This window comes from Nodosilinea nodulosa PCC 7104 (assembly GCF_000309385.1).
Classification (GTDB): domain Bacteria; phylum Cyanobacteriota; class Cyanobacteriia; order Phormidesmidales; family Phormidesmidaceae; genus Nodosilinea; species Nodosilinea nodulosa.
Map to the genome: position 1 here is coordinate 251332 of NZ_JH976538.1, position 56883 is coordinate 308214.

Sequence of the window (56883 nt, forward strand, 5' to 3'; positions counted from 1 at the left end):
TGATGCCGCTTCCCAGATGCCTTACGCACATCCGGCAGGTCCGCGAAGGCTTCGAGAATCTCAATTCTCTCAGGCCGTGCCTCAAGGCTAGGTTTCGAGCCAACGGCAGAGGATTGCGAGGGAAGATGCATAAGCCTTAGCGAAAAGGTGATCAGCCTGAAACTCTAGCATCCTCAGCCTTCCTTGAGAATGAAATGGCCCTGGCGTCATTACTTAGGCTAACCAACAAACCAGATATTTCTATTTCCCCTTTTGTGTTGAAAAGCCCATGGGATAACTTTTCCTTAAGAATTTTGAACAACTCAGGAATAATTGTTTCATTTCCCAACGTTTTTAATACATGTGCAGCGCTTCTGAGAACATCGAGGTTCTCATCTTGAAGGAACTTGAGCAGCTCTGGGATAGCCGTCTCGCTTTTCAGTTCCTCCAGCGCTCTTTCTGCGCCAGAACGGATATGATAATCTTGATCCTTAAAAGCTTTCAATAATCCAGAAATAGCTTCTTCACCACCCAAATTTCCTAACACTTTCACGGCTCTACTGCGAACAGCGGAATCTTCATGCTCATCCAGAATTTTAATCAATCCACGGATAGCTTTTTCACTACCCAGTTCTTGTAGCACTCTTTCCGCTTCCCAGTGCAGTTCCTCATCTTCAAGACCTTTGAGTAATTCAGGAATAGCTGCTTCGGATCTCAGTCTACCTAGTGCTACTGAAGCACTAAAGCGAACAGAAGAATCTCTATCTTTATTAAGAGTCGAAATCAGTTCAGGAATAGCTGTCTCATCGCCTAACTCACCTAATGCTTGTGCCACCATCTTACGTACATCAGCATTTTTGTCTTGAAGATCTCTAAGCAGATCTTCAGTAAGTACATTGCCGCCTAGGTCTACCACTGCGGCTGCTACACTAAAAGGCTCATTAGGATAAACTTCTTCCAGTGCTTGTCTAAGTTCAGATATAGCTGCCTGACTCCCTAGTTTTGTTAACGCTACTTCTGCACTCCTAGATACATGATGATCCTGACTCTTGATTGCTTTACGCAACTCGGGAATTACTTCATCAGTTTGTGTTGCTTCTAGTACTTTTACCTTTAACCAATCGGGTAAGGTAAAACCACTTATCAATTCAATTGATTGCTTCTGGAATCTGAGGTTTACCTTTCCTGCCAATTGCGCCCCCAGCATTAAATCCACATCATTGATCGCCAGCTTTACCACCCGCAGTGACTGGGCTTCGTCATCCACCAGGGCCAGCATGAGGGCGATCGCTTCTGCCCACTTCAAAAGGTTGAGGTAATCTCGTTTGAGTCGCTCATTGCTTAGTTCTGGTAACTTGGGCAGTAAGTATTCTGCAGCATAATATTCCTGAATAAGTTGGTGGCGAAATCCTATTTGGTCTGTAGTGCTTCTTTGCAACAGGTGATACTTGAGCAGGTCGTCTAGAATATCGCGGGTAGGGAATTTCTCATTGGCAAAAATTCTTCCAAGTTCGCGTTCGGCTTCAGCCCGGTGAATCGCCACGCGAAAATCGACCGGGGTTTCGCCCTGCATCATTAGGGCTGCCAGGGCTTTGAGGGCTTCTTTCCAAAGGCGGCGATCGCTCAATGGCTTTACATCCCCCTTCAAAACCGCCACTTCATGTTTACGTTGGGCACTTTCTTCATACCCCTTTGCAAATATCCGAAACACCTCCGCCAGATTGGTGGGCATTTGCCGACTGGGCGACTGCTGAAACACCTCGCACAACATCCACAACAGCAGCGGGGTTTGGCCAAACTCTCGCAGGCGATCGCTCAACTGCCGCAGCATCGCCTCCGCCTGGTCGGGCACATAGGCGCGAATGAAATCCTTCATCTGCGGCTCAGTCAGCGGCTGCATCTCCAGCTTCTTCTCTATCCCCAGGTCGCCCCCCAGCCCCAGATCCCGAGTGGTGAAGATCATCGGCACCTTAGGGTGGTTCCGCCGAAAGGCTGTCAGTTGGGCTCTCGCGCTCTCCGAAGGCAGTTCATTCAAGCCATCAATCAGCAGCAAAAAACGCCCTTGGCCTAGCAGTGTGGACAGGGTAGAGCTATCCAACGTCATCCCGTGCCGTTGCAGAAACCCCTGAATCAGACCCTCAATGGAATCTTGCCAATAGCGCAACTCCACCAATACCGGTATCTTCTCTGACCCCCCTCTCCCAAAAGTGGGAGAGGGGTTGGGGGTGTAGCGCTCTGCGCTTCTCGAAGAGTGGGCTGCCTCTTCCAAAAGCAGTCGAATCAACGCCGTAGACTTGCCTGAACCAGGGCGACCCACCAGCAACACATGGTCATCGGCATACTTGCGAATCCCCTCCAGCACCGGCAGCCGTTCAGTTTTCTCCCGTTCCTCCGCTCGCGGGTCAGAGCCAGGGCTATCTGTTTCTTTGACAACGGTCTTTACCATCAAGCCAAAGTCAAACACGGAGGGCTTTTCGGGCGCGGGTTGCTCAACTCTGCCGACGGCATCCGTCAGGGTGTAATACTCCCACCATTTCTCGTAAGTAGCGATGAGCGATCGCAGGTAGGCATCAAACTCGAAATGATTGAGTTCGGTCAGATGCCGCGCGATCGCCTCTACCCCCGGTCCGATAGAGCTCTCGGCCCAGCCCAGCAGAGCGCTTACCTGGTCGCCGATGGTTGCCGCCGCTCCGGTTCGATTCATTCTGGGCATATTCACCACAATCAGCAGCCGCTCGAAGGCGGCGGGCGGCAGGTTGCTGAGGGCATCAAAGAGCTGGGTGCGATTCACGGCGGCAAAGAAAACCTTATCGCTATGATACTTCCAAAGAAATTGCCGGTAGCGCCTGTGAGAAGACCGAAACCCGTGTATTTATCCCAACTAGAGGAGATAGAGATCCTGTGGCCCGGTGACGTGCGGATGCTGGCAGAATTTGTCCTCCGGGCTCATGATGCCCGAGATCAGCAAGCCAGCTTGCACAACCCTGGGACGAGGACGCGATCACGCACTACGCTTCATGGTCTTGCAGGTCAGTTTGCCCACCTAACCTGGCTTCCCAAGGAACGAATTGAAACCATTTTCGTGGCTCACGGCTTTAACTTAGGGTCAGTCGTCGAATTTGATTGAAGACCCAAGTGCCATTCTGTAGTCTGGCAAGGACAATGATGATTTTCGCCCTGGTCAGCTAGGCTCCGCGAACGGTGGTTACGCTTCCATGCCATCCATCGGCCTAAAAAACGACGCCAACCCCTCAACCGCCAAAACAACCACCTCCTCGATCGCCTCAGGGTTCAGCGCATCCCTGATCGCAGCAGCAGCAGCTGCGGTCTCAAACTCGCAGATTTTTCCGCCCACGCCATAGCCTGCCTCCGCTTCTAGAACGTCGATTGGGGATTAGATTTCAGCCCCCTTCATAGCCTGCCCACGGAGTCTTCCTGGGCTTACTGGTGAAAGGTCTCGCTGTAGCTCTTGCCGAATCAGCGTGAACCGCTGCACATCTGCCTGCGTCAGCCAAGACTCAATTTCGTAAAACGTCTGCCCACCCTGCCTATGCGATCGCAACGTAAGAATCGTCTCCGGCAAATGGTGGGCATCGCCCCTAAACTCGATATTCAGATCGCGCCCCCGCTCCACAATCGTGTAGAACTGCTTAGAGGGTGTTTGAAAAGTCGGTCCGTGGGTAAAAAAGCTCACTCCGTGTAAGTTGCAGATAGAAGTCAGCAATGCCGGAGTGAGACGATGAGTAAAGACTACCCCAGCAATTTAACCCGTGCCCAATACGAGCTGCTGAGTGACTTGCTGCCTGAGGCCAAACCAGGCGGACGACCCCGCAGCGTGGATCTGTGGGAGCTGCTCAATGCCATGATGTATCTCCTGGTAGAAGGGTGCCGTTGGCGGGCCTTGCCGGGAGACTTTCCGCCATGGCAGACGGTGTACACCTACTTCCGGAACTGGCGCAAGGACGGCACCTGGATCATCATTCATGACCACTTGCGCGAGTGGACTCGGATTGAGCAAGACCGACACCCTCAACCGTCAGAAGCCGTCATCGATAGTCAGAGCGTGAAAAGCGCGGCCATGGTGCATGAGGCCGTTGGCTATGATGCGGGCAAAAAGATTAAAGGACGTAAACGGTTTCTGGGCGTCGATACCTTCGGCTTGGTGCTGCGGGTGCTGGTCACCGCCGCCAGTGTGCCGGAGCGTGAGGGGGGTAAGCAACTCCTCAAGCGCGTCAAAGCGATGGGGCCTGCCATCTCGAGACTGACCATTATTTGGGCGGATGGGGGCTTTGATGGCCCTGCTTTCATGATGTGGGTGATGGATACCTGTCGTTGGATTCTCCAAGTCGTGCTGCGACCTCAACAAACTAAAGGGTTCGTGCTGCTCAAGAAACGCTGGGTGGTGGAGCGTACCCTCGGTTGGCTGATGGGGTGCCGACGTTTGGTGCGAGATTATGAACTGCTACCCGAAACCTCAGAGACCCTCATCTACCTGGCCATGATCCGTATTATGGTCAGGCGGTTGGCATAATTTTTGACCCCTCAGATCTTTTAAAACGTCCTCTTACCCTCAAACACCCGCTGCCCCCGAGGTTGGTCGCGGCAAAATCGCTCCAGGAGCAGCACCGCCGTCCCCGCGATCTGCTCCTGGGTCTGGCGGTCAACGGGGATAGGTGTTCTGGGGCGCAGCGGGTTCACGTCAAGTCATTGATGAAAGGATTCAGCCCCGCCATGATGGCGGCATCGTCGCCCAAGAACTCCCGCAGTGGCTGATCCACCGGCCCTGGGTCGGGCAGGGTTTTGATGGGTACTGTTGGGGTGGATGCCGTGGAGCTATTGGCCGATGGTAGATGTCGTGGGTATGGCTTACCCAGTGAGAGCGCTGTCTTGGGTAGCGTTATCGAATCGTCGAAGGCTTCCATTTCTGGGAGAAACCGCTCCTTGATTTCTAGAATCTGATTCGTCAACTGCTGAATTGATCGCACAGCCTGCCGCCGAATTTCATCTTTGGGGGCTTGAACCGCTGCCATGGCAAACGGCCCATAGCAGCCATTCAGCGCTGATCGCATACGGGCGTGGAGGTCGTGGCGCGATTTTCCTCGGCAGTAACCGATAACCGCCATATCTAGCTCATCTCGGCTGGAGTACTGAATCCGAGCTTTCATTTCTGGCTTTTGAGTCATTACTTCTGAGTCCTTACCTTGGGTCTGTCCGAGTTGACTACAGCGCTATTGCGCCTGGGTTGGCTTGGCGCTGTACATAAACGTTTTGAACAACCCATAGACATCGGCCCAGCGGACGCTGGTGATCAAGTCGGGTTCAGCCGTGCCATCCTGGCCTCGCAGCACATCGGTCATCTCCTGTCGCAGGGCCTCGGCCCAGGTGATCTGCTGAGCAAGACCTCGCTGGTCAAAAAATTGCTCTAGCTCTGGCCGAATGAAATAGGCCGCACCCCCGCCGACAATCACATCCACCTCAGCCGAGGGCAGCCACTCAACCAGAAACTGATTCACCCGATCCAGATAAAACTCACGGGCATAGCTACAGGCTCTGGTCAGATCGAGAGCTTCCTTACGGCCTGGGACGTGAAAGGTGGGGTGCCCTTGCAAAACCGCTTCCAGCAGAGCCGGGTCGTCGGGGGCGACACCGGGTAATTCGGTGGCACACTGCTTCAGGTATTCCACGAACCCTGGCCCCTGGGAGGTGCTGTTGGTTTCCTGAGGCGTGCTGCCCTTCTCGAAGGTGAGAATGGAGAGATTGCGGTGGCCAAACATCAGGACGACAACGGTGGAGTCGCGAATCCCCACCCCGGCCCTGGCCAGCTGCAACCCCTTGGCCAAGTAAAGCCCGGCCCCCTCTGGCTGCATCTCGATGCGCTCTAGCTGCCCAAACAGAGACCGACCTCGAAAGCTGAAGTCTGAAATGGCTCCCAGAATCTGGGCTTTCAGCTCCTTGCGGTCTTGCCAGTATTCCTCCAATGGCAGCAGCAGGCCCAGTTGAGCAGTGAACTCACATCCTGAGCTATCGGTGTCCTGAGCGGCCAGAGTTTTCTCGGCAATGACGCCGAGGGTGGCGAGGATTTTGTAGACGGCGCGATCGCGTTTCGGTAGGGCCAGACCTGAGTCACCTTTTTGGGCGATCGCCAACGCCCCAATGACATAGGCACTATTGCCCACCATCACATAGGCACTGTCCTCGGGTTCTTGGCTAGTCAGCCCGCCCAACATCAGCCGATCAAGGCGAGCGGGGTTCAACCGAGCCACCTGGGGGTCAAGGTGCAGCAGGTAGGGCTGGCCCTGCCAGTAGAGGCACTTGGTGGCAGAGCTGCCCATGTCGATGTAGGTCTGGATGATCTGGGTCATAGTTTGAATGCCAATGACAGCGTTTAATCAACATCGTGAAGACGTAAGAATGTCTTCAAGTTTTCTGATCGATATCTGTATTCTGAGTCGTCGGTTTTATTCACGACTTAATAACGACTGAATTGTTATCTTCAGCAAAATCCATCATCGTTTTGATGACTGGTGAATTTCATTCACGACTTATTCACGACTTGATAACGACTTGTCTGTCCAGAATCCAAGGCAAGCCTGGAATCACCCAGTCATTCACGACTTGATAACGACTTAATCACGACTTGCTGGTTGAGAGATTTCTATGAGAGACGAAAATTAATCATTTTAGTGATGAATAAAAACAAAGTTTGCAGCTCGATAGGCTGAGCAGAACTGACATTTTCTGTGAGCTAAAACAGAGATTGTTACCCCTTGTCTTCTCCCCAGGGAATGCCCCGGCAAAAGCCTGATGGGCTGGCCTGGGGGCTACGCCACTCCACTGCGTTTCGTAGCTCCGCGTTTCACACACCACGCCCAGCCCTGGGCCAGGGGGTTGCTGAAACCCAGCAATATCAGGGGTTCCAGGTATGGGGGCCAATGGCCGGTCATTTACGAATCACTGACGAATTCACGGAAAAGCTCATGGGTAAAGGATTTAGCGTCTCGCTGCCCCTTGAAGAGGCGGCGATCGTCGAGAAAGAGGCCAATCGGTTGGGCCTACCCGCCGCCAGCATCATTCGCCTGATGATGCGCGATGGTCAGCAGCGCCGCGAACTGGAACGGCAGGTAGATGACCTGAAGGCCCGGATGGAGCTGCTGCAAGTGCAATTTCAGGGGCTCCAGATTTTGCTGGAGACCATTGCCCTGGAGCAGGCCAATGCTCGGGGGCCGCAGGCGCTGGAAAATCGCAAGGCGCTAATTCAAGAAATCCGCAAGCGCCAGGGTTTGGTAGAGGGCTAGAAGGTCAGCCATGCTCAGCCTGACGGTGATCAGCGCCAACCAGGGCGAAACCTACTACACCGCCGAGAACTACTACACCAACGAAGAGAACCAGGCTCACTCTGGTTGGTGGGGATCGGGGGCCAAGAGCCTGGGGCTAGCAGGTCAGGTGCAAGGAGACGACTTCAAAAATCTGCGCCATGGCTCTCATCCTCAGGGGCACCAGACCCTATCGGGTCGAAAGATTGACCCGGAGCGTCATCGGGCTGGGCTGGATTTAACCTTTAGTGCCCCAAAAAGCATCAGCCTGGCGGCCCTGGTCGGGGGGAATGAAGCGATAGAGCAAGCCCATCGCATTGCTGTTACTCGTACCCTGGCCATCATCGAGGAGCGCTATGCCCAAACGCGGGTGCGGACGCCGGAGGGACGGCAGGCAGTCGGCACCGGCAACCTAATCGTCGCCCAGTTCCACCACGACACCTCCCGCGAGAAGGATCCGCAGCTGCACACCCATTGCGTCGTGATCAATGCCACGCAACTGGCCAATGGCCGCTGGCAATCGCTCCACAACGACATCCTCTTCAAGCAGCAAAAGCTGTTGGGGATGATTTACCAAAACGAGTTGGCAGTGGAGGTGCAGCGCCTGGGCTATGGCATTGAGCCGAGGGCGAATGGTCAGTTTGAACTCCGGGGGTATCAAGCAGAAGACCTCCAGACCTTCTCCAAACGGCGGGAGCAGATTCTGGCGGCGGTGGAGGAGAACGCCACAGCCCAGGAGCGAGAGCTGGCCACCCTGATGACCCGTGCTCCAAAGGGCAAGGAAATTCCTCGGGAAGAGCTGCGCACCTACTGGCAGCAGCAGGCCCAGGTGCTGAAGCTGGAGCACCCTCACCCCCAGCCGATAGATTGGCAGAGCCAGCCAAAGCGGGGCACTCAAGCCGGGCTGACCCACTGCGCTGAGCGGGAGGCGGTGTTCCAGCGCGAGCAGGTGGAGCGGTTTGCCCTGGAGAACCATCTTGGGCAGCAGCTCTTTGATGACGTACAGCAGACCTTGGACACCGATCCGGAGGTGATTCACACCCATGACCAGCGGCTGACCACTCAGACGGCGGTTCTGCGAGAGCTGGAAACCATTCGCACAGTGTTGGAGGGGCGGGGAGATGTGGGGAGTATTGCCACCCCAGCCCTAGTGGAAGCACATCTGCGCGATCAGGGGTTGACCGAGGGCCAGGTGCAGGGGGTGATGTTGGCGGCCACCACCCGCGATCGCTTCATCGCTTGGCAGGGGGTGGCCGGGGCGGGGAAGAGCTATGCCCTGAACCAGTTTCGCCAGATTGCGGAGTCCAAGGGCTACACCGTCCGGGGCTTTGCCCCCAGTGCGGAGGCGGCGAAGTCGTTGGGCGACTCGGCCCAGATTCAGCCGGTGGAAACGGTGGCGGCGTTGCTGTGTGCTCAACCGGTGGAACCCAACCTGGCTCAGCCCGAAGTCTGGGTCGTAGATGAAGCGGGGCTCTTGAGTGCGAAGGATGCACTGGCCCTGGTGACCAAAGCCCAAGAGCAGCAGGCCCGAGTGATTTTGGTAGGAGACACCCGGCAGCTGTCGGCGGTGGAGGCGGGGAACCCGTTCAAGAGTTTGCAGCAGGCGGGGATGGCGACGGCCTACCTCACTCAGTCGTTGAGGCAGAAGAACCAGCAGATTAAGGCGGGGGTAGACCTGATTGCCGCTGGGGAAATCGCTGCTGGGGTGCGGCAGTTGAAGTCGTACATTCAGCAGGTGAGAAGTCAGGAGGCGAGGGCAGCGGCGATCGCCCGCGACTATCTCGCCCTAGCCCCAGAGGAGCGCCAGAAAACGCTGCTGCTGGCGGGCACCAACCAGGAGCGGCTGGCGATCACCCAGCTGGTGCGCGATGGTCTGAAAGCAGACGGCACCCTAGGGCAGAGTCTGACGGTAAAGCGGCTGAAGGCGAGGGATTTGACGGAAACCCAGGCGAGCTATGCCCACCATTTTCAGCCGGGGAATGTGCTGATTCCCCAGACCAGCTACAAGCGGCTGGGGTTGGAGAAGGGGCAGCGCTACGAGGTGCTGGCGACGGATAGCCACAGCAATGGGCTGATGCTGCGAGGGCAAGCCGGGGCGGCATTGCAGGTGGATCCAGCCCAGATCCGGCGGAAGTCGGTCTATGAGGTGGAGGGGATGGAGATTGCGGTGGGCGATCGTCTGCGGTGGACGCGCAATGACCATGCCCTGGGGCGACGGAATGGCCAGGAGTTTGAGGTGGTGGGCTTGGAGGAGGGGCAGGTGATGATTCGCTGGGGGCGCGGAGAGGTGGGGTGTTTCGAGGGTTCGGAGTTGGCGCATCTGGATTATGCGCTGGTCAGTACGACCTATGCGGCCCAGGGCAAGTCGGCGGAGCGAGTGATTGGGGCGTTGGATCGTTATGTGGGGCGGGAGAGCTTTTATGTGGCGGTGAGCCGGGTGAAGCACGACCTGAAGCTTTACGCCTATGAGGATCTGGATGCTTTGGTCGAGCGAGCGAGAAGATCTAGGGCCAAGGAAAACCCCAGTGAAGCTGGATGTAGCCCCTTTGGCCCGAACCAGTCCCCCTTACAAAATCTCAATAGTGATAGGGGTTTTTGGGGGCTTGCCGCTCAAACTAACTTTACTCTAACAAGAAGCCCCTCAAGAGGTGCTGAGAGAAACCAAGACAATCTAGAGCGGTAGTTTATAAAGCCCTCCAGATAAGGGTTCTGTCAATCATAAATGTTCTTGTAACCATGGATCCTGCTACAGTTGCTTGCCTGAGGACCCATCTGGTAATAAGGCTCGTGCCCGGAGCAAATAAGCGGCAAGTCTGAGATAATCGCACCAGACGCTCGCCAGGATGCCCCATGACTGATATCCAGAAGTTTGTGGTCAAAGATGACGACGGTGAAGAATACGAGTTCTATATTGAGCCGGGTGAGCTTGCCAATGTAGAACCTGATGGAGATGAAGGGTATCGAGACATCAGCTTACCCACCATCGACATGAAAAAAGTTCACAGCACCATCCGGGGCTATGCCAAATACGCTATCGGGGCGTTTGTGAACTTTAGCCTGGCAGAAATTGAGGAGATGAACCTGGAGTTCAATCTAAAGATTGCGGGCAAAGCGGGAATGCCCATCTTGGCCGAAGGGTCGGCTGAGGGAGCGTTTAAGATTCAGGTCAAATGCAAGTTCCCCGCTGCAGAATCTAAAGAGTAACCTGCTGATACAGCCTCCTGAGCGTAATGAGGCTACTATCAGCTGAAGGAATTACCTAGCAGTTGCACCAGCAGGGCTATGGCAAAGTACGCGCTCGTCATCGGTCTAGACCGATACGACCACTTCGGCAACTTAAAAAGTGCGGCCAAGGATGCAGAGGCAGTTGCCCGGCTGCTAGAGCAACATCAGTATAGAGTGACGCGATTGCCCAGGACGCTGGTCGGAGAAAATCAGTGGGCGTTAACCCCTGATAAATCCCTCAGTCACACTGAACTTGGCAATGAACTGAAATCCTTCTTTCGAGAGCGAGCTAAGAACCAGGAGGCTATTCTCTACTTCGCCGGACATGGCTTCCGTGTGTCTGACGCGCTGACTGGAGAAGAGAGCGGATATCTAGCTACCTCTAACGCGAGCAAAGATGGGCAGAACGCAATTCCCTTTGCTTCGTTGAATAAGTTGATGGGTCAAGCGGAGCTGAGCAGTTTGGTCGTGATGATGGACTGCTGCTACGCCGGCTCTTTGTTGGAAGAGCAGCGGAGCCTTTTGCAACCTACTCAAACAATCCTCAGCCATAAGCAAAATTCCTGTCTAATTGCGGCCTGCCGAGATTTTGAACGAGCGCGGGAGGGAAAAGAACATGGCATTTTTACCACAGCCATTTTGAAAGGCTTATCTGCCGAGAATGCGGTGCAGGAGACGGTCACGAGTAATGACCTGTTTGGCTTTGTAGAGCGGGAACTGAGAACGAGTGGGCAGGAGGTGATTCATGCGGGCATGGGTGGGGCGATCACCTTGGTTCACTACCCTCGGCCATCAACCCTACCTGTTGAGCCATCAACCACATCTGCACGAGTCTTCATTAGCTATCGCAGTCAACCGCCCGATAGTGACCTAGCTGAAAAGTTTTACAGAGTGCTTAAGGCAGAGGGTCATGAGGTATTCATGGCTGCGGAGAGTATCCGGTTGGGGGATAACTGGTCGCAGCGCATTGACCGAGAGCTAGAGCAGTGCGATTACTTTTTACTTTTGCTGTCGCCTAAGTCAGCGACGAGCGAGATGGTGACGGAGGAAGTCCGGCGAGCGAAGGAACTGCGGGATAATCGCGACTCTGGAAAGCCGAGAATCCTGCCCGTTCGAGTGGATTTTCCGCTGTCCTCTCCGCTGAACTATGACTTGCGAGGCTATCTCAACCGGATTCAGCAGCGGGAGTGGAAGTCTGACGAAGATACGGCTCAGATTTTGCAGGAAATTTTGGCAATTTTGGGCAATCGCAACACTCCCTTTCAGGAACCCGCAGCTTCAGAGACTATTACAGAGCCTCTGACCGAACAACCGAATGCTCCGCCATCGCCTGTGGCTCCGCCAGAGCTACCAGGTGGACAAGTGGACTTAACCTCTCTCTATTACTTAGAACGGCCACCGATAGAAAAGAATTGCTATGAAACAGTGCTGAAGCCAGGAGCGTTAATCCGGATCAAGGCTCCGCGTCAGATGGGGAAGACATCTTTGATGTCCCGGATTTTGCGCCATGCGGAGGAGAGCGATTACCTAACTGTACCTCTCAGCTTCCAATTAGCGGATGCTGCTATCTTTTCAGATTTAGACAAATTTCTACGATGGTTTTGCGCCAGCGTGGGGCGGCGATTACGGTTGCCCAATAAGCTCAATGACTACTGGGACGAGATTTTTGGCAGTAAGGATAACTGTACGGCGTATCTGGAAGAGTATTTGCTGCCGGAAATTTCTAAGCCTCTGGTGTTGGGATTGGATGAAGTAGACATGGTGTTTGAGCATCCCAACATTGCAGCTGATTTTATGGGGTTGTTACGGGCGTGGCATGAATCGGCTAAAACAAATGCTTTATGGAAGAAGCTGCGGCTCGTGGTGGTTCATTCTACCGAAGTCTACATTCCGATGAATATTAACCAGTCACCGTTTAACGTGGGTTTACCGATTGAGCTGTCAGAATTTCTGCCGGAGCAGGTTTTGAATTTGGCCCATAGGCACGGACTGAATTGGGATGAGGAAGCGGTCACCCGACTAATGAAAATGGTGGGGGGACATCCTTATTTAGTGCGAGTGGCATTATATCAGGTGGCGCGAGAGGAAACGACGTTGGATAAATTGCTCACTATCGCGCCAACAGAGGCTGGGCCGTATGGCGACCACTTGCGTCGCCATTGGTGGAATTTGGAGCAGCGGGTGGAGATGGCTGAGGCCGCTAGACGAGTGGTGGCTTCGGCTGGCCCTGTTCGGTTGGAACCGATTCAGGCATTTCAGCTGCACAGCATGGGGATTGTGCATTTGCAGGGCAATGAGGTCATTCCCCGGTGTGATTTGTATCGAAGATATTTTTCTGACCGACTCAATGTAGGGAGAGCCAACTCATGAGCTATGACTATCAGGTTGGGGGCAGTCTACCTGCTGATGCACCAAGCTATGTAAAGCGACAAGCGGATGATGAGCTGTACGAAAAGCTTAAAGCTGGGGAGTTTTGCTATGTGCTGAATTCCCGCCAGATGGGGAAATCTAGCCTGCGGGTGCAAGTGATGCAGCGCCTAGAAGCGGAGGGAGTATCCTGTACGGCGATTGACCTGACACAGATTGGGGGAGATGAAAACGTCACGGCTGATCAATGGTATGCCGGTTTCGTCCGCAAGCTTTGGAATAGTTTTGACTTGACGACTCAAGTCAACTTCCGTCAATGGTGGCGTGAGCGGGATGAAATCTCTTCAGTACAGCGATTGGGCGAATTTGTTGAAACATTTCTACTGGAAGAGCTCTCTCAGCCCGTCGCTATCTTCATTGATGAAGTTGATACCGTTCAGAGCTTATCCTTTTCCCTTGATGATTTCTTTACTCTGATTCGTGACTTTTATAATCAACGAGCTGATAAACCTGCTTATCAACGGTTGACCTTTTGTTTCCTTGGCGTAGCTACTCCATCTGATCTGATTCGAGATAAAACCCGTACACCTTTCAATATTGGTCACGGCATTTCTCTCCGTGGCTTTCAACTTGATGAGGCAGAACCACTCATCGGAGGTCTAGAAGGAATCGCTGAGAATCCTGAAGCTGTTCTACAGGTAATTCTTAGCTGGACGAACGGACAACCGTTTCTAACCCAGAAGCTCTGCCGATTAGCTCAAATGCTGGACAGGATTCCTGATGGTGAGGAAGAAACAGCAATCTCACAGCTAGTGCAAGTTCGCATTATTGATAACTGGGAAGCGCAAGATGTACCAGAGCATTTGAGAACCATACGAGATCGTCTCTTTCGTGATGAGATGACTGTAGGAGAGCGATTGGGTCTATATCAGCAGATTTTGTCTGGGGAAACAGTTCTGGCAAGCAGCCGTCCCGAGCAGATTGAACTGCGCCTCTCAGGCATCGTAATTGAACATAGTCGTACCTTACATCCTCACAACCGCATCTACGAAACAATTTTCTCCACAGCTTGGGTAACTGCGGCTTTAGCACGCCAGCGTCCTTACGCAGCGGATATTTATGCATGGTTGCAGAGCAAACCACGATCAGATGCTTACTTGCTGCAAGGAGCAAAGCTAGAGGCAGCATTGGAATGGGCTGAGGCGCGAAGCCTTAGCAAGCAAGACTATCAGTATTTGGTGGAGAGCCAGAAGCTAGGGCTGCGGCAGGAACTCGAATATAGCCAAGCAGCTGTGGTTCAGGTGAATGAACAGCTAGCAGAGCGAAATCAGGCATTAGAACGCATTAATCAGCAGTTAGAAACAGCTCGACAGGAATTGAGACGGGTACGGCGACTTTTCCGCTGGGTAATTGGAGTGGGCCTTAGCCTATTGAGTGTATTAGCTTTCGGGGCCTGGAGAGCAGTAGATTTACAAGCGAAGGCTGTCGAGGCAAGGGATCAGGCAATTGAAGAGAAAAAGGATGCTGTAGCTGATCTTCAGGAAACGGCACTAGAAAATGTAGAGTTAGAAGATGAGAACAATGATCTAGAAAACAACAACCAAACGTTAACGAAAGAAAATACTACTCTCGAAGTAGTGGTAACAGAAGCCCAGCAAACCCTAAACCATACTCAAGGAAATTTAAAAGAAACGCAATTAGCATTAGGGCTAACAGAAACAACTTTACAAAGTACAAAGCAAGAGGTTGAGCTTGCCAGGGAAGAGTCGGAGGAGCAACGCGATAGAGCTAATAAGGAGCAAGCTAGAGCTAACCAGCAACGGCGGAACTTGGAAGATGTCTTTCCAGTAACTGAAGCAGTGTTCAAATTTGCCAATGAGGAAACGCGCGATGATGCCCTTTCGCAGCTTTCCAAGATTTTGGATGAGAATCCTGAAAATTCGGCTGTATGGATTGTACGAGGAGAATTTCTGAATCAGATTGGAAGGCATGAAGAAGCCCTAGAACATTTTGAGCGAGTTACGTCTGAACTAGACCCAGATAACTTTTTAGCTCATTTTGGAAGAGGCAATGCTTTAGCAGCTCTAGGAAGGGTAGAAGAGGCAATCCAAGCTTATGACTATACTATTGAACTCAACAAAGAATACTATCAGGCATGGACGAACAAAGGCAATGTCTTGTTGGGGGCTAATAAAATTGATGAATCTCTTGTGTCCTACGCTAAAGCATTGGAAATCAGTCCAGATTATTCACCTGCGTTAGAGGCCCTCAAAAGTGCTTTTGAAAATCTTCTTACAGCGAGTGAAGAAGGATTTTCTCTTTCTATCATTTCCACATTTGATATTGCCGCCATTAGTGGAGGAATGAGCAGGAGTCAGAATCTGCGACCATCTAGTGGCACTGATATCTTTGATGAAAAAATTAATCCGCTAGTTCTTGATATTACAGAGCAAATACTCAAAACAAATCCAAATGATAAAGATTTTCTAGTCTATAGAGGTTTAGCCCTACTACAAATAGGAGAGGTAGAGGATGGGCTTGCGCATTTTAGAGCCGCAGTGGCACTGAGTCCCGATGAAGTTAATCCCTATGCTTATATTGGCCAAGCACTTGCGCAGTATACGCTCGGTCATCCGCAAGAAGCAACTTCATCTATTGAACTAGCTTTCTCTATTGATCAAAATACCCATAGAGTTATCACTCTAAACCCTGATCAATTTTATTCTTTAGCTTATTTTACAAGAGGCTTAATCAAGTCATCTTTAAATAACTTTGAAGAAGCAATTAGCGATTTTGATCAAGCAGAGACTCTTGCTATTAATGATGCCAGTACTTATGCTTATGTCCTGACTTGTCGAGCAGTTATTTATATTCAGTTAGGCAAATATTCAGAAGCAATTCCTGATCTTGAACAGGTAGTTGCCTTAAGCGCAGATGATCCAAAGGCGACTGCACAAGCGTATGTGCTACGAGGCTTCATACATACTGAATCCGGCCAGTATGAAGAGGCAATTTCAGCATTTGACCAAGCAATTACCACTGCCCCTGAAAATATCGATGTCGCTCCTTACGCTTATCTTGGTCGTGGGAGCGCTTTGAGTGGATTGGGTCGGTATGAAGAAGCCATCTCAGAGTATGATCGGGCAGTCAATCTCAAACCCAATTACTCCCTTGCTTATCTCAATCGAGGAACGGTTCTACAAACCCTGGGTCGGCTGTCAGAAGCCCTTGAAGCATTTGATCGCTCCATTCAGATCAATCAAGATTGGGGTGCTGTCAATATCAGCAGTGCCTATAACTATCGAGCAGCTATTTATATTCAGTTAGGCAAATATTCAGAAGCAATTTCTGATCTTGAACAGGTGATTGCCTTAAGCTCTGATGATCCAAATACAACTGCACAAGCGTATGTGCTGCGAGGTTTCATACATATTGAATCTGGTCAGCCTGAAGAGGCAGTTTCAGCCTTTGATCAAGCAATTGCCATCGCTCCTGACAATGCCGATGTTATTCCTCAAGCCTATATCGGTCGGGGAAATGCTCTAGGTGGACTAGGTCGGTTTGAAGAAGCAATTTTAGAGTTTGATCAAGCAATCAATCTCAACTCCAATTATTCCCTTGCTTATCACAATCGAGGAGAGGCTTTGCAAAAATTGGGCCGACTACAAGAAGCCCTTGAAGCATTTGATCGTTCTATTCAGGGCAACCAAGATTGGGGCGCTCTCAACATTGCAAGTGCTTATAACTATCGAGCAGTTATTTATATTCAGTTAGGCAAATATTCAGAAGCAATTTCTGATCTTGAACAGGTGATTGCCTTAAGCTCTGATGATCCAAATACAACTGCACAAGCGTATGTGCTGCGAGGTTTCATACATATTGAATCTGGTCAGCCTGAAGAGGCAGTTTCAGCCTTTGATCAAGCAATTGCCATCGCTCCTGACAATGCCGATGTTATTCCTCAAGCCTATATCGGTCGGGGAAATGCTCTAGGTGGACTAGGTCGGTTTGAAGAAGCAATTTCAGAGTTTGATCAAGCAATCAATCTCAACTCCAATTATTCCCTTGCTTATCACAATCGAGGAGAGGCTTTGCAAAAACTGGGCCGACTACCAGAAGCCCTTGAAGCATTTAATCGCTCTATTGAGGTCAATCAAGATTGGGGTGCTCTTAACATTGTCAGCGCCTATAGCTATCGAGCAGTGATTTATATGCAGCTAGGTCAGTACTCAGAAGCAAGTTCTGAGATTGATCAGGCGATTGCTTTAAGTTCAGGTGATCCAAATGCGACTGCACAAGCGTATGTGCTGCGAGGCTTCATACATATTGAATCTGGTCAGCCTGAAGAGGCAGGTTTAGCATTTGATCAAGCAATTGCCATCGCTCCTGAAAACGTTGATGTCATTTCTCAAGCTTACGTTGGTCGTGGGAACGCTCTAAGTAGATCGGGTCTGTTTGAAGGAGCAATTTCAGAGTATAACCAGGCAATCGACCTCGACCCCAATTATTCTGGTGCTTATTATCGGCGAGGAGAGGCTTATAGCAAACTTAGTGATTGGGAGGCCGCGTCTGAAAACTTTACTCAAGCTATTCAAACTAATCGAAATTGGGGAAGCATTAATCTTGAGATGGCATATACTCAGCGCGGAGACGTCTATGTTGAATTGGGTCAGTTCCAGAAAGCAATCTCTGATTATTCTCAAACAATAGTGCTCAATCCTGAGAATCCTTTGGCTTATGGTAATCGTGGTCGAGCCTATCGACTCATCAGTCGTTTTGAAGACGCCGTTACAGATCTCACCTATGCTTTAGACCTGGCCCCTAATACGGCTTGGATGCAAGAAGAGCTGGAAAAAGCACGCCAAAGAATTAGTGATTAGTTAACTCTCCGAAGTCCAATTTTGGCTACGATATACGCCTGAAGTCATGCTCTCAGCTCATTTTTATATTTCAGCCAAACTATTGATATTCTGGGAATCATCAGTATGGATAATAGAAGAAACCCACCCTTTTAGCTCTGTCGAATGGAATGGGTGAAGCAGCCTCAGGGCTTAGGTTAGGAGGACCACACAATATAGCGGGAGGTATGCCGCCTGCCGCTGCTATGGGTGCGCTCGGCATATGTCTGTTGTAAAAGCGGGTATTGGCTCAGCCAATCAACGATCCGCTGATCGCAGGCCTGCTGCGACTCAAACTGCTTCACATCCACATCGACCCAAACAATATTGTGCCAGCCGCCTAGAGTGCCAATGCCGTTGTCAGGGTGCGCAAACCAGGTTTGAAGCTCAGCCTGAGTCGGCAACCGATTCTGATACTGGGTGTGCCGGATCAGGTGAGGAATCCCGCTGCAATCCACATAGCTGGGGTTCTTGCCGGTGAAGGCGGGCACCAGAGCCCCGTCTTTGTCGCGCTTCAGGCTGCCATCGCGGTTTCGGGCCGGGTAGCGCGTCGGATCTTGGGCTGGGGCAACGGGTAGCGGCGGCAGCCCCTGCTCCCGGAGCCGGTCAAACGTGGTGCGAAGGGCTGGGTTCATCGGCTTGACCCGCTGGGGTTTGAAAGATCCATTCCATGGGGTGGGTAGCGCCGGTGACCAACTCCAGACGGTTGACCGTGAGCTGCTGATTTACCAGGGCATAGACCAGTACCCCATCCCAAAACATCTCCAGGCGATCGGGGGCGCGTTCCGCCGTCCATTCCACATCGAGCTGCATTTCGTTGCCCTCCACATGCACGGCCTTTTGCCCATCGCACAAAATCACGATGGACTGGGGGCGATAGTCAGCGGGTAAGGGGGTCAGAGTCATCATCGTTCAAGTCCTGCTGAGGTCGAGGTGGGAACACGGTCTGATTCTAGGCGCTGCACAAACCGCTGAAACCGCTGACAGTCTTCAGCTGTTACCACCGTGCGCTGAATTTTCCCCTGGGCGATTTCCAAAATGGTCTGGGGTTGAGGCGTCACCCGGCGGACGGTCAGTCGGTCAGCGGTCTGCTTTAGTTCATAGACTTTGCCGCGAAACTGGGTATGGGGGCCTCGGGTCTGCCCGATCACCGACAAGATTTTTTGGGAAGCCTGGGCCACGTATTCTCCCCGCTGCTGCAACGCCTGATATTGGGCTAGATCTTGAGCCATCTCTTGCTGTAGGTTTGGCGCGAGGCCAAAACCGTTGCCATTGGCCTGTTTGGCTGAAAGGCCCAACTGCTTGATCTCTTCTAGGTGCAGTGGGTCGTGGCCTAAATCGCGGGCAGCGCGGTACCAGTCGCGTATGGTTTCTAATGCTGAGCGCGGCAACGGTTCGGGCGCAATCTCCAGCGCTGCATCATCTGCTGCCGCTTGCCTCTGATGGGCTATTGCTGAAACCGTAGGGGTTGGTAATGGTTGTGTCGGAGGATCTACATTCACCTCTGATAGCGCAGTTGGTTGAGCTTCTACCGCCGATCCAGTCCAGGCTGGATCGGCGGTAGAAGCTCCCTATGTCCATTTTGATGCGCCCCGGTGAACTGGTCGAGGTCAAACAGGTTTTGTATCTGAAATTCAGGCTCCTTAGACGCTGGTGCTGGGATCTGGGATCGGGGAATCGGCTCAACAGGAGCTTGGGCTGGTTCTTCAATGGCTGTTGGTTCGTACGGATGATGGGGGTGGATGGCGATCGCCCCCTCCCCCTCCGCAATCACCACCTCCCCATGCTGGGCCAACCTGTCCAAATACTTGTGCAGACTCCCCACCGGAAACCCCGCTACTCGTACCCGCCCAAGTTCCTTCACCCCAGACTCCGTGCTGGTGCCAATCATCTCCAGGTGCTCCATCAAGGGCCGAGCGCCCTCGAAAAACGCCTCATAGAACCGCTGATCCGGCGACTTCACCAGCACGATCGCGTCGGGGTACTGTTCTTTCACTTCCAAGTATTGCCGCATATCACTCGGCATCTGCGATCGCTCATCCTCCGATTCCTGGGGGGTCACCATCTCCACTTCGGGTGCTGCCTGGGCCTGAAGCTGGACATGAGCAGCTTCAGCGAACCCCTGCTGCACAATGTTTTTGGAAAAAATCTGGGCAAAAGCGCGGTCTGGCAGCCGCGACTCTCCACCCCGCAGACTCTGCACCGCCGTCTCCTTAAACTCAATCCGCCCCTCGCCCTGCACCCGAAATACCATCTCCGAGTCGATGAACATATCGCTGTTCTGGGTCAGGTAGTGGGTCAAATACAGCTCATCGCCCTGCCGCTCCACCACCAGGGGAATGAACGGCTCATTCTCGATTCGGAGGTGAAAGTCTTGAGACGTCATTACGTCCTGCTCAATCCCCGCATTCCTCAAAAACCGCAGAATCCGCTTTTCGAGCTGGCCCATCGGGGGCTGGTTGGGTACGGGTGGAGACACCGGAGTTTCGACCGCAGGCCTTTCTACTGTTGGCTCTGGCCTGGGTTGATTTGCATGCGCAACTGGCTGAGAAACAACCGGGGGTTTCACTACTTCCACCTCCACCTTCTCCAAGGTTGGCAGCGACACCCCCATCAACTGTCGCGCTACTTCCTTAAACTCAAACGCCGCCAGCTTATAGTTCCGCTGGTGCATCACCACCCCCAGCACCCGCTCCAGCCGTTCTGGGGGGATGACCACCTCCATGCGGTCAGCGACCGAATAAAAATCCGACCCCGCTGCCGCAATTAGTTCCTCATCCAAGTAGTACCGTCCACCCGACTCCTTCAATTTCGGCGCTTGTAGAATGAACCCCTCCCCCGCCTGCTGGGGCTTCAGCAGCAACAGCTCATCCAGCGTCTTCACCGTCCCCTGCCGGTTGGTCAAATCTGTCAGGAACCGAAACACCTGCTGCGGCTCCTTGAAGGCCACCGGTTCCTTAGTCAGCTCCGACTCAATATCAAAGCCTTTGGGCATGATTAGCCCCTGGCACACTTCGCCCCGATAGTCGGTGTAATTCACCAGCTTGCCGTTGGAGTACTTCTCAAACGCCTTGATCAGGTTGCCGGTAAAGATCTGCCGGTTGATTCGCCCTGCCTCCTGCTGCATGTCGAACAGGGAATACACGCTATTGCCAAACCAGTCTTCGGTCTGAACTGTGGCATCGATCGCCCCTGCTCGCCCCGTGTTGAACTTCGACAACGGCACCGTAATCTGTCGTGCTGAGTCTGCCACCAGAATCCTGAGCTTCCAACGGTTTGGTGCTGCCGGACTGCCGGATCGCTTTTTGGCATCGGCCCCAGCGACCACCCCATAGAGAATGGTCTTGCTGGCAGGCGTCACGAGTCGCAGTGGTGTTCCTGGGACGAACTGTTCTAACACCGTAGAGACATGTATGAGCTGCTGTTCGATGCGATCACTTAGCTTTTCAATCGCTTTACTGTCTTGCTTTTGGGCGATCGCCGCCTGCCGGTAGCGGTTTGTCTGCGCTTCCAACTCGGTAATTGTCGTCGCCACCTGTTGCCTGGCCAGCACAGACAGGGCATCTGGGGCGTGCGCATCCACCGCTGATACTTCAGCCAACCCCACCGACTCACGAACTGCATTAATCGCCTGAAGCTGGGTCAGCGGCTTGCTCTCACTCTTAGCCTCCACCAACTCCAGATACACTGGCCCCGTGAACTCACTAGGGCGTGTTTTAAAACTAAGCCCACATCATGATGGAGGCTAGAGTTAGCATGGCCAGGTAGTTTTCAGCCTTTTTCTCATAGCGAGTTGCGATGCGGCGGTACTGCTTCAAGTGATTGAAACACCGCTCAACTTGATTGCGCTGGCGGTATAGCGCCTTGTCAAAGGTACCGCGTCGCCGTTCATTGCGTTTGCGAGGAATGGTCACCCGAATTCCCCGCCGTCGCAAATAGCGACGAATGGAGCCACTGCTGTAAGCTTTATCCCCACTGACCCGCTTGGGACGTAAGCGCGGTCGTCCCCCGTGAGGGCGTTTCACCGCGCCTTGCTCCATCAATGGTTCAAACACGACCGCCTCATGACGCTCACCGACGGTCAGCAGAAAGGTCATCGGTAAGCCGTTTCCCTCGCAGCGCAGATGTAGTTTGGTGCTAAAGCCCCCTTGGGACCGTCCTAAGGCCTCTCGGATTTGCACCTGTTGAACCGCAGAGAGGTCCGAATCGGGCTCTAGGTCCCCCTTTTTGCCCCAGCGGCATGCTGGTGGGCACGGATGACACTGCCATCGACAAAATGAATATCCCAATTGAGCTTGCCCTCGGCATCGGCCTTCGCTTGGAGGCCTGTGAGCACCTGTTGCCATAGGCCAATCTTGCGCCAGTGATAAAACCGCCCGGCAACGGTTGACCAAGCCCCATAGCGCTCCGGCAAGTCTCGCCATGGCGCACCCGTGCGCAAAATCCACAGGATGCCATTGATGATCAGGCGATGGTCTTTGGCTGGGCAGCCCGTGGGAGGTTTTTGCGGTGGCAGCAGGGGTTCAATCTGGTTCCATTGGTTTTCGCTCATTTCACCCCGACGAGGGGCGGGTTGAGGTGGAAGAATCATCGCAGTTCAAGAGTTTATTCGTACTACTTCCATTCTGCCAAAGAGTTTTAAAACACGCCCTAGTTCCCGTAGAGCCAAAGATTCCTGAATCCTTAAAGATCCAGGAATCTAATTCACCACTAACCCAGCTGCCGATACCGTAGCAGGTAGCTAAACACCTCCCCCTGCTCCGGGGTAATCAAAATTCCCGACTCCGGTATCGTAAACTGGCGGCTCCACTCCCGCTGCTCGGTATACCTCAGCAAATGCAGGTGGTTGATCGCCCCTCGCACCCCTTCCGGCGACCCAATCACCAGATGGCGCAACCGCTCTCGCCCCGGCTGACTCTCCGAATTTGCAAGCAACAGCGGGTTCGTCGCCTCGCCCCAACGGGCAAGCGCTACTAAATATGGCAAACACAACATTAGGGTTTCCTCCAAAGAAACGGATGGGTAGGAAACCCAAAATTTGGCCGCTCCCAGACATAAGCGTATCGGAGCGGCCAGAGTAACATAATACTCAGCCTCCGAGACAGCCGTGTACTGCCGAAGGGGTCAGCCGCTGGTTGGTGTTGGTAGCACCTTCCAGTGGCGTTCGACCAAATTTTGGGAACCGAGCTACACGCAGGCAGCTCTAAATCAGAAATTTAGCCCATTGCGATCGCCTAAGCAAGTCAAAATTGCTACAAAGCGCATCTCCGTCTTGAACCTTAACAATGCAGAGAGCCAAGCCGTAGGTTGGGTTAGCGCTAGCGTAACCCAACAAAACCGTTACTGGCGTTGGGTTACGCTTCGCTCAACGCCAACATACATGTGAACCTTTGTCAGTCAATCAGCTTCTCGGGAGTGATGCGGCTATTAAGGCGTTTGATCAGGGTTAGGATGCAACCGCATCTAAAGAGGCCAGCGGGTCAGGAATCGTCTCAGAGGGGGCCTCAAACTCCCCGGTGCCCACGTACTCAAACCGCAGCTTGACCCAGGTAATAAACTGTTTGCTCGTCGACACCAGAGCTACCGAGGGCTGAGGGCAGCTGGCCTTGACATTGGCCAACTCCGGCGCGTCTAAAAAGGCTGGAGCTTTGACCAACCAAAAATCCACCGCCTGCTCCTGCTCCTGGTAGTAGCGGCGGCGTTCCTTGAGCACTTCTTCTAGGGGCTCTTCTTCGAGCAGAAATTTTTGGCTGGCGACGGCGTAGTAGTAGGTGGTCATGGGGGGAATCTCCTTGGGTGTAAAAAGATGGGGAAGGTGGGGGAGTGATGGAGTGGGGGAGTGATGGAGTGGAGGAGTGATGGAGTAGGAGAGTGATGGCCCAACACTCAATTACTCCATCACCCCATCACCCAGCTCAAATCAGCGCCTTCATCTCACGGACGGCGCGCTCTAGGCCCACCAAAACGGCGCGGCTGATGATGCTGTGGCCGATGTTGAGTTCTTCCATTCCGGCAATGCGGGCGACCGGAGTGGTGTTCCAGTAGGTGAGGCCGTGCCCAGCATTGACTCGCAGACCCAGCCCCAGGGCCTGGGCCGTGCCCTGGGCGAGAATGTCGAGTTCGATGGCGCGATCGCCCTCCGATTTGGCCTCGGCGTAGGGGCCAGTGTGCAGCTCAATGAACCGGGCGCTGACCTGGGCAGAGGCCTCAATTTGGTCAGTCGTGGCATCGATAAACAGGCTGACCGGAATGCCTGCCCCCTGGAGGGTGTTGACCACCGACTTCATTCGATCGAGTTGACCAGCTACATCCAGTCCGCCCTCGGTGGTGACCTCTTCGCGCCGCTCGGGTACCAGGGTGACATAGTCGGGCTGGATATCGAGGGCGATCGCCACCATTTCGTCGGTGGCGGCCATCTCCAAGTTCAGGTGGGTGCGCACGGTCTGCCGCAGCAGGCGCACATCCCGGTCTTGCATGTGGCGGCGGTCTTCGCGCAGGTGCACGGTAATGCCATCGGCCCCGGCTAGCTCGGCCAGCACCGCCGCTGCTACCGGGTCGGGTTCTACGGTGCGGCGGGCCTGGCGCAGGGTGGCAATGTGGTCAATGTTGACTCCCAGAGTAGGCAAGCGATCGCTCCCAAACGACGACAGAATCTACGGCCTTCGATCCTATCCTATGGACCTGCCCTATGGCTCAGCCGCCTAAAAGTCGATGGAGCGAATCAGCGGCGGTGGAGCTGGCGCGGGGGCAGGCTCGGAGGGGCTGGGCGTTGCGGTACTGTCAGCGGCGTTGACGATCGCCCCCAGCACCGGCAGGTCCTCGTTTTCCAGGAGCTGCTCCAGCAGGGCCTCGAGCACTGCCTTATCGGTGATGCCGGGGCGGGTAATCAGCAGCAGGCCGTCGCTGGCCGCCCCCAGCAGCAGCGCGTCATTGCTGCGGGCCAGGGGTGGCGCGTCGATTAGCACTAGGTCAAAGCGGGCGCGGGCATCGACCAAAAACTGCCCCATCTCGCTCGATTCTAATATGGCCGCCGGGTGGGGCTGGGGGCCGGGGCTGGGGGCCAGGTAGAGGTTTTCGACCCAGGGGGCCAGCTGAATTGGCGACTGCTGGCGACCGGCATAGTAGTGCAGCGGTTCAGCCATGGCCGCCGGGTCGAGTTTTACCCCCAGCCGATCGCCACAGGAGGGCTGGCGCAGGTCGGCCTCGATCACCAGGGTGCGGCGACCAGCCCGAGCGGCGGCAATGCCAAGGTTAAAGGCGCTGGTGGTTTTGCCCTCGCCGCCTCGACTGCTGACCACCAGCACCACCCGAGGGGCGACTCCGGCCTCAGACAGACTGCCCACCCGCCGCAGGCTGCTGCGCAGACGCTCATAGATCTCCAGGTCTGGGGTCTGGGGCTGGTAGAGCATCGGCCAACCCTGAACCGAGGTGGCGGCCAGGGTTGGCACCTGCCCCAGCAGCGGCACATCCTGGTCAGTCAAAATACCCTCAATATCTTCGGCGGTGCGGGCGGTGCTGTCGAGCAGATCGAGCAGAAAGACGACGGCCCCGGCGGCGACGATTCCCAGCAGTGCGCCCACCGCCACCACCAGGATGGGGTTGGGCGGGGTCTCGGCCTGGATGGTGACGGTGGGCGGCTGGGCCACCGTCAGGCTGCTGACGGTTTCGGCCTCGGCGGCCTGGGCATCGATGCGCTTGGCCTGAATTTGGTCGTAGAGGGCCTGGTTGAGGGCGACCTGCTGGGCCAGGCGATCGCGCTCCAGCTGCTTGTTGGGCAGGCTTGAATACTGCTGTCTGAGCTGGCCGTCGGCCTGGTTAAGCGCCTGCTGCTGGCTGATGAGAGCGGCCCGCTGGGCGCTGAGGGAGACCAGCTGGTTGGCCAGGGCCGCCCGGGCCGGGTCGAGGGTGCTGTTTTGGCGCACCTCGCTGACGCTGGGCAGGGCCGCCAGACCTTGGCCACCCACCACCTCCTGGGCTCGTTCCGTTAGCAAAGCGTTGTAGGCGGCCAGGTTTTGGCGCAGCTCCTGCATGGTGGGGTGAGACTCCCGCAGGGTGGGCGACAGCAGCTTGAGCTGGGTCTCGGCCTCTAGAATCTGCGATCGCAGCTGGGCAATGATCGGGTCGGCGCTCAGGGCCGAAGCCGTCAACGCCTGCCCCGGCGACAGCCCCAGCTGCTGCTCCAGGCTTTGAATCTGTGAGTCTAGCCCGGCCAGGGCAATCTGGTTTTGGCGCTGCTGCTGCTGCCCCCCGGAGATCGCCCCCAGCAGACTGCCATCGAGGGCGGCCTGAATGGCGGGGCCCTGGGTGCGATCGTAGGCCTCTAGGGCCTGCTCAGCGGTGCGCAGGTCGCCCTCCACCGCAGGCAGGCGCTCGTCTAGGGCGGTGATGATAGCCCGCAGTCGCGCCCGGTTAGTCACCCGGCTCAGTTCCACCATGGCCTCAAACATGAGGTTGAGGGTGAGCTGGGTCTGCTCCTCGCTGGGGCCGCGAAAGACCACCGTGACCCGCTGCACCTGGGGTTGCTCGCCCTCAACCCCCTCCAGCTTGATCGTGGTGCGATCGCGAATGGCCTCCGGCTCCATCGGCATGCCGCGCCGGGCCAGCTCCTGAGACACCTGCTGAAGCAGCACATCGGCCAGCAAAAACTGCTCTGAGATAATCCCCTGGCCCCGCTGCTGCACCTCCGTCCCGGTCGTGGTCAGGGCAACCACTGGCGCATTTTGCACCAGCACCCCCTCCGCTCGATACTTGGGCGGGGTCGGGGGCTGCATCGCGACCACAGCCGAAATGCCCAAAATACCCAAAAACGTGGCCAGGCTAGGCCACTTGTAGCGGTCTAGGGCCAGCAGATAGCGCTTTATAACAGGAGAAACCATCGCCGTTTTCCCTAGGGCCTAAATAACGATTCCGCCGAATTGGTCAGAGAATCAAAAAAGAGCAAAAAGCCCAGCACGTCGCGAAAGGGCTGGGTAAAGGTGTTGAGCGCATAGCTCACCCGCGCCATCAGGTTACGATCGACCACCAAAATATCGTTCTCCTGGAGCGGAACATTCTGGCTCAGGTCGCCGTTTACCGCCGCCGTCGCGTCCACCATAAGCGTATCGGCAGATCCGGTTTCCGGATTAAAGCGCAGCACGGCAATGCGGTGGTAGGCGGCCACATCGGGGTTCACCCCGGCCACCGCCAGGGCGTCTAAGAAGCGGCTGCCGTTGGGCAGGTTGATCGCCCCAAAGCGGGCCTCTCCCCCCCGCGCCCCGGCGGCCCGGTTCAGCACCCGCACGGTAATTTCGGGCCGCGCCAGGGTTGAGGTGGCGACCAGATCGCGATCGTAGCTGCCCACATCCTCCGGAGTCAGGCGCGGCACGGTAATCACGTCGCCATCCTGCAGCTGCACCTGGGGAATGGGGTCTCCCTGCACCAGCGGCGTAAACAGATCCACCGTTTGCGACAGCCGCGATCCGTCCTTTAGGGACCGATCGACCTGAACCATGCGCAGGTCCGCCAGGGTGGTTGACCCCCCTGCCGTCAGCAGCGCCACGGACAGCTGCGGAGCCTGTAGCGGATACAGCCCAGGGCGCGGCACCTCTCCCACCACAGTTACCTCCACCGGGCGTTGGGCCGTCAAGATCAGCGACACATCGGGGTTGACCACGTACTGGTTGTAGAGGCTGAAAAGCCTGTCGCGGGCCTGATCGAGGGTGAGCCCCGCCAGGTTGGCCGTACCCGCCAGGGGCACCACCACATTGCCCTGAATATCCAGGGTGGCCGGAAAGCTCAGATCTGGAAACCGCTGCACTCCAACAAAAATGCTGTCGCCTGGCCCCAGGCGGTAGGCGTCGAAATCACCCGTTGGCGCAGGCGACAGGGGTCTTAAGGGCAAATCCGGTGGGCTGGTCGGCTTCAGGGGTACCGGGGTTTGAGCCAGCGTCGGCAGGGCCACCCATACAACCCAAACAGCCCCCAAGCCACTCCACAAACCGAGCTTGCCCGCCGCTGCTGCCCGCCCAACTAAACCACTCAAGACCATAGCCTCAACAGAAGAAGCCTCTTCCAGGGATGACTCCCCCATATTGCCCCATATTTCTGGCGATACGACGCCTGAAAATGCCGTGGTGGATTAAAACTGGGTAGATTTGCCCTAGGCAGCGGCGCCGCGATCGCCCAGCCGCAGCTCAGCACCCCCGCTCCCTGGGGCAATCCCTATGCCGTCAGGGCGGCTAACCGCCTTGAGGCCCTGCGCTGATGCCCAGGTTAGATTTGAGGTCAGGCTGGCGCTAAAACGGGATGTCGTCATAGCTGGGGGCGGGTTCGGCGGTGGCGCTGGGGGCGGACCGAGGGGTTGCCGGGCGAGAGGCCGCCGGGCTGGGAGTTGCCGCTGGGGCGGCCACCGCTGCCGGCGGAGCCATGGGCATCGTGTTCAGATCGCCGACGCTGTAGATGCGCTGCACGGTCATTTCCACCTGCTTTTCTTTGTAGCCCTCGGGGCGCTCGACCACATTCATGGCCAGGCGACCCTCCAGCAGCACCCGCTGCCCGGCCTGGTACTGGGCCTGAATGTCCTGGGCCAGGTTGCCCCAGCCCACCACCTTCATCTGGGAGGAGGGATCGCCCTCCTTTAGCCCTGGAAACTGCACTACAAACTCGGCGACGGGAGTTTGGTTGTCGGAGGTGTAGCGCAGCTGGGGTGCCTGCACGATTTCGGCCATCATCAGGCAGTTGTTCATAGCGGCATAGGCTCCTTGATGCCCTGTTCTTTGTCGATGAAAGTTTGGACGTGATCTTGGTACTTGACCATGGTGCCGTCGAGCCATTCGCGGCTCTCGCTGTTGCCGTAGATGTGCACCAGGGGTTCGCCCGCGTCGGGCAGCACCAGCACCCAGTCGTCGGGGTTGTCGCCTAAAATTTTAACCCCATCGATGAGTTCCAGGCGCTCGGGCGGATTTTCTTCGACCAGGTAGCGCATTAAAGCCCCCTTGACGGTCCAGGGGCAGCGCAGGGTCTGCATGCGGTAGGCCATGCGGGGCAGCTCTGACCAGATTTGGCCGAGCGATCGCTGCTGCAAACTCAGGATTTCAATCAGCTTGGCAATGCAGAACATGGCGTCGAAGCCGGGGTGCAGCTCAGGGAAGATAAAGCCCATTTCGCCGCTGCCGCCCAGCACCACGTTGGGGTTGGTCTGGCAGGCTTCCATCAGGGCGGTGGGGTTGGCCTTGGTGCGAATCACCTGACCGTCGTGGCGGCGGGCAATGTGCTCAATCACGCCGGAGGTGTGCACGGGCACCACAATCGTGCCCCGGGGGTGGGTGGTCAGCATCATGTGGGCCATCAGGGCGGTGAGCACTTCGCCGCGAATGCGGGTGCCCACCTCGTCGACGAGAATCAGCTGCTCGCCGTTGGCCGACACCTGGGCCCCAAAGGTAGCCCGCAGCGACTGCACCACCTGACCCAGCTGGCCCAGCATCATCTCGCGCTCGTCGTTGGAGAGGGCGACCTGGCGCAGGCTGGCGTTGAGCACCACGGCATCGCAGTCAAACTTGCCGAGAATCTGCGGCAGCACCGCCCCCGACACCGCGTACAGATAGTCGATGACCACCTTGGCCTGGCTGTTGATCACCGCCTCCACGTTGAGGTGCTTTTCAAAGGCGGTGGTGTAGGTCGAGACCACGCCCGTGGGGTAGGTGACGGTGCCGATCTCGTGGATGGGCGATCGCCTGAGGTCTTCTTTGAAGTAGGCCCCCTCGATTTTCTTCTCCTTGCCCTTGGGAATATCGATGCCGTGCTCGTCAAAAAACTCGATCAGAATGTAGTCGGGGCGATCGGGGTGCAGACGCACGTGAATGCCCCCGGCCACCCCCATTTCGGCCAGCACGCTGCGGGCCACCGGAATCGCCGTGGCCTCCAGGTTTTGAATGTTGATGCCCACCGACATCAGGCCGGCAATCAGCGATCGCGACACCATGCGCGAAATGCTGCGCTGATCCCGCGATACGGTGACGTGGGAGCCGGGCTTGAGGGTTGACCCGTAGGCCGCCCCCAGCTTGACGGCAAACTCGGGGGTGATGTCGATATTGGCCAGCCCGGCGACCCCCCGCTGGCCAAAGAGATTGCGCTGAGCAGTATTGCCCCAGATAAGGTTAATGTTCAACGTTGCACCTGACTCGATTTGCTTACTCGGCCAGACCCGCACGCCGGGGCTAATTTGCGCCTCTTCGCCCACCGTTGAAAGCGGGCCAATCACCGCCCCCTCCAGCACGTGGGAACGGCGGTCAACCCGCGCCCCCCGAGCGATGGAGCAGGCCCGCAGGTGCACCTCATCGCCGACAATAGCGCCGTTCCAAATGATCGGGCGCTTCAGGTCGGCATCGCAGCCGATGGTGACATTGTCACCGATGACCGTGCCCGCCTCGAGCACCGTTCGGGCGCCAATGCGGCAGTTGTTGCCAATCATCACCGGCGGATGGATCTGAACCGTTGGATCTATCTGGGTATTGTCACCGATCCAAACATCTGGCGATGTCTCTGGGTACGCATAATCGACCACAACTTTGCGGTGCAGGGCATCGTACTGGGCCTCGCGGTAGGCCTCCAGGTGGCCGACATCGCACCAGTAGCCGTCGGCGACATAGCCAAACATCGGCTCGCCCTTCTCCAGCAGCAGCGGGAACAGGTCTTTGGAAAAGTCAGACTCTTCGTTAGTGGGCAGGTAGTCGAGCACCTCAGGCTCAAGAATGTAGGTGCCGGTATTGACGGTGTCTGAAAAAATTTCGCTGGTGGAGGGCTTTTCTAAAAACCGCTTAATGCGCCCCTCATCGTCGGTAATCACCACGCCAAACTCGATCGGGTTGGGCACCCGCGTGAGCACCAGCGTGGCCTTTGACCCCTTTTGCTTGTGGTACTCGATGGCGGCTTTGAGATCGAAGTCGGTGACGCTGTCGCCGCTGATCACCAAAAAAGTTTCGGTCAGCAGATCGGAAATATTTTTGACGCAGCCAGCGGTGCCCAGGGGCTGGTCTTCTTCGACGGCGTAGGTCATCTGGATGCCAAAGTCGCGCCCGTCGCTAAAGTAGTTGCGCATGACATCAGGCAGATAAAAGAGGGTAGCAATCACCTCGGTAATGCCGTTGCGCTTGAGCAGGTTAACAATATGTTCGGCAATGGGGCGATTGAGAATCGGCACCATTGGCTTGGGCAAGTCACAGGTCAGTGGCCGTAGACGAGTTCCTGAACCACCAGCCATAAGTACTGCACGCATATCGTCTCCTTCCTGCTTCTAAACATTTCTCGATGGGGTTTCCACTTGACAGCGGAACCATGAGCTCTATACCGATAGATTAGTCTATCTAGAGGGATATCTATAACCTTATCCCGGCCCTAACCTGCCCGAGGATAGATTAGGGTAAATACACCTAATCTATCTCTATCCCAGGTGGGATCTGTTTTGCGCTGCTGTGCGCTTGCCTTCTCCGCCGTCCTTTGGGGCAAAGCTAGGGAATATAGCGACAATCAAAGGCAACCGGGGGCAACGTTGGTATTGTAGAAGCATAGGCGACCCGGGTAGGAAGGAGCAGTGACTATGGGTACATTGATTGCGCTTTTGTTGGCCGGTATCTATGGCGGTGGGGCCTTCAAGTTTTGGACGGGGTTTAACCGCACGAACTTTAGCGAGGGCAAGGTGAAGTTCACCCTGCTGTGGCCAGTGTTTTTGGCCTTAAATAAGTCCTATCGCGAAAACTTTAGCCGGGCCCTGAAGGGATGAAAGGCGCAGGGATGAAAAGCGAAGGGCCGGGCCGCTTGCCCGCTGACCCCTCCCCCTGGGGTGCCCAGTTGCAGGCCGTGGCCCGGCGCTACGACCATGAGTTTGGCGGCAAAGCCTTCGATCTGCCGCCTGAGGTCGAGGAGATGGCGGTGTTCCAGGACTGGATTGCGGGCACCCTGACGACCCGGATTTCGACGCCTTTTTGGGAGGCGGTGAAGCCCCGCAAGCGCGATCGCTGCCTCGATATTGGCTGCGGCATCAGCTTTTTAATCTATCCCTGGCGCGAGTGGGAGGCCCTGTTCCACGGCCACGAGATTAGCTCAGTGGCCTGCCAGGCGCTGACCTCCCGCGGCCCCCAGCTCAACTCCAAGCTGTTTAAGGGGGTGACCCAGGCCCCGGCCCACCGCCTGGAGTACGAGCCCCACAGCTTCGATATGGCGATCGCCACCGGAGTGAGCTGCTATTACCCCGCCGACTACTGGGCTACGGTACTCCAGCAGGTCAAAAAAATCCTCAAGCCCGGCGGCTGGTTTCTCTTCGATGCGATCAATTCCGAGGCCGAACTGGCCGAACCCTGGGCGATTTTAGAAACCTATCTGGGGGCCGAGGTGCATCTGGAAGACCTCGATCGCTGGCCCGCCCTGGTGAAAGCCGAAGGCGCGCGGGTTGTCTCCAGTCGTGACTACGAGCTGTTTCGCCTGTTTAAGGTGAAGTGGGATGTTTGAAGAGGGTGCGGGGGTGCGAGGGTGCGGGGGTGCGAGGGTGCGGGGGTGCGGGGGGAAGAACTGGCCTTATTTAACGCGCTAACCATCTATATTGTCTTCCCCACCCTCCCCATCTTCCCTATCCTCCCCGCCCCATCTTCCCCATCCCATTTGCGGTACCATTGGCAACGTCCCTGGGCCAGGAGGTGAATTTTGCGAGTTGGCTGGAAATTCTCAAAATTATTGCTGGTGCTAGCGCTAATTGCCCTGGGCGGCTGTAATCGAAGCGCTGCTCCAGATACCTCTCCTGAAGCCTCTACTCCGGGGGTAACCAGCGGCGTAGAAAGTACCCCCACCGCCGGGGCTGACGCCGCCCCAGCCGAGGCTGTGGATGATGGCGATTTTCGCTCGACGCCCATTGTCCCCACCCGCACCGCCTATCTGAAGACCCAGGCTGAGGGAGCGCGGGTTAACCTGCGATCGCAGCCTACGACCCAGGCCGGGGCCCGGGGCTACGGCCTGGGCGGCGACCAGATCACCCTGCTGCGCCTGGCCGAAGGGGAGGGGGGCTTTAGCTGGTACTACGTCAAATTTGCCCAGTCGGGAGCCGAGGGCTGGGTGCGCGGCGACTTTATCGACACCACCGGGCAGGCCGCGAACCCGACCCCGGAGACAGCCCCTGGCACCAACCCAGAGATCAGCACCGGCCCCTGCGGCGAGAGCAACCGCCCCGCGGCCTTCTTTGAGACCAAGTCCTTTACAATTCACCTGTGCCAGACCCCCAAGGGGCTGAGCTACATTGGCATTAACAAAGCCAGCAATGAGACCCTGACCACCGACGATGTGCACGAAGACCAGGGCACCTACATTGCCATCAACGGCAACTACCAGTACCACATCAACGACAAAACCCTGGCCGTCTACCAGGTCACTAGCGGCAGCTACACGCAGATTGAATCAGAGGATGTTGTCCGCCACGTGCGCTTCTCGAACTGACGCAAGCCTCTACCCCGGCGGAATTTCATCGCGTGCGGGCTCTCTGCTCGGCGGCGACACATCCACTGGCTCCACGCTGGTGGGGCTTTCGGTGGTGTAGGGATCGGCGGGCGATGCGGGAACGGCTGGAGCCGGGCTGGAGCTGGCCGCCGGAGCCGCGCTGGGAGTCCCTACGGGGGCTACAGGCTGGGCCATCTCGGTGTGCACGGTGGTCGTCATGCGGCGAATGAGCTCGCTGGCGCGGCCGTCGTTGTCGGGCCGCTGCACCAGCAATGCCAGGGCATAGCGCTTGCCGTTGGGCACGTCTATTAAGGCGACGTCGCCCAGCATGGTGCCAATATCGCCGGTTTTGTGGGCTGTTATGGACCCATCAGTGATGCCCGAGGGGATTAGGCTAGCGTTTTCGGTGCGCTGCATGATGCTGAACATGCGATCGCGCGATCGCGGCGTCAGCAGGCCACCCTGGTCAATCAGCGCCATCAGCAGGGCCAGATCTTTAGCACTGGTGGTGTTGGTACCATCTAGATCCGGCAGGGGGTTGCGCAGCAGCGTCTGCTCTAGCCCCCAGCTGGCGAAGGTTTGGTTGAGCGCCTCCATGCCCCCCAGGGCAGCAATCATCATGTTGGCGGCGGTGTTGTCGCTCGACACAATCATGTGGGTCGCCACCTCCAGGGCGGTGTATTGAGTACCCACGGCATCGCTGTGCATGGTGCCCGAACCCCCTGCCACGTCCTCTTCCCGCAGCACCATGGCCTGGTTGAGGTCCATGGTGCCCGCGTCAACCTGCTGCAAAAAGGCCACCAAAATTGGCATTTTGATGGTGCTGGCGGCGGCGATCGGCTCGCCGCCGCCCAGATCGACGTACTGGCCCGAATCGAGATCGACGGCAAAGGCCAGGGGGGTAAGGCCGGGGGTGAGGGTGGCCAGGTTCTCCAGCTCACCCTTGAGGTGGGTGAACTCGCTGGCCAATCGCAGGCTGGCAATGGTGGTAGCGGCGCCGCCCTGCACCAGCGGCCCCGAAGCTTTAAGGGCGGCAGTCTCTCGGGCGGGCGGGGCCACCTCATTGCCGGGCGAGGCCACATTGCTGGGGCTGAGCACCGACAGGAGTGTGCCCGCGATCGCCGCTACCCCGACGCCTAAAATAACCAGCCGAATCAGGTAGAGCAGGGGCAGGGGCGGATTGGCCAACCGCCGCCGCGCCGTTGCCGCCCGCGATCGCCGGGGAGGGCCCTCCGGCAGCGGGCCAGACTCAACGCCGGGTTCTGGCACTAGCCCGCGGGCGGCCTGAGCGGCGGCGGGCGAAGCTCCTCCTCGACCAGTCTGCGAGGCTTCCCCTCGACCAGTCTGCGACCACCGTCGCTGCCCCGTCCGCAGGGGGGTGACGTTGGGGGGCAGCGCCCCGGCAGGCGACCCGCTCCGGCCCAGGGGAGCGGCGCCAGCACCGGGGTTGAGGGTGCTGGGGTGAATGCTGTGGGGGTGCATTTGCAGCGGCGGTGTTCCCGGCTGGGGCGGGCGCGGCGAAACGGGCGCACTCTGCTGTACCCGTACCTCTGGCCGGGTGGGAGCGGGCGATCGCTGGGGCTGGGCGGCGGCGCCACGGTTGACCGGCGGCAGTGAGGCATTGCCTCGCGTCGGGGGGCGCCCCTCTGGCTCGGACTCAGCGGGGGCAACGCCAAAGTCAGGGGTGAGCTGCTGGTGCTGCCGCCACTGATTGCGTCGTCGCGCCACCGGGGAGGGCCGCTGAAACCCATCGCTGCCCCAGGTGCTACTGGCTTCGCCGGGGAGCTGTAGCCCGCCCCGACCGCCCTCGGGCGCAGGGGGAGCGGGCTCACTCCAGGGTGAGCTAGCCTCGGGGCGACCCGAAGCCGCCGAAAATGGATTGCGAGAATCGTCGTACTGTGCCATCTGACTTACTCACGCCGTGTGTGCCGTTATCTGCCCGCCGTAGATAGGGCCTAGTCTCTACTGAGGACTCTCTCTATCTATGGCCCAGTTCACCTGCCTTAGAACGCCCCTAAGCATAGCCAACTCCTGGCTATCTGGCCCAGATCTATGCAGCAACCGCCGCAGTTTTGCCATCCGGCTGGCAGCGGTATGGGGGTAAAGATAACCGATTTTCAGCAAAACGATTTCCAAATCTTGATAAAACCCCTCAATCTGCTCCAGCGGTGCAGAATGCCCTGCGCCCGTGGCCGCCGCTCGGGCTGGGAAGGCGGCCTCCAGCGCCTCTGCCAGGGCGTAGCGGTGCAGCAGGTAGCTGCACACCGCCACCGCCTGGGCCAGATTGAGCGAGGGATAGCGATCGCCGGCCGGAATCCGCACCCAGCGCTGGGCGTAGACTAGCTCCTCGTTGCTGAGGCCCCGGTCTTCGGGGCCAAAGATCAGGGCGGCGGCAAAGCTCTCGGCGGGGTCTGGCGGCAGCAGCCAGGGCAGCGCCACCTCGGGCAGATCCAGGGGCTGATCCTGGCGGTGCAGCCGACCCGTGGTGGCGATCGCCCGCTCACAGCCCATTAGCGCCGCAGGTAAATCAGTCACCACCTGCGCCGCCGCCAGCACGTCAGCGCCGTGCACCGCCATCCGCTGGGCCTCCTCTGCCGCCCGATCGCACTGGGGATTGACCAGCACCAGCTGGCGCAGGCCCATATTTTTCATAATCCGCGCCGTGGCCCCCACGTTCAGCGGCCCCGCCGGTTCAACCAGGACAATGCGGATTTGATCGAGCTGCCAGAGGCCCATGGGCAAAACGTTTTTAGGGGCGGCGGTTCCCTATGGTAGCGGGTGCGGGGCAAGCCGGCGAGATCACGGAAAACTCAACCTTTCTGGGGTAAATCTCAAGCAACCTGTAAAGCTCTCGCTGCGATCTCTTCAGCGCGGCCTGGTCTGCCCGATGATGGGTAGTTGACGTTAGCCCCTCAGGTCGCTCCCCCATGGTCCATAAGATTCTGGTTCTGGCTATGTTTCTGCTGTGGCAGCCCTGGCTAGCGCTGCGAGATAGGGTCGCCCCGGCCCGGTCGCCGTCTCCGGCCCAGGGGGTCTTTGTAAAGGGCATTAACTTTGGCGGTGGGGCGGTGGTGGTGGGGGGCAATCGCTGGCAGTCCTATGCAGAAGCGCTGGACACAGGGCTATCGACCCCAGGGGCACAGACGGCCACCACCCAGAAAATCCCCCGCCCCTACGCCAGTCGGGGAACGCGCGCCATGCTCAACAGCGTTATTTTTAAGGCCCAAACCCTCGATATTGAGCAGCCCCTGCCCAACGGCAGCTACGACATTTACCTGTGGGTGATGGAAAACTACCAGAGCCACTGGCACAGCTTAAATCTGTCCGTGGAGGGCAAACCTGTGGCTGAGGGCATTGGCTATCTGCCCCAGGGGGCCTGGCGGCGCTATGGTCCCTATCCCATCGTGGTTGACAATGGCTACCTACGCCTCGCCCTGACCACCCACAGCCCCAATGTCGATGCCCACCTCATGGGCCTGAGCATTTTTAAGCCCGACTAGTACTCTGAGGCGGAAGTTCAGGGACTATTTCTGCAAGCCAGGGAGCCAGGCGCGCCAAAACGTTGGATATATCCAGCTTTCCAGCACTAGGCAGCGTGCGGCGGCGCACGGCTGGCGCGAGTGCCACGGGATGCTAAGCCTGGGCTAAGGGCCGACCGATGGGCCTACAGCGGGTCGTCCTCAAAGCGGTAGCCAACGCCGGTCACGGTTTTAACAAAGGTCGGCTGCGACGAGTCGGGTTCGACCTTTTTGCGCAGGCGGGCGATGTGGGTGTCGACCACGCGCTCGTCGCCAAAGAAGTCTTCGCCCCAGAGCTTTTCGATCAGGTGCTGGCGGCTCCACACCCGGCCCGGATAGCTCATAAAGGTGGCCAGCAGGTCAAACTCCAGCGGGGTTAAGTCGAGCAGTTCTGCCTCGCTGGGGGTGGTCTGGCGGTGGGCCGTGCGCTGGTCGAGGTCGAGGCTAAAGTGGGCGGTGCGATAGGCCTGGCTGGGAGCCTCCTGGCTGTGGCGCAGGCTGCGGCGCAGCAGAGCCCGCACCCGCGCCACCAGCTCGCGGGGGCTAAAGGGTTTGACCAGGTAGTCATCGGCCCCGGTGGAGAGGCCAATGATGCGATCGATCTCTTCGCCCCGGGCCGTGAGCATGAGAATGTAAGGGTCTTTGGCCCCTGGTCCCTGGCGAATGCGGGTGCACACCTCAAGGCCATCGAGCCTGGGCAGCATGACGTCGAGGATAATCAGATCGGGCTGGAGGGTCTGCTGATAGCGCAGGGCCGTTTCGCCGTCTTCGCAGACTTCGCAGGTAAAGCCTTCTTTTTCTAAATAAAGCCGAATTAGTCGGGCAATTTCGGCCTCGTCTTCCACAATTAAAATCAGCACCGCGACCTGTCACCCCCAAATCACGCCAAGATATCTTGTTTCAGAATATCAACCTTGCACTAGCATACTCACAAGGCATTCCCCGCCCTGGCCGGTTTACCCCCAGCGGTTAGGCGGAGAGCCGCTGAGAACCTTCTGGGTCGTTACGCTAGGCCGTTTGCGCTTTGGAGCACTACAGTTTGGGGCAATATTCAACGGTACTCTATGACCTCACTATCGTCGCCGACCACTACGGGCTTTGAGCCTCTCCAGCAGGCCTTTGCTAGCTATCTCCAGGAGACCAATCTCTATCCTGGGCTAACCCATGTGGAATGTTCGGAGCGAGGTGGACGGCTCTTGCTGCTGGCCGAGCACTCGGCGCCTGAGGTCGGCCAGCCCAAGGATTTGCTCAAGGAGCTGGAGTCAGCGTTTCGAGATCTGGTGCCTACGGTAGGGTTGCCCGATGCGGCCTGGGCCGCTGCAGAGATGCTCTCCGCCCGTATTTATCTGAAGCTCAAGGCGGCGGCCCAGCCCTACGCCATTCACACCTTCACCTGGCAGCCCGAGGATGCCATCCAGGTGGTCTTTCCCAGTGAGTCTGGGACTGCCGCTGGCGTTATCGAGGCGGCTGCCCCTGAGGCCCTCGATACCTCAGGGGCAGCAGATCCTCCGCCAGCCCCACTAGCAGAGCAGGCAGCTCCCAATTCTGCCGCTGACTCCGCCCCGGTTGCCCCCGCCCTGGCCGATGCGGGAGATCCTGCCCCCTCCGCCAATAGGGCTAGTGATGGGGCTAGCCCTGGGCCTACTACAGGGCTGGCGTTTAACGACGCTGCCCTGGCGCTTCCTGATGCGGCGGTGCAGGCGCCGGAGGGTGGGGGAAACTGGGGCCAGCGCTGGACCGATCGGGGGCTGCGATCGCTCCGCTACTACTGGAGCTATGGCCTGGCAGCGCTGATTTTGGTCGGCAGCGGGGCCTTTGCCTATGCCCTCTCGCGGCCCTGCGTGGTGGGCCGCTGCGATCGCATCGATCACGCTGCTGAATTCTCCGATGAAGCCCAGGCCACCCTTGCCAACAGCCCCAACGGCGAAGACTTAGCCGCTGCCCAGCTAGATCTTCAGAATGCGATTGACCTGCTCACTCCGGTACCCACCTGGTCGTCTCACTACGAAGCCGCTCAGGCTGACCTGCGGCAATACCAGGAGAGTATTACCTCCCTCAATGCCGTCATTCAGGGCCAGGCCATTGCCACCGAGGCCGCCAACCTAAGCCAAAACCCGCCCCACCCGGTCGAGGTTTGGGTCAACGTGCACCTGCTCTGGCAGCAGGCCATCGACTGGCTGGCCAGCATTCCCGCCGACAGCCCCGCCTACGACTACAGCCAGAAAAAGCTGCACGAGTATCGGGCCAACTACAGCGCCATTGGCCACCGGATTGTGGCCGAAGAAGAAGCCGAGGCCAACTTTAACACCGCCATTCAAACCGGCAAGCTGGCCCAGCAGCGCATGGAAAGCGCCAACTCCCTGGCGGGCTGGCAGCTGGCCACCAAAGAGTGGCAGGCGGCGATCAAAGGGCTGTCGCTCATTCCCCAGGGCACCATGGCCTACGGTGAGGCCCAGGCCCAGCTCAATGACTACCGCCAGCAGCTCAACCAGGTGGCCAACCGGGCCACTCTCGAAGAGGCGGGCGCGCGCAACTACCACCTGGCGGTGCAGGCTGCCCGCTCTGCCGCCGCTTTTGAGGCCCAGGGCCAGTGGACAATGGCCCTGGCGCAGTGGCAGAAAGCCGTAGCCAGCGCCGAGCAAATTCCCAGCAGCACCATTTTGGCGGAGGAAGGTGGGGTGCTGCTTGAGACCTACCAGCCTGCCCTGGCCAATGCCCAGAACCACCTGCGCACTGCCGTGGCCCTGCAAACCCTGACGACCAAGCTGGCTCAGCTGTGCGAGGGTTCTGCCACCCCCTGCACCGTGCGGGAAGACCCCAGCCAGATTCAGGTAATTCTTTCTAGCCAGTACGCCGAGCCGCTGCGCCAGGCCATTACCCCCCCCGCCGCCGACGGCACCTTTGCCTTTACCAACCAGCTCAGTCCCAGCGTCCAGCAGCTAATTGATCAAATTATCAGCACCAGTCATCAGATCGATCGCCAGGTGGCGGTGTACGATTCCCACGGCGGGTTTGTGGCCCGCTACCGGCCCGATTTGGGGGGGTTCATCAAAAATTAGGCGACTCCCACGGTTACGCCCTGGGGCTAGACCTGGGCGGCAGCTGACCAATGGCGGCAGCAAACGCAGCGATCGCGGCTTTCACCTGCCCCGAGATCTCCGGGTCAGCCGCGATCGCTGCTGCGTCGAGTTGTCTGCCCAGCAGAGCCACCGCAATCGAGGCTTCGGGCACAAGTTGCCCGGCCATGGTGGTCACAACCTCGATCAGCGAAGCCTGGGCATGGACGGCGCGGGGCGAGGCATTGAACAGCGCGATCGGCTTGCCCACAAACTCTTCGCCGCTGACTAACCAATCCAGCATATTTTTCAAGCTGCCCGGTACGCCGTGGGCGTATTCTGGACTCGAAATCAGCAGGCCATCGGACCAGGCCATCTGCCGCCGCAGATCGCTCACCGCTGGGGGGTCTGCGGGTTCCAGGTCGGGGTTGAAGTGGGGTAAGTTGCCGAGGCCAGAATAGAGTCTAATGTCAATATTTGGGGGAGATAGTGCGATCGCGGCCTGAAGCAGGGCAGTATTCGACGAGACCCGGCGCAGGCTCCCCGATACGGCCAGGATGCGGATGATTTGAGCAGTGCTTTCCATAGCGGCCTCTTTAACTCGGATTTAGTATGGCCTATGGTCTAGCCCCGGCGGCGAGGATTCATCCCAGACTAGTGTCAATCGCGAGGGAGCAGGGGAGCTAGGGAGCCAAGCGAGCTGGAATAGTTGACATAGTTCAGCCTTCGAGTACTAGGGGCCATTTGCGATATCTCGCCGCCAGGAGAAAATCCCCTAGACTGTTACTTGCTCCTTTAGCCCATGCCACGTTCCCTATGTTGACCCAGTCCCCGACCCTACAGCTTGATTTTGTGCGCCAGCACTTTCCGTCGCTGGCGGGCGACTGGGTCTTTTTCGACAACGCGGGCGGCTCTCAAATTCTCAAGCCCGTGGTCGATCGCATCACCGACTTTCTCTACGAGTCGAACGTGCAGCTGGGGGCTTCCTACGCGGTGTCGCAGCGGGCGACGGAGCGGGTGGCGGCGGGAGCTAAGGCCATGGCCAAATTCATCAATGCCGCCGACCCGGACGAAGTGGTGCTTGGCCCCAGCACCTCGGCGCTGCTGCGAATGCTGGCCCAGTGCTTTCGCCCCACCCTAGAGCCGGGGGATGAAATTGTCGTCACCAACGCCGACCACGAGGCCAACATTAGCCCCTGGACAGAGCTGGAGCGCGAGGGCATTGTGGTCAAAACCTGGCGGGTGAACCCCACCACCTTTGAGCTGGAGCTGGCCGATCTGGAGGCGCTGCTGACGCCGCGCACTCGCCTGGTGGCGGTGACCCACGCGTCGAACGTGCTGGGCAGCATTAATCCGGTGCGGGCGATCGCCGATCTGGTCCACGCCCACGAGGCGCTGCTGTGCGTCGATGGCGTCGCCTTTGCCCCCCACCGCCGGGTGGATGTGCAGGCGCTGGATGTCGATTTTTACACCTTTAGTCTTTACAAGGTGTACGGCCCCCACCAGGCGCTGCTCTACGGCAAAAAAGAGCTGCTGCTGGCTCTGCCGGGGTACAACCACTACTTCATTGACGACGCGGCAATCCCCTACAAGTTTCAGCCCGGCGGCAGCAGCTACGAGCTGAGCTACAGCCTCACGGCCATCCCCGAGTATTTTGAGGCGCTGGCCCAGCACCACGGCCACGACAGCGGTGCAGACCCGATCGATCGCGCCTTTGAGCTGATTCAGGCGCACGAGGGGGAACTGAATCAGCGGCTGCTGGCGTTTTTGCACGGTCGGCCAAGGGTGAAAATTATTGGCCGCGATACGGCTGACCCCGCCAAGCGAGTGTCGACCATTTCGTTTGTGGTAAAAGGGATGAGTAGCGACCAAATTCCGCCCCACCTGGATGCTCACAAGATTGGCATTCGCTACGGACATTTCTACGCGCTGCGGCTGATCGAAGATTTGGGGCTACTGCCGAACCAGGGCGTGGTGCGGGTCAGCATGGTGCACTACAACACGATCGAGGAATGCGATCGCTTGATTGAGCGGCTAGCGGAGATTTTGTAGTAGCCGGACACCGCTTCCTAAGTGAGATCGTGAACGGATGAGCACAGCAAAGCGTGCCTATCCTGCGGGTCAAAGTTGCCGATAGCGGAGCAGGTAGCTAAACACTTCCCCCTGCGCTGGGGTAATCAAAATTCCCGACGCTGGGATGGTTACCAACCAGCTCCACTCGTGCTGTTCGGCGTAGCGGAGCAGATGCAGGTGGTTAATAGCCCCTCGCACGCCTTCGGGCGAGCCAATCACCAGATGGCGCAATCGCTCCCGCTCCGGTTGGGTGTCGGGAGTTTCGAGGCATAGTGGGTTTAGGTACCGGGTGCTTTCAAAGCACCCGGTACCTGAGAGATAAGACAACATTGGGCTTCCTCCAATAGATACGGATGGGTAGGTAAGCCCAAAAATTTAGCCGCCCCAGACGTTGTGCAGTTCGGGGCGGCCTGGGCAATAATAGCCCTAGCCTCCGCGACAGCTACTACCTGTCGAAGGGGTCAGCCGCTGGTTGGTGGTACCAACACCTTCCAGTGGCGTTTGACTAAATTTTGGGGAAACACAGCTGCACGCACACAGCCATTCAGCAAAAATACCCCATCTGTACGCCGAGCGCAAGTTAAAAATGCTACAGGCTTGAGGGCATTTTATCCGGCGATGACATCACTCAGAGAATGGGTAGCACCCGTGGATTGCACGCCGTCATTTCCGTTAGGCAATGCAGATCCATGCCTCCTTAGGGGCGAATGGCATTCGCCCAATGCAAGGTATACGCCTCACCCCAGCACTTAACCCCCATTGGTTGCCCACAACGGGTCTGGGCAAACGGTGTTTGCCCCTACAAGGCGCAAAATCCTTGCCTTTGCTGCAGAACTTCTAAATTTTGCTGAACAGCCCTAGTATTTGGATGCTCGTCGCCCAACAGCCGTTTGGACATCGCCAGAGCCGCTTGGTAGAGGGGTTCAGCCTCGCTGTAGCGGCCTTGACTGTCGTAGAGCCCCGCCAGACTGTTGAGGCTACTAGCCACATTTGGATGCTCGTTGCCCAGCAGCCGTTTGCGCATAGCCAGAGCTGCTTGATAGAGGGGTTCGGCCTCGCTGTAGCGGCCTTGATTTTTGTGGAGCGTCGCTAGATTGTTGAGGCTACTAGCCACACTTGGATGCTCGTTGCCCAGCAGCCGTTTTTGCATAGCCAGAGCCGCTTGATAGAGGGGTTCGGCCTCGCTATAGCGCCTTTGACTTTTGTAAAGCCCCGCTAGACTGTCGAGGCTACTAGCCACATTTGGATGCTCGTTGCCCAGCAGCCGTTTGCGCATAGCCAGAGCCGCTTGGTAGAGAGGTTTGGCCTCGCTATAGCGCCTTTGACTTTTGTAAAGCCCCGCTAGATTATTGAGGCTTTCAGCCACATCGGGATGCTCATCACCCAATAGGCGTTTGCGCATCACTAAAGCTTTTTGGTAAAGGGGTTCGGCCTCGCTGTAGCGGCCTTGATTGTCGTAAAGCACCGCCAAATTGTTAAGGCTTTCAGCCACATTTGGATGTTCATCGCCCAACAGGCGTTTACGCATCACTAGGGCTTCTTGGTAAAGGGGTTTGGCCTTGCTGTAGCGGCCTTGATTGTCGTAAAGCACCGCCAAATTGTTAAGGCTTTCAGCCACATTTGGATGCTCGTCACCCAAGAGCCATTTTCTCATCGCCAGTGCTGCTTGGTAGAGAGGTTCGGCCTCGCTGTAGCGACCACGATCATTGAGATAAAAGGCAATATTATTAAGCAGGCGTCCAGTTGATTCAGTTTCAATTGCAAAGTGCTGTTGCCAACCTACTAAAGCTAAGGCATGGGGCAGCAGGCGATCGCACACCAACCAATTCGCAAACTCAGGCTTTGGAAATACCCCATTCATCGCCTCCAGCAGTTGCCGCACCAGGCTTTCCTGCGCCGCTTCATCCAGCCCATCGCGAATCACCTCCTGCACCAGCCGATGCACGCTAAAGGTTTGCTCCTGCACATCGCGCACCACCAGCGAAAACCGCCCCGCTTCTCGCAGCAGCGCCATATACTCCAGCGGCTCGACCAGGGCACTCTGCAACGGCTCCTCAAACGCCGCTGCACCGTCTTTAAACACCTCTTCCGGAATGCCATCCGGGGCCAAAAACGCACACAGGTTCAGCAACGCCGCCACCGCCGGTAGTCGCTGGCTCGCCACCGGCACCGCCAGCCCAAACGTGATCGTCACCGAAGGGTGGTCGAGGGCGTTGTCTCCCCGCTGGGCCAATAGCTGCGGCCCAGCCGTTTCGTAAAGTCGCAAATATTCCTTCAGGCTAGAGGGCGTCTCTAAAATGTAGGCCCCCGCCTGGTCTAGGGCCAGCGGCAGCCCATCCATCTGCGCGCACAGCGCCAGCGCCAAAGCCTGATCGGCCTCTGTTGCTTCTTCCCAGGTGCCTTCTTTGCCCACCCGGCCACTGCGCCGCAGCAAAAACAGCGCCCCTTCCTGGAGCGGCATTTTTAATACTGGAACGCACACCGCCAGTGGTCGCGTCTCTGAGGCACGAGTGGTCAGCAAAATGTGGCCCTGGTTGCCCAGCGCCAGCCAGTCTCGCACCAGCTCCAGGTGGTCGGCATTGTCGAGTACCAGCAGCCAGCCAGCGTTTTGGCTCAACCAGCCCTTCACCGCCTGCACCACCACGGCCTGGTCGGCCTCCTGGCTCGGCTTTAGCCCCAGGTCTTGGGCCAGGGCCGTCAGCCCCGACGTTAGCTCATCCTGCGTTTCGGCCCGCACCCACAGCACGTTACTGTAGTGCCCTAGGTAGCGATGGGCATACTCCGCCGCTGTCTGCGTTTTGCCCACGCCGCCCAGGCCGCTCAGGGCTGCCGTTTCCCCTGCTGCCATCGCCTGGTGAATCTGCCCTAGCACGGCCTCTCGCCCGGTAAAGAACGGATTTCGACGCGGAGCCAAAAACAAGGGGCCATTGTTCGGGCTGTTCGATGCAACTGGGTTGGGTTCTCTCAGAATCAGGCTGAGAACCTCTTGCACCACCGCCAGCCCTGGGCCGCCCGTACCCTCTGCCCACTGCAACAAAATAGAGGTGCGATTTCCCTGGGCGGCAATGTCAGGGGGAATAATCCCTGGCGGCGGATTTAGGCTAAAGGCCAGCTCTCCAAACTGCGTCCCTGGCAACCCGTTCAGCGTGCGAATGAGTTTGAGCCGCTGAATGGCCGATAGCTTGGGCGGGTTAGAGGGTGCTTCACCAGAGGTCATAGAGTCGCCGTAGAGCCTGCCCCAAAGATAACTCCATTAATTTGTAGAGACCAAATTAGCCTGGTTGCTAACGCACCGCAGATTAACGCTTGCTGCGCCCAGAAACCGGGTTTCTGCGGTTTTAGCCAAGGTTTATTTGCTACCCTCGCAAGAAACCCGGTTTCTTTTTCCTATAATCCTTGCAACGCCAGGCAAGCGGCACTCGGTAAAATTAGATTATTACGCCCTTTGGTGATTCTATGGCCCAGACCAAAGTTGTAAGCATTACGCGCGATCGCCAGTTTGCCTTTCCGCCAGAGATTCTCGCCACCCTTAATCCCGGCGACGAATACCTGGTGTGGCAAACCGAAGATACCATTCTGCTTAAAAAAATTGCTCAACCTATTTCCTTAGATACCCTGCTTGAGCGCGTCGAAGCCCTTGGCCCTGACCCCGATCAGCCATCAGAGGCCGAAATTTGCCAGATCGTTAAAGACATCAGGCATGAGCGAGCTAAATCGTAGAGTCGTGCTCGACACAAACCTTTGGATTTCTGCCCTGCTGTTTGGCGGCCTACCCGCCCAATTAATCAAACTGGCTCAGGATGGTCATGTCGAAATCTACACGTCCCAAGATCTTTTAGCCGAACTAGCAGATGTCTTAGGCTATCCGAAGTTTCAATCTCGGCTAAAGCGACTTAGCAGCACTTCAGAGGCTTTGCTCATCAACGTCACCCGGTTAGCCACCATTTGCGAAAGTCCACCGCCACTTGCAGTCCCAGAATTGCGCGACCAAGACGACATGATTGTTTTACAGGCGGCTGTCGCTGCCCAGGCGATCGCTATTGTCTCTGGAGATGATGACCTACTTGCGTTAGAACAGATCGGAGAAATTTCAATCTTGACGGTTAGAGCGTTTTTGTTCCGCTATTTTCCTGACTCTAGCTAAGTAGCCTTATCAGCCAATCCTATGCCTGCAAGTTAGATACTGTTATTTCTCCAGGCTCCCGACGAACCACTGCATGGCTTCGCCGGGGGCTAGCTCCAGTTCGCAGGCGGTGTCGCGCAGGTGTTGGGCCTGCTCGGTCACAGTGCCAAAGCGCTGGAGGTCACGGGGCAGGTCTTGCTGGCGATCGCGCAGCAGAGGCGGAAGTTAGGCAGTGTATTGCGGCTTAGAAAGATTAAAGGTTAACTGAGCTTTTACAACTTGAAGACTCTAAGCCGCGAATGCATCCTACGACTAAGATGCTGTGTAACGATTATTGATCAGGGCTTCTGCCGTACTGTATTCAAGTCAGATCTCCTATAGCTAATATCAAGCTTTTTTTGGAATTTGAATTAAGCCTGCGGTTATCAGAAGCTGGCGTTCTTGGATACGATCGCGCCGATTCAACCTCAGCAGTCGAGCCGTAACACTGCCGACCGAGGTTAGTCCAACAATAATAGCTCCATCTTGAATATTAAAGTGGTCGCTCCATTGATCCTGGCGCGGATGATAAAGCCTAACGATTTCTTGGGAAGTAGGATCGACGGAGGCAATATCGCTGCCTTTATACTTGTTGCAGAGCGTACAAGAAAAAGCCAAATTCTCTTCTGCGGTTTTCCCGCCGTGCTTTTCAGCAATGATGTGATCAATTTCATAGGGAGCCAAAGCTAAAGCTTCTGGGACTAAACAATATTCACAACATCCGTTTGCCCTGGCGTAAACCGCTTGCCTTAGCGCTACAGGAATATAGGCCATCAGACTTGACTAGATTGAAGCTTAATATAGGCTTTAGCCTTGGCCATTCGCACAATATGTTCAAGATATTCATAGCTTTGCCAAAGCCGTTCTTCATCCGCATCTAAACCATTAGAGCGGTTCTTTTCTAAAAGCTCACTGATTTGCGTCTGGAGTTCAGGAGTAGGGCGTAAAGCCAAAATCTCATCCGGCGTCGGAAGTTCAGCTAAAAACTCCAAAATATCAGCAATGCCCGAAAAACCTTCTCCAGGGCTGGCATTCAGCTCTCGCAGGCCCAGCTTTAGAATTTCAGGCAACTTATTTTGAACAGCACCCAGCTGAAACGCCAAGTCGTCAGGTAAATCAAGGGTAATTTGCATAGAAGGAGGCCTGAGCGATATGGTCTCGATCATAAACCTTTAGCTAAGCGTTAAACCCTCCGTAAATCGAGTCTCAGCTCAACGCTCATGCCTTTCGCTGTGCCCGACAAGATTCAAGGGTTATCGATAAAGCCTGCTAAGCCTGCCCATTTATTACCAGCCACACATAGGCCAACACGCCCAGTGCCGCTACGCCCGCTAGCGCCTCGCCCTGCTGACTGACAAAGGTTTGGGCGATCGCCCAACTATCTCTCAACAGCTGCCGTCGGGTTTGGCCCAGCTCTGCCATCAGCGCTTTAACCCTGGCATCCACCTCTTTAGCGGTGAGTTCGTTGCGGCGGTAGGCGGCTTCGACCTCATCCAGCTTGCGCCAGTAGTCTCGGGTTGCGCCAATCAAATCGGGAAGCATTTGTTAACTTTCATAACTGTGTTATTGACAGTCTAGCGCTTATCCGATCTTGAGGTATCTATAGCAGGGAACAGCGTGAGGCCTAGGGCTTTGCCGACTCGATCGCCTTTTCGGGAGCTTTTTCAAGGGCTTTTTCGGGCGGGTTCTCCGGCAGGGTTTTGGGCAAATGCTCCGGGGCAGCGCCGTTGACCTCGTGGCTGTGGGCGTTGTAAAACACCAGGGCTGCATCTACCTGAGCCTTTGAAAGACCGTACTCTTCAGCGATTTGCTCTGCCGACCATTCCCACTCGATCGCGGCCATCACAACGGTTCTGACATGGATGCTGGTGCCGTGAATGACGGGTACCCAGCTGTTTTCGGCATCGGAGCGAAAGGCGATGTCTGGAAAGGCGGGATCAGGTTCCATGAGGGCGCAGTGGGTCTCTTTTTGCAGCGAGTCTAGAACCGCCTGCACGAGTTGCCAGCGAGCCTCAACGGAAAGTTGAAGGGCCTGATCCTGTAGTTCCTGGAGGGTCATAAACTTGATCGATAGGTGGGGATTGAACACCTCTATTAAACTGCAAATGCTGGGCTGAGTCTCGGGCAGGCAAGGATCCAGGGGCGGCTAGTTTATGCTGGTATTGGTACCTCTACCCACGGGGGAGGTTTGCTTCAGCCCATTTCTCCAGTCATTGCGCTATGTTTGCCACCACTGCTCCGCCGCTGCCCGTCAACCGCGATCGCATTCGCCCGGCGATTCAAGCGCTGCAAGAGCAGCTAGTCACCTGGCGGCGCAGCCTGCACCAAAAACCCGAGCTGGGGTTTAAAGAATGGCTGACCGCCGACTTTATCTGCGATCGCCTCACCGAGTGGGGCATTGAGCATCGGCGCAACATTGCCAAAACCGGCGTGGCAGCGGTAATTGAGGGCACGCGATCGGGTCCGGTGCTGGGCATTCGCGCCGATATGGATGCCCTGCCGATTCAAGAGGAAAACCAGGTGCCCTACTGCTCGCAGCACGACGGGCTGATGCACGCCTGCGGCCACGATGGTCACGTGGCGATCGCCCTCGGCACCGCCTACTACCTAGCCCACCACCGCGACAGCTTTGCGGGCACCGTCAAAATCATCTTCCAGCCCGCTGAAGAAGGGCCGGGGGGCGCCAAGCCCATGATCGAGGCCGGGGTGCTCACCAACCCCGACGTAGACGCCATGGTTGGCCTCCACCTGTGGAACAATCTGCCCCTGGGCACGGTGGGTGTTCGCAGCGGCCCGCTAATGGCGGCCACAGAGTCGTTTAGCTGCACGGTGCAGGGCAAGGGGGGCCACGGGGCGCTGCCCCACCAAACGGTTGACTCCATTGTGGTGGGGGCACAGATTGTCAACGCCCTGCAAACGATCGTGGCGCGCAATATCGACCCCACCAAGGCGGCAGTGGTAACGGTGGGTCAGTTCCACGCGGGCAGAACCCACAACGTGATCGCCGATACGGCGGACTTTAGCGGCACCGTACGCTACTTTGACCCCGTCTACGCCGACTATTTTGCCCCCCGCCTGGAGCAAATCATTGCGGGCATTTGCCAGAGCCACGGCGCCAGCTACACCTTTCGCTACGACGCCTGGTATCCGCCGGTAGTCAATGATGCGGGGATGGCGGATTTGGTGCGATCGGTGGCCCTGGCGGTGGTGGAAACCCCCGCCGGCGTGGTGCCCGACTGCCACACCATGGGCGGCGAAGACATGGCCTTCTTTTTGCAGGCCGTGCCGGGGTGCTATTTCTTTCTGGGCTCCGCCAATGCCGACAAGGCCCTGGCCTACCCCCACCACCACCCCCGCTTTGACTTCGACGAAACCGCCCTGGGGCTTGGGGTCGAGATGTTTGTGCGCTGCGTGGAGGCGTACTTCGGGGCGTAGGAAAGTGAAGTAGTACGGAATGGCCAAGGTTAACTTCTTTGAGCGGGGAAGTGCGCTGCCAGCAGAGTTGCTATGCTTGGCGGTTAAGTAGAGAGGATTGCAGCATGGGGCAGACAATGCGGTGGTTTCGGGTCTGGCTGCTGGGGGCGATCGCCCTGGTGGTGAGCCTTCTGTTGACCCAGGGCATACCTGGGAAAGCAGCGGTTGGCAGTGGAGGGGCGATCGCGCCGCTGGCCCAGGGCAATGCTCCCCCGCCCGCCTTGGCCCCGGCCCTGCCCATGGTCAGCGGCAGCTTTGAAGACCCTCAGGGCCGGTTTCAAGTTGGGATCATAGATGGTTACAGCGTTAGCTCAGTCGGCGGCAATCCTCTGTTTCAGGCTGCCGACGGCAGCCTGGCCTACACCGTGGCGGTGGCGCCCCTGCTGGCCGCCAGCACGCCGGAAGCCGCGATGGTCGCGGCGGCTGAGCGCACCTTTGGAGACGGAGAAGGGTTTGTGGCCGGAGATGTGCAGCCGATCCCCGGCGGCGGCATCAGGGTTAACTGGACCGGACGCCTGAGCCAGGGGGCAGCGCCACCTCAGCCGATTACCGGCAAAATTTTTGCCCGCCAGCACGGGGCGGAGGTCTTTCTGCTGCTGGTAGCAGCCACCAGTGCCGGTGAGGCCCAGGTTTCCGATGCCATTATTGCCCTGGGTAGTACCCTGATCGTGCCGTAGGCTACAGTAGCGCTATAGAGATATTCATCGATATTTGCTGAGCTATGGGCATGCGCCGATCGACCTTTTGGAGCCAGCCCCAGACCTATCTGCTGCTGGGAGGTACGGCTCTGGGCTACGGCCTGTTCCTAGCCCTGGTGGGGCCAAAGCCGGTGGCGGGTTTGGCCGGAGCTGGGGTCGCTGCGGCGATGGTGGGCAGCTGGGCCGTGGGCTGTCGCCCAACTGAATTTGAGGCCAGCGGCAGCGACCTGCTCGATGCCCAAACCTTTGCGCTCCAGCTGGGTACCCTGGGGCAGCGGGTGCCGACCAAGGCCCAAAAAACCTGGCGGCAGGTCGAGGCCTGGGCGACAGAATCTCAGCAGTTTGCGGCTCGCATTTACGGTCGCGATCCGCTGCTCCAGGTCGAACTGCTCGAAGCGATGCACACCGTGCTTGACCTCTCGGGCCAGGTCGCCGACGGCCTGGCGGTGATCGACCAGATCGAAACCCCCGCCTATCGGCAAATGGCCCAGCAGCGGCTAGAGGCCAGCAGCGATCGCCTCCAGACCACCCACGCTCAGCTCCAGCAGCTGCAAGACCAGACCGCCCTCTCCAGCCTGGACAACGCTGGCGACAGCACCCTGCCCCAGCGCCTGCAAACCCTGGTGGAGGCCAACAAAACCATCCTCCAAACCAACCAGGACTCTCCCTAACCCTCCCCCACTTCCCCCACTTCCCCACCCCTCACGCTCCTACGCCCCCACGCTCCTACTCCCCCGCCCCCACGCTCCTACGCCCCCACTCCCCACCTCCCCCCACTCCCCTTCCCACCATGCGCCGCTTTCCCCTCTTCCTCTTCCTCGCCGCTCTCTGCGCCGTGCTGTTGTGGAACTGCACCCCAAGCGATCGCGTTGCCTCGGTCGATTCGGCTGAGAGTGCGCGGCAGGCCCTGGAGCAGTCGGTGCTGCCCAAAATCAGCGTGGGAGAAGCCATTGTTTCTGACGAGGTGGCCAGCCGCTACACCACCGACCAGATCGAAGATCCGCTGCCCGATGTCAACTCGTTTCCCCTCTATGGTGCCCAGCCTGGCGGGGGCGCTCAGCCCGGCGGGGCCTACATCGAAATCTACAGTTCCTCCGAAAAAGCCAACGCCGATCGCCAGAACGAGCGCTGGCTGGTGGAAGTGGCCGAAGCCTTTAACCAGCGCCAGGAAACCCTGCCCTCTGGGGAGGTGATTCAGGTGGGAGTGCGCCAGGTGGCCTCGGGCACCGCCGCTCGTCTGCTGGCGGCAGGGGCGGCGCAGCCCGCGGGCTACAGCCCCTCCAACGATCTCTGGGTGGCCATGGTGCAGAGCCAGGGAGTCAAGACGGTACCGGTGGCCGATCGCCTGGTGCCCAACACCGCTGGCTGGGTGCTGCCCAAATCGGTCTACGACAGCCTGGCCGAGAATGGCACCGTCAGCTTTGACGGACTGCTAAATGCGATCGCCTCGGGCCAGATCACCGTCGCCTACCCCAACCCCTACAGCAGCTCCACCGCGCTCAACTTGCTCTATACCCTCTACTGGCGGGCGGCGGGGCACCAGCAAAACGGCGGCCAGCTCACCGTGGCCGAGCTGCAAACCCCCCAGGTCAACTCGGTATTTGACCAGTTTCAGCAGCAGGTGCTCATCACCACCCCCACCACCCTCGATCTGCAAGAGCTGTTTCTGCGCGACCAGAGCAAGCTCCAGGCGTTTCCGCTGGAGTACCAAAACTACCTGGCCCTGCGCCAGGTGCCCGGCTTTAGCGACACCGAGTTTGTGCCCTTTGGCGTGCCCCACAACAACCCCCTGGTCGGCTTTAGCTGGAATACCCCCCAGCAGCAGGCCGCCCTGAAACAGTTCGCCACCTTTGCCAAGTCCGCCGAAATGCAAACCCTGGCCCAGCAGCAGGGCTTTATCGAAACCGACTACCTGAAATCTGGGCAAAAGCCCCCCTTTCCCAATGGCGAAACCCTGCTGGCCGCCCAGTCCAACTGGAAGCTGCGCAAAGACGGGGGCCGCACGGTCTATATGGCGCTGGTAATCGACACCAGCGGCTCCATGGAAGGGGAGCGGCTCCAGGCGCTCAAGGATGGCCTGCGGGTGGCCGCCGGGCAGATTAACTCCGGCAACTACGTCAGCATCGTCACCTTTGCCGATACGCCAACCCGCCGCCTGCCCCTAGCTCCCTTTGATAAGCTTCAGTACCAGAAATTTTTGGCCACCGTCGATGGGCTCCAGGCCGACGGCGCCACGGCCATGTACGACGGCATGATGGTGGGTTTGGCCGACCTGCTGGCCAAGGCCGAAACCGACCCCAACGGGCGCTTTTACCTGCTGCTGCTCACCGACGGCGAAGTGAATCGCGGCTACACCCTCGATGCAATTAAAGATATTTTGAGCTACAGCGATGTGCGCTTTTACCCCATCGCCTACGGCGAGGTAGACCAGGGAGAGTTGCAGGCGATCGCATCCCTGCGCGAGTCCACCGTGCAGCAGGGCACCCCCGCCAACGTGCAAACCCTGTTCAAAGACCTGTTCCAGGTTAATCTATAGGTCGTTTGGCCCCCAAGCCCCATGCGTAAACCCAACCAACGACTCATTCTCACCCTGGGCCTGGGCTGGGCCGCCTTTGCCGCCCTGGGCCTGGGGCTGCGCCAACTTTTAGCTGGCCCCTCGGTGACGGTAATCATCGATCGCAGCTACTGCGCCCCGGCCCAGTGGCAGCAGCTAGCCAACCAGTACGCCGACCTCTACGCCCAGCAAGAACAGCAAGAAATTACCATTGCCCAGGTCGTTTACGTCAGCGACCTGGGCCAAGAGATCGCCAAAGCGGTGCCATCCCCCGAGGCCGTGCAGGCGCTGAGCACCTACGGTCGCTCCAGCCCCACGCAGATACAGCAGGCCACTGCAAACTATCCCGATGCCACCCTGCTCACCTGTAGTAACTGAGCTGTTGAAGCCGCTGGCTGTCAGGTTGTTTACCTCCCACCCTATTTCCCCGACCTCAACCGCATTGAACAATGCTGGGTTTGGTTGAAGAGCAGGGTTCGCAAACACCTCCCCTATGCCGACGGCTTACGAGCCACTATCGAAGGCGTGCTCAAGCCAGCCGCGTCCTAACCCAGTTGACGACAGCTATAATCGTGCATTAACCGGCGTCAGCTAACGGCGCTAGGGGGAGTGGGATTGGGGAATTTTCCATGGCCAATCTATGGGGATAGTAATCCCATAGATTGGCCATTGGGGCGGAGATTATCTGGCCCATGTCTGCCCCTTAAGTTTCAAAGGTTTCAGGCCCCAAAGATTCTAGGCTCTAGGGATTTTAGGCTATGGCTAAACCGCGACGGCATTCAGAGCGCCACTACGCCGACCGCATTGGCTGGCTGCGGGCGGCTGTGCTGGGGGCCAACGATGGCATTGTTTCCACCGCCAGCCTGGTGGTGGGAGTGGCGGCGGCCCATACCGCCACCAGCGGCGTGCTGGTGGCGGGCATCTCAGGGCTGGTGGCGGGGGCCATGTCCATGGCGGCGGGGGAGTACGTATCGGTGAGTTCCCAGGCTGATACCGAGCGGGCCGATCTGGAGCGCGAGCGGCGTGAGCTGGCTCAGGATGCCGGAGCGGAGTCTGAGGAGTTGGCGGCCATCTATGTGGGCCGAGGGCTAGAACCCGCCCTGGCCCAGCAGGTGGCTCGCCAGCTCATGGCCCACGATGCCCTGTCGGCCCACGCCCGCGACGAGCTGGGGCTGTCGGATATACACCAGGCCCGGCCCGGACAGGCGGCGCTGGCCTCGGCGGCGACCTTTGCGATCGGGGCGGCGCTGCCGCTAATTTTGGTGGTGCTGAGTCCTGGAGCGCTGCTTATTCCGGTGGTGGCGGGCGGCTCGCTGGTGTTTTTGGCTCTGCTGGGAGGGTTGGCGGCCCGCACTGGTGGGGCCAGGGTGGCGGTGGGCGTGGCCCGGGTAACGCTGCTGGGGGCGCTGGCCATGGCCATTACCATTGCTGTGGGCACTCTGTTTGGTCCGGTGGCCTAGAAAATTTCCTCCTTTGGGGAGGGCCGTTTTTTAAAAAGCTTTGTACACTAACTATTAGTACTCAAGACTATTTAGTGCTCAAAGCAAGCAATACTATGGCAACCTCCACCCGGGTTGATAGCGTATCTATTCCGTCGGTTTCTGAGCTGCCCCACTGGCAAGAAGTGCGGGCTCCCCACGGGCTAGGGTACCGGATTCGTCTGATGGCGCAGCTGATGAGTCGGCTGTTTCAGGAGAAACTCGACCCCTACGACCTGACCCCATTCCACTGGGTGGTGCTGTGCTGCCTCTGGGAGCAGGACGGCCAGGCCACCTCCCACATTTGCGAAAAGCTGAAGCAGGTGGGCGGCACCCTGACTGGGGTTATCGATCGCATGGAGGAGCGCAACCTGGTGCGGCGCGAGCGCGACCCCCACGATCGCCGCATCTGGCGGATCTGGCTGACCGAAACGGGTCGAGAGCTGGAGACCGTTCTGCCCCCCCTGGCCCTGGAGGTGCGAGAGGTAGCCTTTGCGGGCATTACCGAAGCGGAGCAAAAGCTGGTGTCGGATGTGGTCGATCGCGCGATCGCAAACCTGGCCCACCCCTAGTACATATAACGCTAAGGCGAGGCTCCGCCACCAAGGTATCTAAAGCCCCGACCCTCATGCCCCTAAATACTACGCACTCTAATCATCTCTACCCTTAGTTATAGATAACCAGACAGCAACCATGGCTCCCCAAGACATCACCACCGACCATCGCCAGAACGGCCAGCGGGGCAACGGCCCGGCTACGCTGCCCCCAGTGGAATCTCCGCCGGTAGAATCTTCCCCGGTGGAATCTCCGCCAGAAACCGCAACGCCAACGGAGGCCAAATCGACCAAGTCACTGAAGCGCCGCTGGCCGCTGCTGGTGCTGGCCGGGGCGGGACTTATTGCCGGGGGCATCTTCGGCGGTCGCTGGTGGGCCTACGCCTCCACCCACGAAGAGACCGACAATGCCCAGCTTCAGGGGCATGTTTACCAGATCAGCAGCCGGGTGGCGGGCACCGTCGAGCAGATTGCGGTGGACGACAACCAGCGGGTGGAAGCTGGCGACCTGCTGGTGCAGCTCGACCCCCACGACTACCAGGTGAAGGTGCAGCAGGCCCAGGCGGCCCTGAATGCGGCCCAAAAGCAGGCCCAGGCGGCCCAGTCCTCCATTGCCCAGGCCGATACCAGCGCCCAGGCTGATGTCACCAGTGCCCAGGGCGGAATCACGGGCGCAGCGGCGGCGATCGCCGATGCCCAGGCGGCCCTGGAGGCGGCCCGGGCCGGGGTCCCCGTGGCCCAGGCCGGCGTGACCCAGGCCGAAGCCACCCTGCAAAAAGCCGCCACCGACTACCAGCGCTACCAGTCGCTCTACGCCCAGGGGGCCGTCTCCGCCCAGGATCGCGACGGGGCCAGACAGGCCTACGAAGTGGCTCAGGCCCAGCGCCAGTCGGCCCAGGAGCAGGTGCGCCAGGCCCAGGCAAAGGTGACCCAGGCCCAGGAAGGCGTGGCCAAAGCCCGGGCCCAGCTACAGACCAGCCGGGGTGCCCTGCAGCAGGCCCAGGCCAGCGGCGTGCAAACGACGGTCAACCGCAGCCAGTTTGAAGCGGCCCAGGCCCAGATCGCCGAGGCCGAAGCCAACCTCAAGCAGGCCCAGCTTCAGCTCAGCTACACCGCCATTCAGGCCCCGGCGGCGGGGGTGATTGGCAACAAAACCGTGGAGAAAGGGCAGCAGGTGCAGCCCGGCCAGCCTCTGATGGCCGTGGTGGGTAATGACCTGTGGGTCGACGCCAATTTCAAAGAAACCCAGATTTCCGACATGCGCCCCGGCGAACCCGTTGAAATCACCGTCGATGCCCTGCCCAGCCACACCTTCACTGGCCATGTGGAAAGCCTTTCGCCCGCTTCAGGGGCTCAGTTTGCCCTGCTGCCGCCCGACAACGCCACCGGCAACTTCACCAAGGTAGTGCAGCGGGTGCCGGTGAAAATTAGTATCGACCCCGCCAGCGTGAGTGGATTTGAGGGCTGGCTGGCACCGGGGCTGTCGGCGACGGTGAGCGTGGAGACGGAGGGGGAGTAGGGGTGGGGAGTGATGGAGTTATGACGCCATAACTCCATCACCCTCATCACCTCACCATCATCAGGAAGCAAAACCATGGCCTCAGCAACTTCTAAATCGTCGCGTTCCCGCAACCGCTCCATGCCCGCTGGCTGGCTGAAGTGGGCGATCGCCCTGACCGCCTCCCTGGGGGCCATGCTGGAGGTGATCGACACCAGCATTGTCAACGTGGCGCTGACCGATATTCAGGCCAGCGTGGGTGCGACAATTAGCGAGATTGGCTGGGTGATTACCGGGTACGCGATCGCCAATGTGATCATCATTCCGCTCACCGCCTGGCTGGGGGATGCCTTTGGCAAGAAGCGCTACTTTGTGTTTTCGCTGGCGGGGTTTGTGGGGGCCTCGGTGCTGTGCGGGCTGGCGGGCAGTCTGCCGGCGCTGGTGGCGTCGCGGGTGCTCCAGGGGCTGCTGGGCGGCGGGCTGCTGGCCAAAGCCCAGTCGATCTTGTTTGAGACCTTTCCGCCCGAAGAGCAGGGGGTAGCCCAGGCAGTATTTGGGGTGGGGGTGATTGCCGGACCTG

Annotated in this window: 53 protein-coding genes and 1 pseudogene (1 of these 54 only partly in view); 24 read left to right on the forward strand and 30 right to left on the reverse strand. The window is 57.8% G+C overall.

Annotated features, from left to right (window positions below; genetic code table 11):
- Positions 1-151 precede the first annotated feature (151 nt).
- The 3 genes from LEPTO7104_RS36060 to LEPTO7104_RS0129415 all read right to left on the reverse strand — a co-directional run bounded on the left by LEPTO7104_RS36060 (position 152) and on the right by LEPTO7104_RS0129415 (position 3673).
- Positions 152-2770 carry an NACHT domain-containing protein gene (locus LEPTO7104_RS36060; protein ID WP_017302158.1) on the reverse strand — a complete coding sequence of 873 codons (2619 nt, stop codon included), beginning with the start codon at positions 2768-2770 and terminating at the stop codon, positions 152-154.
- A gap of 414 nt (positions 2771-3184) precedes the next feature.
- A complete protein-coding gene (locus LEPTO7104_RS40745) occupies positions 3185-3334 on the reverse strand; it encodes a hypothetical protein (RefSeq protein WP_017302160.1) in 150 nt (49 codons plus the stop codon).
- A gap of 39 nt (positions 3335-3373) precedes the next feature.
- On the reverse strand, positions 3374-3673 hold the full coding sequence (locus tag LEPTO7104_RS0129415) for a hypothetical protein (protein ID WP_017302161.1): 300 nt from the start codon (positions 3671-3673) through the stop codon (positions 3374-3376).
- Between the two features lie 45 nt (positions 3674-3718).
- On the opposite strand from LEPTO7104_RS0129415, the gene LEPTO7104_RS0129420 reads away from it, so the two are divergent.
- Positions 3719-4510: an IS5 family transposase gene (locus LEPTO7104_RS0129420; protein WP_017296610.1), complete on the forward strand. Its 792-nt coding sequence runs from the start codon at positions 3719-3721 to the stop codon at positions 4508-4510.
- Between the two features lie 20 nt (positions 4511-4530).
- Here the strand turns inward: LEPTO7104_RS0129420 and LEPTO7104_RS40750 are convergent, their stop codons facing one another.
- From LEPTO7104_RS40750 to LEPTO7104_RS0129430, 3 genes are read right to left on the reverse strand one after another with little or no spacing between them, the layout of a single operon-like run.
- Positions 4531-4677, reverse strand: a complete 147-nt coding sequence (locus LEPTO7104_RS40750; RefSeq protein ID WP_155523990.1) for a hypothetical protein — start codon at positions 4675-4677, stop codon at positions 4531-4533.
- Positions 4674-5162 (reverse strand): hypothetical protein, encoded by a 489-nt coding sequence (locus LEPTO7104_RS0129425; RefSeq protein ID WP_017302162.1) that lies wholly within the window; start codon positions 5160-5162, stop codon positions 4674-4676. Before LEPTO7104_RS0129425 ends, LEPTO7104_RS40750 begins: the two co-directional genes overlap by 4 nt.
- A gap of 45 nt (positions 5163-5207) precedes the next feature.
- Positions 5208-6341, reverse strand: coding sequence for a ParM/StbA family protein (locus LEPTO7104_RS0129430; protein WP_017302163.1), 1134 nt, complete (start codon positions 6339-6341; stop codon positions 5208-5210).
- 615 nt (positions 6342-6956) lie between these two features.
- On the opposite strand from LEPTO7104_RS0129430, the gene LEPTO7104_RS40755 reads away from it, so the two are divergent.
- The 5 genes from LEPTO7104_RS40755 to LEPTO7104_RS38980 all read left to right on the forward strand — a co-directional run bounded on the left by LEPTO7104_RS40755 (position 6957) and on the right by LEPTO7104_RS38980 (position 17764).
- A complete protein-coding gene (locus tag LEPTO7104_RS40755) occupies positions 6957-7274 on the forward strand; it encodes a hypothetical protein (RefSeq protein ID WP_035985554.1) in 318 nt (105 codons plus the stop codon).
- A 10-nt stretch (positions 7275-7284) separates the two neighbouring features.
- Complete coding sequence (gene mobF / locus LEPTO7104_RS36065) at positions 7285-9975, forward strand: MobF family relaxase (RefSeq protein ID WP_017302165.1); 2691 nt, start codon at positions 7285-7287, stop codon at positions 9973-9975.
- A gap of 167 nt (positions 9976-10142) precedes the next feature.
- On the forward strand, positions 10143-10496 hold the full coding sequence (locus tag LEPTO7104_RS0129445) for a CU044_2847 family protein (RefSeq protein WP_017302166.1): 354 nt from the start codon (positions 10143-10145) through the stop codon (positions 10494-10496).
- A 78-nt stretch (positions 10497-10574) separates the two neighbouring features.
- Positions 10575-12887 carry an AAA-like domain-containing protein gene (locus tag LEPTO7104_RS36070; protein WP_017302167.1) on the forward strand — a complete coding sequence of 771 codons (2313 nt, stop codon included), beginning with the start codon at positions 10575-10577 and terminating at the stop codon, positions 12885-12887.
- On the forward strand, positions 12884-17764 hold the full coding sequence (locus tag LEPTO7104_RS38980) for a tetratricopeptide repeat protein (RefSeq protein ID WP_017302168.1): 4881 nt from the start codon (positions 12884-12886) through the stop codon (positions 17762-17764). Before LEPTO7104_RS36070 ends, LEPTO7104_RS38980 begins: the two co-directional genes overlap by 4 nt.
- A gap of 176 nt (positions 17765-17940) precedes the next feature.
- Here LEPTO7104_RS38980 and LEPTO7104_RS0129460 read toward each other — a convergent pair whose 3' ends face one another.
- From LEPTO7104_RS0129460 to LEPTO7104_RS0129520, 13 genes are all read right to left on the reverse strand, one after another.
- Positions 17941-18417 carry a bifunctional DNA primase/polymerase gene (locus LEPTO7104_RS0129460; protein WP_017302169.1) on the reverse strand — a complete coding sequence of 159 codons (477 nt, stop codon included), beginning with the start codon at positions 18415-18417 and terminating at the stop codon, positions 17941-17943.
- The gene (locus tag LEPTO7104_RS0129465; protein WP_155523991.1) at positions 18389-18691 is read right to left on the reverse strand and encodes a hypothetical protein; all 303 of its coding nucleotides are present in this window, start codon (positions 18689-18691) and stop codon (positions 18389-18391) included. Before LEPTO7104_RS0129465 ends, LEPTO7104_RS0129460 begins: the two co-directional genes overlap by 29 nt.
- On the reverse strand, positions 18688-19173 hold the full coding sequence (locus tag LEPTO7104_RS0129470; protein ID WP_017302171.1) for a hypothetical protein: 486 nt from the start codon (positions 19171-19173) through the stop codon (positions 18688-18690). Before LEPTO7104_RS0129470 ends, LEPTO7104_RS0129465 begins: the two co-directional genes overlap by 4 nt.
- A 137-nt stretch (positions 19174-19310) precedes the next feature.
- Positions 19311-21455, reverse strand: coding sequence for a DUF6908 domain-containing protein (locus LEPTO7104_RS0129475; RefSeq protein WP_155523992.1), 2145 nt, complete (start codon positions 21453-21455; stop codon positions 19311-19313).
- A gap of 49 nt (positions 21456-21504) precedes the next feature.
- Positions 21505-22373 (reverse strand): IS5 family transposase gene (locus tag LEPTO7104_RS39635; protein WP_422879859.1). Its coding sequence is split into 2 segments (ribosomal slippage): positions 21505-22004 and positions 22004-22373, totalling 870 coding nucleotides; the frame shifts between segments, so codons are not numbered across the junction.
- 119 nt (positions 22374-22492) lie between these two features.
- Positions 22493-22777, reverse strand: a complete 285-nt coding sequence (locus LEPTO7104_RS0129490) for a hypothetical protein (protein WP_017302173.1) — start codon at positions 22775-22777, stop codon at positions 22493-22495.
- A 451-nt stretch (positions 22778-23228) separates the two neighbouring features.
- A complete protein-coding gene (locus LEPTO7104_RS0129495; RefSeq protein WP_017302174.1) occupies positions 23229-23561 on the reverse strand; it encodes an MgPME-cyclase complex family protein in 333 nt (110 codons plus the stop codon).
- Between the two features lie 136 nt (positions 23562-23697).
- Positions 23698-24408, reverse strand: a complete 711-nt coding sequence (locus tag LEPTO7104_RS0129500) for a pyridoxine 5'-phosphate synthase (protein WP_017302175.1) — start codon at positions 24406-24408, stop codon at positions 23698-23700.
- Between the two features lie 75 nt (positions 24409-24483).
- The gene (locus LEPTO7104_RS0129505) at positions 24484-26658 is read right to left on the reverse strand and encodes a GumC family protein (RefSeq protein WP_017302176.1); all 2175 of its coding nucleotides are present in this window, start codon (positions 26656-26658) and stop codon (positions 24484-24486) included.
- Between the two features lie 11 nt (positions 26659-26669).
- A complete protein-coding gene (locus LEPTO7104_RS36080; protein ID WP_225887121.1) occupies positions 26670-27803 on the reverse strand; it encodes a polysaccharide biosynthesis/export family protein in 1134 nt (377 codons plus the stop codon).
- A 117-nt stretch (positions 27804-27920) separates the two neighbouring features.
- Positions 27921-28076, reverse strand: a complete 156-nt coding sequence (locus tag LEPTO7104_RS40760; protein ID WP_155523993.1) for a hypothetical protein — start codon at positions 28074-28076, stop codon at positions 27921-27923.
- Positions 28057-28506, reverse strand: a complete 450-nt coding sequence (locus tag LEPTO7104_RS0129515; protein WP_017302178.1) for a single-stranded DNA-binding protein — start codon at positions 28504-28506, stop codon at positions 28057-28059. The genes LEPTO7104_RS40760 and LEPTO7104_RS0129515 overlap by 20 nt, the downstream gene beginning before the upstream one ends.
- Positions 28503-31034 carry a mannose-1-phosphate guanyltransferase gene (locus LEPTO7104_RS0129520; protein WP_026073191.1) on the reverse strand — a complete coding sequence of 844 codons (2532 nt, stop codon included), beginning with the start codon at positions 31032-31034 and terminating at the stop codon, positions 28503-28505. Before LEPTO7104_RS0129520 ends, LEPTO7104_RS0129515 begins: the two co-directional genes overlap by 4 nt.
- Before the next feature lie 321 nt (positions 31035-31355).
- On the opposite strand from LEPTO7104_RS0129520, the gene LEPTO7104_RS0129525 reads away from it, so the two are divergent.
- The 3 genes from LEPTO7104_RS0129525 (at position 31356) to LEPTO7104_RS37620 (ending at position 33238) form a co-directional block, all read left to right on the forward strand.
- A complete protein-coding gene (locus LEPTO7104_RS0129525; protein WP_017302180.1) occupies positions 31356-31538 on the forward strand; it encodes a hypothetical protein in 183 nt (60 codons plus the stop codon).
- 11 nt (positions 31539-31549) lie between these two features.
- Positions 31550-32263, forward strand: coding sequence for a class I SAM-dependent methyltransferase (locus tag LEPTO7104_RS0129530; RefSeq protein ID WP_017302181.1), 714 nt, complete (start codon positions 31550-31552; stop codon positions 32261-32263).
- A 228-nt stretch (positions 32264-32491) separates the two neighbouring features.
- Positions 32492-33238: an SH3 domain-containing protein gene (locus tag LEPTO7104_RS37620; protein ID WP_196358203.1), complete on the forward strand. Its 747-nt coding sequence runs from the start codon at positions 32492-32494 to the stop codon at positions 33236-33238.
- A 9-nt stretch (positions 33239-33247) separates the two neighbouring features.
- On the opposite strand, the gene LEPTO7104_RS37625 is transcribed toward LEPTO7104_RS37620, so the two are convergent.
- Together LEPTO7104_RS37625 and LEPTO7104_RS0129545 are read right to left on the reverse strand one after the other, a co-directional pair.
- Positions 33248-35143, reverse strand: a complete 1896-nt coding sequence (locus tag LEPTO7104_RS37625) for a serine hydrolase (protein WP_017302183.1) — start codon at positions 35141-35143, stop codon at positions 33248-33250.
- Between the two features lie 57 nt (positions 35144-35200).
- On the reverse strand, positions 35201-35974 hold the full coding sequence (locus tag LEPTO7104_RS0129545; RefSeq protein ID WP_017302184.1) for an RNA methyltransferase: 774 nt from the start codon (positions 35972-35974) through the stop codon (positions 35201-35203).
- A 191-nt stretch (positions 35975-36165) separates the two neighbouring features.
- On the opposite strand from LEPTO7104_RS0129545, the gene LEPTO7104_RS0129550 reads away from it, so the two are divergent.
- Positions 36166-36738, forward strand: coding sequence for a hypothetical protein (locus tag LEPTO7104_RS0129550; RefSeq protein ID WP_017302185.1), 573 nt, complete (start codon positions 36166-36168; stop codon positions 36736-36738).
- A 164-nt stretch (positions 36739-36902) separates the two neighbouring features.
- Here the strand turns inward: LEPTO7104_RS0129550 and LEPTO7104_RS0129555 are convergent, their stop codons facing one another.
- A complete protein-coding gene (locus tag LEPTO7104_RS0129555; RefSeq protein WP_017302186.1) occupies positions 36903-37616 on the reverse strand; it encodes a response regulator transcription factor in 714 nt (237 codons plus the stop codon).
- 204 nt (positions 37617-37820) lie between these two features.
- On the opposite strand from LEPTO7104_RS0129555, the gene LEPTO7104_RS0129560 reads away from it, so the two are divergent.
- A complete protein-coding gene (locus LEPTO7104_RS0129560; protein WP_017302187.1) occupies positions 37821-39815 on the forward strand; it encodes a hypothetical protein in 1995 nt (664 codons plus the stop codon).
- Positions 39816-39828: 13 nt separating this feature from the next.
- Here the strand turns inward: LEPTO7104_RS0129560 and LEPTO7104_RS0129565 are convergent, their stop codons facing one another.
- Positions 39829-40398, reverse strand: a complete 570-nt coding sequence (locus LEPTO7104_RS0129565) for an NADPH-dependent FMN reductase (protein ID WP_017302188.1) — start codon at positions 40396-40398, stop codon at positions 39829-39831.
- A 230-nt stretch (positions 40399-40628) separates the two neighbouring features.
- On the opposite strand from LEPTO7104_RS0129565, the gene LEPTO7104_RS0129570 reads away from it, so the two are divergent.
- Positions 40629-41864, forward strand: a complete 1236-nt coding sequence (locus tag LEPTO7104_RS0129570) for a cysteine desulfurase-like protein (protein ID WP_017302189.1) — start codon at positions 40629-40631, stop codon at positions 41862-41864.
- 69 nt (positions 41865-41933) lie between these two features.
- Here the strand turns inward: LEPTO7104_RS0129570 and LEPTO7104_RS0129575 are convergent, their stop codons facing one another.
- Positions 41934-42215 carry a hypothetical protein gene (locus LEPTO7104_RS0129575; protein WP_017302190.1) on the reverse strand — a complete coding sequence of 94 codons (282 nt, stop codon included), beginning with the start codon at positions 42213-42215 and terminating at the stop codon, positions 41934-41936.
- A 469-nt stretch (positions 42216-42684) separates the two neighbouring features.
- The gene (locus tag LEPTO7104_RS0129580; RefSeq protein WP_017302191.1) at positions 42685-45102 is read right to left on the reverse strand and encodes a tetratricopeptide repeat protein; all 2418 of its coding nucleotides are present in this window, start codon (positions 45100-45102) and stop codon (positions 42685-42687) included.
- Positions 45103-45341: 239 nt separating this feature from the next.
- Here LEPTO7104_RS0129580 and LEPTO7104_RS0129585 point away from each other — a divergent pair, with 239 nt between their 5' ends.
- Both LEPTO7104_RS0129585 and LEPTO7104_RS0129590 read left to right on the forward strand, forming a co-directional pair.
- Positions 45342-45605, forward strand: a complete 264-nt coding sequence (locus tag LEPTO7104_RS0129585) for a hypothetical protein (protein WP_017302192.1) — start codon at positions 45342-45344, stop codon at positions 45603-45605.
- The gene (locus LEPTO7104_RS0129590; RefSeq protein ID WP_017302193.1) at positions 45586-46029 is read left to right on the forward strand and encodes a putative toxin-antitoxin system toxin component, PIN family; all 444 of its coding nucleotides are present in this window, start codon (positions 45586-45588) and stop codon (positions 46027-46029) included. Before LEPTO7104_RS0129585 ends, LEPTO7104_RS0129590 begins: the two co-directional genes overlap by 20 nt.
- 42 nt (positions 46030-46071) lie before the next feature.
- Here the strand turns inward: LEPTO7104_RS0129590 and LEPTO7104_RS38985 are convergent, their stop codons facing one another.
- The 5 genes from LEPTO7104_RS38985 to LEPTO7104_RS37630 all read right to left on the reverse strand — a co-directional run bounded on the left by LEPTO7104_RS38985 (position 46072) and on the right by LEPTO7104_RS37630 (position 48106).
- Positions 46072-46224 (reverse strand): CRR7 family NDH-1 assembly protein, encoded by a 153-nt coding sequence (locus LEPTO7104_RS38985; protein WP_225887138.1) that lies wholly within the window; start codon positions 46222-46224, stop codon positions 46072-46074.
- 171 nt (positions 46225-46395) lie between these two features.
- Positions 46396-46821 carry an HNH endonuclease gene (locus tag LEPTO7104_RS38990; RefSeq protein WP_071527435.1) on the reverse strand — a complete coding sequence of 142 codons (426 nt, stop codon included), beginning with the start codon at positions 46819-46821 and terminating at the stop codon, positions 46396-46398.
- Complete coding sequence (locus LEPTO7104_RS0129605) at positions 46821-47180, reverse strand: hypothetical protein (protein ID WP_017302196.1); 360 nt, start codon at positions 47178-47180, stop codon at positions 46821-46823. Before LEPTO7104_RS0129605 ends, LEPTO7104_RS38990 begins: the two co-directional genes overlap by 1 nt.
- Before the next feature lie 136 nt (positions 47181-47316).
- Positions 47317-47589, reverse strand: a complete 273-nt coding sequence (locus LEPTO7104_RS0129610) for a hypothetical protein (protein WP_017302197.1) — start codon at positions 47587-47589, stop codon at positions 47317-47319.
- Between the two features lie 82 nt (positions 47590-47671).
- Complete coding sequence (locus LEPTO7104_RS37630) at positions 47672-48106, reverse strand: DUF433 domain-containing protein (RefSeq protein WP_155523995.1); 435 nt, start codon at positions 48104-48106, stop codon at positions 47672-47674.
- A gap of 161 nt (positions 48107-48267) precedes the next feature.
- Here LEPTO7104_RS37630 and LEPTO7104_RS0129625 point away from each other — a divergent pair, with 161 nt between their 5' ends.
- From LEPTO7104_RS0129625 to LEPTO7104_RS0129665, 10 genes and pseudogenes are all read left to right on the forward strand, one after another.
- Positions 48268-49482 (forward strand): M20 metallopeptidase family protein, encoded by a 1215-nt coding sequence (locus LEPTO7104_RS0129625; protein ID WP_017302199.1) that lies wholly within the window; start codon positions 48268-48270, stop codon positions 49480-49482.
- A gap of 104 nt (positions 49483-49586) precedes the next feature.
- Entirely contained in the window at positions 49587-50198 is a 612-nt protein-coding gene (locus tag LEPTO7104_RS36100) for a hypothetical protein (protein ID WP_017302200.1), read from the forward strand.
- Between the two features lie 50 nt (positions 50199-50248).
- Positions 50249-50890, forward strand: a complete 642-nt coding sequence (locus LEPTO7104_RS0129635) for a hypothetical protein (RefSeq protein WP_040698114.1) — start codon at positions 50249-50251, stop codon at positions 50888-50890.
- 119 nt (positions 50891-51009) lie between these two features.
- Positions 51010-52755, forward strand: coding sequence for a VWA domain-containing protein (locus LEPTO7104_RS0129640; RefSeq protein WP_026073193.1), 1746 nt, complete (start codon positions 51010-51012; stop codon positions 52753-52755).
- 21 nt (positions 52756-52776) lie between these two features.
- Positions 52777-53151, forward strand: coding sequence for a hypothetical protein (locus tag LEPTO7104_RS36105; RefSeq protein ID WP_017302203.1), 375 nt, complete (start codon positions 52777-52779; stop codon positions 53149-53151).
- Positions 53152-53322, forward strand: a pseudogene (locus tag LEPTO7104_RS42000) (transposase); the annotation flags it as partial.
- Positions 53323-53531: 209 nt separating this feature from the next.
- The gene (locus LEPTO7104_RS0129650; protein WP_017302204.1) at positions 53532-54233 is read left to right on the forward strand and encodes a VIT1/CCC1 transporter family protein; all 702 of its coding nucleotides are present in this window, start codon (positions 53532-53534) and stop codon (positions 54231-54233) included.
- A 95-nt stretch (positions 54234-54328) separates the two neighbouring features.
- Positions 54329-54823, forward strand: coding sequence for a MarR family winged helix-turn-helix transcriptional regulator (locus LEPTO7104_RS0129655; protein WP_017302205.1), 495 nt, complete (start codon positions 54329-54331; stop codon positions 54821-54823).
- Positions 54824-54944: 121 nt separating this feature from the next.
- The gene (locus LEPTO7104_RS0129660) at positions 54945-56324 is read left to right on the forward strand and encodes an HlyD family secretion protein (protein WP_017302206.1); all 1380 of its coding nucleotides are present in this window, start codon (positions 54945-54947) and stop codon (positions 56322-56324) included.
- 75 nt (positions 56325-56399) lie between these two features.
- Positions 56400-56883, forward strand: the start of a protein-coding gene (locus LEPTO7104_RS0129665) for a DHA2 family efflux MFS transporter permease subunit (protein WP_040697960.1). 1109 nt of this gene lie beyond the right edge of the window; only the first 484 of its 1593 coding nucleotides appear in the window; its start codon is at positions 56400-56402; its stop codon lies beyond the right edge, outside the window.

Coding starts and splice junctions, on each gene's coding strand:
- LEPTO7104_RS0129420 (WP_017296610.1), top strand. CDS start 3,719: ATGAGTAAAGACTACCCCAGCAATTTAACCCGTGCCCAATACGAGCTG.
- LEPTO7104_RS0129425 (WP_017302162.1), bottom strand. CDS start 5,162: ATGACTCAAAAGCCAGAAATGAAAGCTCGGATTCAGTACTCCAGCCGA.
- LEPTO7104_RS0129430 (WP_017302163.1), bottom strand. CDS start 6,341: ATGACCCAGATCATCCAGACCTACATCGACATGGGCAGCTCTGCCACC.
- LEPTO7104_RS40755 (WP_035985554.1), top strand. CDS start 6,957: ATGGGTAAAGGATTTAGCGTCTCGCTGCCCCTTGAAGAGGCGGCGATC.
- mobF (WP_017302165.1), top strand. CDS start 7,285: ATGCTCAGCCTGACGGTGATCAGCGCCAACCAGGGCGAAACCTACTAC.
- LEPTO7104_RS0129445 (WP_017302166.1), top strand. CDS start 10,143: ATGACTGATATCCAGAAGTTTGTGGTCAAAGATGACGACGGTGAAGAA.
- LEPTO7104_RS36070 (WP_017302167.1), top strand. CDS start 10,575: ATGGCAAAGTACGCGCTCGTCATCGGTCTAGACCGATACGACCACTTC.
- LEPTO7104_RS38980 (WP_017302168.1), top strand. CDS start 12,884: ATGAGCTATGACTATCAGGTTGGGGGCAGTCTACCTGCTGATGCACCA.
- LEPTO7104_RS0129460 (WP_017302169.1), bottom strand. CDS start 18,417: ATGAACCCAGCCCTTCGCACCACGTTTGACCGGCTCCGGGAGCAGGGG.
- LEPTO7104_RS0129465 (WP_155523991.1), bottom strand. CDS start 18,691: ATGATGACTCTGACCCCCTTACCCGCTGACTATCGCCCCCAGTCCATC.
- LEPTO7104_RS0129490 (WP_017302173.1), bottom strand. CDS start 22,777: ATGTTGTGTTTGCCATATTTAGTAGCGCTTGCCCGTTGGGGCGAGGCG.
- LEPTO7104_RS0129495 (WP_017302174.1), bottom strand. CDS start 23,561: ATGACCACCTACTACTACGCCGTCGCCAGCCAAAAATTTCTGCTCGAA.
- LEPTO7104_RS0129505 (WP_017302176.1), bottom strand. CDS start 26,658: ATGGTTTCTCCTGTTATAAAGCGCTATCTGCTGGCCCTAGACCGCTAC.
- LEPTO7104_RS40760 (WP_155523993.1), bottom strand. CDS start 28,076: ATGACGACATCCCGTTTTAGCGCCAGCCTGACCTCAAATCTAACCTGG.
- LEPTO7104_RS0129515 (WP_017302178.1), bottom strand. CDS start 28,506: ATGAACAACTGCCTGATGATGGCCGAAATCGTGCAGGCACCCCAGCTG.
- LEPTO7104_RS0129520 (WP_026073191.1), bottom strand. CDS start 31,034: ATGCGTGCAGTACTTATGGCTGGTGGTTCAGGAACTCGTCTACGGCCA.
- LEPTO7104_RS0129525 (WP_017302180.1), top strand. CDS start 31,356: ATGGGTACATTGATTGCGCTTTTGTTGGCCGGTATCTATGGCGGTGGG.
- LEPTO7104_RS0129530 (WP_017302181.1), top strand. CDS start 31,550: ATGAAAAGCGAAGGGCCGGGCCGCTTGCCCGCTGACCCCTCCCCCTGG.
- LEPTO7104_RS37625 (WP_017302183.1), bottom strand. CDS start 35,143: ATGGCACAGTACGACGATTCTCGCAATCCATTTTCGGCGGCTTCGGGT.
- LEPTO7104_RS0129545 (WP_017302184.1), bottom strand. CDS start 35,974: ATGGGCCTCTGGCAGCTCGATCAAATCCGCATTGTCCTGGTTGAACCG.
- LEPTO7104_RS0129550 (WP_017302185.1), top strand. CDS start 36,166: ATGGTCCATAAGATTCTGGTTCTGGCTATGTTTCTGCTGTGGCAGCCC.
- LEPTO7104_RS0129560 (WP_017302187.1), top strand. CDS start 37,821: ATGACCTCACTATCGTCGCCGACCACTACGGGCTTTGAGCCTCTCCAG.
- LEPTO7104_RS0129565 (WP_017302188.1), bottom strand. CDS start 40,398: ATGGAAAGCACTGCTCAAATCATCCGCATCCTGGCCGTATCGGGGAGC.
- LEPTO7104_RS0129570 (WP_017302189.1), top strand. CDS start 40,629: ATGTTGACCCAGTCCCCGACCCTACAGCTTGATTTTGTGCGCCAGCAC.
- LEPTO7104_RS0129575 (WP_017302190.1), bottom strand. CDS start 42,215: ATGTTGTCTTATCTCTCAGGTACCGGGTGCTTTGAAAGCACCCGGTAC.
- LEPTO7104_RS0129580 (WP_017302191.1), bottom strand. CDS start 45,102: ATGACCTCTGGTGAAGCACCCTCTAACCCGCCCAAGCTATCGGCCATT.
- LEPTO7104_RS0129585 (WP_017302192.1), top strand. CDS start 45,342: ATGGCCCAGACCAAAGTTGTAAGCATTACGCGCGATCGCCAGTTTGCC.
- LEPTO7104_RS0129590 (WP_017302193.1), top strand. CDS start 45,586: ATGAGCGAGCTAAATCGTAGAGTCGTGCTCGACACAAACCTTTGGATT.
- LEPTO7104_RS38990 (WP_071527435.1), bottom strand. CDS start 46,821: ATGGCCTATATTCCTGTAGCGCTAAGGCAAGCGGTTTACGCCAGGGCA.
- LEPTO7104_RS0129605 (WP_017302196.1), bottom strand. CDS start 47,180: ATGCAAATTACCCTTGATTTACCTGACGACTTGGCGTTTCAGCTGGGT.
- LEPTO7104_RS0129610 (WP_017302197.1), bottom strand. CDS start 47,589: ATGCTTCCCGATTTGATTGGCGCAACCCGAGACTACTGGCGCAAGCTG.
- LEPTO7104_RS37630 (WP_155523995.1), bottom strand. CDS start 48,106: ATGACCCTCCAGGAACTACAGGATCAGGCCCTTCAACTTTCCGTTGAG.
- LEPTO7104_RS0129625 (WP_017302199.1), top strand. CDS start 48,268: ATGTTTGCCACCACTGCTCCGCCGCTGCCCGTCAACCGCGATCGCATT.
- LEPTO7104_RS36100 (WP_017302200.1), top strand. CDS start 49,587: ATGGGGCAGACAATGCGGTGGTTTCGGGTCTGGCTGCTGGGGGCGATC.
- LEPTO7104_RS0129635 (WP_040698114.1), top strand. CDS start 50,249: ATGCGCCGATCGACCTTTTGGAGCCAGCCCCAGACCTATCTGCTGCTG.
- LEPTO7104_RS0129640 (WP_026073193.1), top strand. CDS start 51,010: ATGCGCCGCTTTCCCCTCTTCCTCTTCCTCGCCGCTCTCTGCGCCGTG.
- LEPTO7104_RS36105 (WP_017302203.1), top strand. CDS start 52,777: ATGCGTAAACCCAACCAACGACTCATTCTCACCCTGGGCCTGGGCTGG.
- LEPTO7104_RS0129650 (WP_017302204.1), top strand. CDS start 53,532: ATGGCTAAACCGCGACGGCATTCAGAGCGCCACTACGCCGACCGCATT.
- LEPTO7104_RS0129655 (WP_017302205.1), top strand. CDS start 54,329: ATGGCAACCTCCACCCGGGTTGATAGCGTATCTATTCCGTCGGTTTCT.
- LEPTO7104_RS0129660 (WP_017302206.1), top strand. CDS start 54,945: ATGGCTCCCCAAGACATCACCACCGACCATCGCCAGAACGGCCAGCGG.